Raw genomic sequence first — 56,211 nt, forward strand, 5'->3', positions numbered from 1 at the left:
TGGATATGGTGTTGGCTCTCTTCCCAAGCTGGGAAACTCTCCTGTATCAATATCGGCAAGTGTTGACCTCAGGCATCCGCCAAATCATCCAAGACAAAGGGCCACATCATGAGTGCATTCGACGAAGACCTGTTCCTGAAAGGGCTGGAGCAACGCAAGGCAACGCTCGGCGCGGAATATGTGGAAAAGAACCTTGCCGCCTCTGACGAATTCACCCGGCCATTTCAGGAAGCCATGACCGCGTGGTGCTGGGGCTTTGGCTGGGGGGACGATGTCATCGATGCCAAGACACGCTCGATGATGAACCTGTCCATGATCGGCGCATTGGGCAAAATGCACGAATGGGAAATCCATTGCCGCGGGGCCATCACCAACGGTGTTTCAACCGAGGAAATCCGTGCCATCATCCACGTGATCGGCATCTACTGCGGTGTCCCGCAGGCACTGGAGTGTTTCCGGGTTGCCCGCAGGGTGATTGAAGAAAAGTAGGCGCCGCATCGGGCGTCTACCTATCTGTCTGCCTACTCAGCCGCCTCGGCGTAGTCTACCATCGGCGGGCAGGTGCATGTCAGGTTGCGGTCGCCCCAGACATTGTCCACGCGATTGACCGGCGGCCAATATTTGTCCACGCGGAATGCGCCAGCTGGGAAACACCCCGTTTCGCGGCTATAGGGCCGATCCCAGTCCTTTACGAGGTCTTCCATCGTGTGTGGCGCGTTCTTGAGCGGGTTGTTCTCAGGGTCCATCGCGCCATTTTCAATCGCGCGAATCTCTTCGCGGATCCCCAGCATCGCGTCACAGAAACGATCCAGCTCTGCTTTGGTCTCAGACTCTGTTGGTTCAACCATCAACGTGCCAGAGACAGGCCAGGACATTGTTGGCGCGTGAAACCCGCAGTCTGACAAACGCTTGGCGATATCATCAACCGTCACATGTGCACTGTCGGCAAAGGGCCGCGTGTCGATGATGCATTCATGCGCCACCTTGCCAGTTGGCCCTTTATAGAGCACGTCAAACGCCCCTTCGAGCCGCTTGGCGATGTAGTTGGCATTCAAGATCGCAACTCGCGTTGCCTGTGTCAGTCCCTCACCGCCCATCATCAGGCAATAGGCCCAAGAGATTGGCAGCAGTGAAGGCGAACCAAATGGCGCGCCGCTCACGGCACCGTCGCCTTCGTTGGGGTCGCCGGGCAGATGCGTGATCAGGTGATCTTTGACACCAATTGGCCCCATGCCGGGTCCTCCACCACCATGCGGAATGCAGAAGGTTTTGTGCAGGTTAAGGTGGCTGACGTCACCGCCAAGATCGCCGGGGCGGCTAAGCCCGACCATCGCGTTCATGTTGGCGCCGTCAATATAGACCTGCCCGCCTGCGTCATGGGTAATCTTGCAGACGTCAATCACGGTTTCCTCGAACACGCCGTGGGTTGATGGATAGGTGATCATGCAGGCGGCAAGGTTGTCGCCATGCTCGGCCACTTTGGCCTTAAAATCCGCCACGTCGATATCGCCGTTATCGGCTGATTTCACAGGGACAACTTTCCAGCCCACCATCTGGGCAGAGGCAGGGTTTGTGCCATGCGCGCTCATCGGGATAAGGCAGATGTTGCGATGCCCGCCGCCACTGGCGCGGTGGTAGCTTGCGATGGTCAAAAGCCCCGCATATTCACCCTGCGCACCGGAATTTGGCTGCATCGAGATCGCGTCATACCCGGTGATATCGCAAAGCTTAGCTGAGAGATCATCAATCATCTCGGTATAGCCTGCCGCCTGATCACGTGGGCAATATGGATGCAGAAGCGAGAACTCGCGCCAACTGACTGGCATCATCTCGGCCGCAGCGTTCAGCTTCATCGTGCAGGATCCAAGCGGGATCATGGCGCGGTCAAGGGCCAGATCACGGTCTGCAAGGCGGCGCATATAGCGCATCATTTCAGTCTCGGCCCGGTTCATGTGGAACACCGGGTGGGTCAGGTATTCGCTGGTGCGGATCAGCTTGTCTGGAATGTTGTAGTGTGGGGTATAATCCTTGTCCTCGCGCACGATCCCAAAGGCCCGCCAGACCCGTTCAATTGTCGCCGGACGGGTGCGTTCATCCAGCGTGATGCCGACCTTGGTCTTGCCGACAATCCGCAGGTTGATACCTTCTTCCAGCGCCGACTTGACCACCGCCGCTTGCAGTGGTCCGACATCCACGGTGACCGTGTCAAAGAAGGTCGCAGGGCGCACATCAAAGCCGCCTTGCTTGAGCCCTTCAACCAAACGCGCCGTCTTGCGATGAATGCGTTGCGCGATGGCCTTGAGGCCGTCAGGCCCGTGGAACACACCATAAAAGCCCGCCATCACAGCCAGCAGTGCTTGCGCGGTGCAGACGTTCGAAGTGGCTTTTTCGCGACGAATATGCTGCTCGCGGGTTTGCAGGGACAGGCGGTAGGCACGGTTGCCGTGGCTATCGATGGAAACACCCACAATGCGACCCGGCATGTTGCGGGCGTAATTGGCCTTGGTCGCCATATAGGCGGCGTGTGGTCCGCCATAGCCGATGGGCACGCCAAAACGCTGGGTGGTGCCAACGGCAATATCAGCCCCCATCGCACCGGGTTCTTTCAGCAATGTCAGCGAAAGCGGATCAGCCGAGATGACGCCAATCGCTTTGGTGTCGTGCAGTTTCGCAATCTCAGGCGTGAAATCCCGCAAATGACCATAGGTGCCGGGGTATTGGAAGATGGCGCCAAAGACGGCTTCGGCGTCCAGATCGTCGGGATTGCCAATGGTGATCTCAATGCCCAGCGGTTCAGCGCGGGTTTTCATGACGGCAATGTTCTGCGGGTGGCAGTTCTCGTCGATGAAAAAGCCCTTGGCTTTTGATTTGCTCACACGTTGGGCCATGGTCATGGCTTCAGCGCAGGCGGTCGCCTCGTCCAGCAGCGACGCATTGGCAATTTCCAGGCCTGTCAGATCAGAAACCATCGTCTGGAAGTTCAAAAGCGCCTCAAGCCGCCCTTGGCTGATCTCTGGTTGGTAAGGCGTATAGGCGGTGTACCATGCAGGGTTTTCAAGGATGTTGCGCTGGATCACAGGCGGCGTCACCGTCCCGTGGTACCCCTGCCCGATCAGTGAGGTCAGCACCTTGTTCTTGGAGGCTGTGACACGCATGTGGTGCAAAAGCTCGCGTTCTGACTTGGCCTTGCCAAAGTCGAGCGGCTCTTTCTGGCGAATATTCGCGGGCAGCGTGTCGTCAATCAGCGCGTCGAGATCTTTCTCGCCCACCACTTTGAGCATTTCTGTCATTTCTGCCGGGGACGGGCCAATGTGGCGACGGTTGGCAAAGTCATAAGGCAGGTAGTCGGTGGGCGTGAAAGTCATCTGATCAATCCTTAGCCAATCATCTTATTGTAAGCCGCTTCGTCCATCATATCGTCAAGCTGTGACGGATCAGACGCCCGGATCTTGAAGAACCAGCCTTCGCCAATGGCATCGCTGTTGGCAAGGCTTGGGTCGTCGGCAAGGGCGGTGTTCACTTCGGTAATCTCGCCATCAATCGGGGCCAGAATATCCGATGCGGCCTTGACGCTTTCGATCACGACAATTTCGTCATCCTTGGCCACGGTGTCGCCAACATCTGGCAATTCCACGAAGACAAGATCGCCCAGTTGCGATGTCGCATGCTCGGTGATGCCCACAACATAGACGTCACCATCGGCGCGCAGCCATTCGTGTTCTTCGGTATATTTCATGTGATTTCTCCCTGTTATCTTTTAAAGTTGGCCGGTGTGAACGGCATTTTAGTGAGCGTCAATGGCTGGCGCTTGCCGCGCAGTTCACCAAAGACGGTTGTGCCAATGGCGGCATTTTCTTTCGTGACATAGCCCATGGCGACAGGCCCACCGACGGTCGGCCCAAATCCGCCCGAGGTGATGGCCCCTATTGGATCGGTTGCATCCTCAGAGGCAAAGAGCGGCACGCCTTCGCGCATCGGCGCACGGCCTTGGGGCAAAAGCCCCACGCGTTTGCGCGTGGCCCCATCTGCAATCTGTCCCATGATCTGTGCTGCACCGGGGAACCCGCCTTCGCGTGCGCCACCCGCACGGCGCACCTTTGAGATGGCCCAGATCAGCGCCCCTTCGATAGGCGAGGTTGTCGTGTCGATATCGTGCCCATAAAGGCAAAGCCCCGCTTCAAGACGCAGCGAGTCGCGGGCACCAAGGCCAATCGCCTCAACATCCGGGTGGGCGAGCAGTGCCTTGGCCAAAGCCTCAGCCGCGTCCGCAGGTACGGAAATCTCATAGCCGTCTTCACCGGTATAGCCAGAGCGGGACACCCAGGCCTCGGTCCCGTTCAAATTCAGCGTCGCCACATCCATGAAATTCATCCCAGCAGCGCGTTCATCCAACGACGCCAGTACGGCCTCGGCAGATGGCCCCTGCAAGGCCAGCAATGCGCGGTCTGTGATTTCGGTGACAGTAAGGTCAGGCTCAAGCGCTGCTTTCATCCGGGCGATGTCGGCGCCCTTGCAGGCCGCATTCACAACGACAAAAACGTGATCACCGCGATTGGCGAGCATCAGATCGTCTTCAATGCCGCCGTCATCATTGGTGAAAAAACCATAGCGCTGCCGGTCTTCGTCCAGATCCAGTATATCAATGGGGATCAGCGTTTCTAATCCTGCTGCCGCATCGGCATAGGTCGCGCCTTTGACCACAACCTGCCCCATGTGGCTGACATCGAACAACCCGGCCTTGGCCCGCGTGTGTTGATGTTCTTTCAGCACACCAAGCGGATACTGAACCGGCATATCGTAGCCAGCAAATGGCACCATCTTGGCGCCAAGATCCACATGCAACGCATGAAGTGGCGTTTCATTGAGCTGCGTCATATCGCGTTTCGCCTTCTTACAAGCCAGCGAGATTTTCAAGAAATCAAGCGGCACCACAGTGGCGCAAGCCTTGCCCGCGCATTGGTGCCCCCTCTGTCCGTTTGCCTGAGATCATTATCCCTTCGGCGGGTGCATGTGGCACCACTCTCCAGAGTATTCGGTTCTTGCCGTTGGTCCGTTGGCCTGAGAGATTCCGAGGCGGTTGCTCCTTCGGCACCAGAAAACTGGTTCTCCCAACGTCAAGTGTTGGGACATTTGGTAACGGAAAGCGCCATCGCCTTGCAAGGGTGAATCATGACTTTCTGCATTCCGTTGCATACAGAGTGGTTAGCACCGGAAATGGATCGCCGTTCGGCCCATGGCACCAAAAAGTGGGTGAATGACTTCCTATTTGTCAGTTCACCTGCATTATCAAAACCTTGCGATAAGTGCTGTCACAGTTTCGCGGGTGGTTTCATGCTTCGCGGCACCACATATTCAACTGATCTCAATCGACAGGAGCGGCAATGCCAGCGCAGTATTATGCACCCAAGGGCGGACATCCCGGCCAAGAGCAACTTCTGACAGACCGCGCCGTCTTTACTGACGCATATGCCGTGATCCCCAAAGGCACGATGCGCGATATCGTCACCAGCTTTCTACCATTCTGGACGGACACCCGCCTATGGGTCATTGCCCGGCCCATGACCGGCTTTGCCGAAACATTTTCGCAATACATCATGGAAGTCGCCCCCGGCGGCGGATCAGATCAACCCGAATCCGATCCAAACGCCCAGGCTGTGCTTTTCGTTGTCGAAGGTCAGGCCAGTTTGTCCGTCAACGGCCAAACCCATGTGATGGAACCGGGCGGCTACGCTTATCTGCCGCCCTCATCCGGTTGGACGCTTCACAATACGTCTGATGACATGTTGCGGTTCCATTGGATCCGCAAAGCCTATCAGGCCGTGCCCGGTCTTGATCAACCTCAGGTGATTGTCACCAACGAAAATGACATTGCCCCGACTGTCATGCCGGGCACCGATGGCAAATGGGCCACGACCCGTTTTGTTGATCCGACCGATTTGCGCCACGATATGCATGTCACCGTGGTCACGTTTGAACCCGGTGCTGTCATTCCCTTCCTTGAAACCCATGTGATGGAGCACGGCCTGTATGTGCTGGAAGGCAAAGCCGCCTATCGCCTCAATCAGGACTGGGTCGAGGTCGAGGCAGGCGATTACATGTGGCTGCGCGCCTTTTGCCCACAGGCCTGCTATGCAGGGGGACCGGGCAAGTTCCGCTATTTGCTCTATAAGGACGTGAACCGGCATATGCCGCTGCGTCTGGGCGGCGGGTAGCCGTTAGCGCAAAAAGAAAACCAAGGCTGTTATCGCCCCCACTGCGGTCACAAAGTGGCGCAGCAAATCGGTGCGCGTAATGCGGCGGCTGACGCGCGCGCCGATGTAGCCGCCAATCATCGCGCTGACCGCCAAAGGCAAGGCTTGTTCCCATGCGATCAACCCGGCCACGATGAAGGCGGCGGATGACACCAGCGAAAGCAGTGAAGACAACACCGTCTTGAGCCCATTCATGCTATGAATGTTGCTGTATCCAATCAGGCTAAACGTGGCGAGCAACATGATGCCAAGGCCACCATTGAAATAGCCCCCATACACCGACACCACCAAAATCGCTGCTGCGGAAACGGCTACCCCCGCTGATGCCCCGCCCCGCGCCTGCATCCGGCCAAGCAGCGCCGGACCAAGCGCAAACAGCAGTGTCGCCCCAAGCAAAAGCCAGGGCACGATCCACAGAAATGTCGCACCGGGTGTGACGATCAGCAAGAATGCCCCAGCCAAGCCGCCGACGGTCGCAATCAGGGCAATGGCCCGCAATGGCAGGCTTCCCTCTGCCTGCATGTCATGGCGAAAGCCCCATGCGCTGCTCATATAGCCGGGCAAGGCCGCCAATGTCGCCGTCGCATTCGCGGCCACGGGGGGCACGCCAACGGCAATGAGTGCGGGGAAACTGAGAAAGGTACCTCCGCCTGCCACGGCGTTCAGCACTCCTGCAGCAAACCCCGCACAGCAAAGAATGAAAAGGTCCATCATAGGGATGCTTGTGTTTCATTATTGCCCCCACCACAAGACAAAGGCCCGGTCAAATGACCGGGCCTTCCTTGCGCATCGGTACCGTTTGCTTATGCGTCGTCTTTTGGCAACGACCCGGCCCCATGACCAGCCATGCCGCCTGATACTTCCTCGGTTGCTTCCCCTGCCAGTTCCTCTGGCAGAACAAGGTTGAGGATGATCGCGATAAAGGCCGCAGGCAGCAGGCCCGAAGTCATCAGGATCCGCGCGGTGTCAGGCAGGCCAGCGACGGCACCTGGCTCCAGTTGCAGACCCAGACCGATGGACAGCGCAATCGCAAAGATCACCATGTTGCGCCGGTTCCAGACCACGTCGGACAGCATCGAGATGCCCGCAGCAACAACCATGCCAAACATCACAATCACACCACCGCCCAGCACCTCGATCGGCACCGTGCGGATGATCCCGCCAACCTTGGGCACCAAGCCGCAGACGATCAGGAAGATCGCACCGCATGTCACCACATGGCGGCTCATCACGCCGGTCATCGCAATTAGACCCACGTTCTGGCTGAAGGATGTGTTTGGAAAGCCGCCAAAGATACCGGCAACCGCAGAGCCAACACCGTCAGCATAGGTCGCACCGGTGATCTCTTCCTCGGTCGCTTCGCGGCCTGCACCACCTTTGGTGATACCGGTGACGTCGCCCACAGTCTCAATCGCTGAGATAAAGGCCATGAGGCAGAAACCAATCACAGCAGCAGCTGAGAGTTCAAATCCATATTTGAACGGCTGTGGCAAGGCAAACGCCGCGGAGCGTTCCCATGAACCAGTCACAGCGGACCATTCCAGAATGCCGACGCCCAGCGCGTAGAAATAGCCAACAATCAGGCCGATCAGCACCGCAGAGACTGACAACATGCCAGAGGTAAAGAACTTCAGCCCCAGTGTGACGAAGATCACGATCAGTGCAGCAGACCAGTTAAGCAGCGATCCATACTCGGGTGTGCCGATAGCAGGCACGCCCCCTGCAGCGTATTGAATGCCAACCTTAACAAGGGCCAGACCAATCATTGTCACCACAAGGCCCGTGACCAGTGGCGGCAAAGCAAAGCGGATCTTGCCGATAAAGAGGCCCAGAAACGCGTGGAATAATCCACCGATGATCACACCGCCAAAGAGTGCTGCCAAACCATCAACGCCTTTCCCCGCCACAAGCGGGATCATGATCGGAATGAAGGCAAAGGACGTACCCTGCACGATGGGCAGTTTGGCCCCCACCGGACCCAAAGCAACCGTCTGCAACAGTGTCGCCACGCCTGCAAACAGCATCGACATCTGGATCAGATACAGCAGTTCAGGAAAATCCGGGCTGTTCGATCCGAAACCAAATCCGGCTGCCCCTGCGACGATGATCGCCGGTGTCACATTGGACACGAACATCGCCAGCACGTGCTGGATTCCAAGCGGAATGGCGCGTTGCAGCGCCGGTGTGTAATTGGGGTCGCGGAGTTGCTCCGGGGTCCCGATTGCGTTGTCTACCATAGTGTGTCCCTCCCTTTGGACGTATTGGCCAGTCTTCCCGCTGGCGAATGCTTATGCATCTGAGATGATGAATGGTGTATCAAACCAATGCTCTTGCAGGTTCGGCCCCTCTCCGATCCGATCCACAACAGCGAATAATCCTGGCGCATGGATGGGTGTCAGCACCCCATGCCATGTGCCACGTGCAAAATTAATCCCTTGCCCCGGCGCCGTGATAAACGCGCGCGGTTGGCCGGGCTGGTCGGCGGCACCAGGGGCCACAACAACAATAAATGGGTCAAAGCTCATCGGCAGGAAGGCCTGACTGCCTTCGGGGTGTCGTTCGACCATATCAAGCGTGATCGGGAACTGCCGGGGTTCTGCCTTGAAAAGGCTGATGCCCGCTGTGCCATCGACAATGTCGATTTGCGCGCGATCATGGTAGCGCCCGCAAAGCCCTTGATTGATGATCTTGTCAGGATCGCCCGCCACTTCAAGCACATCACCAAAAGGCGCAAAGACCTCTTGGGTCAGCGGTTCAAGATGCAATACCTGCGTCATCCGGCCAACTTGTCGATCAGGCGCAACTGGGCGATGCGCTCGACCTGCCTGCAAGCCTCGGAAAATTCGGTATCACGGTCATTGTCGATCCGCCGCTGAAAGGCCGCCAGAATAGAGGCTTTGTCATTGTCCTTCACTGCGATGATGAAAGGAAAGCCGTGCCGCGCGACATATTGCGCGTTGAGCGCTTGGAACGTCTCGCGTTCTTGATCGGTCAGCAGGTCAAGACCGGCGCCTGCCTGCTCTTCTGTACTTTCGGCTGTCAGTTGCCCGGCGGCGGCCAGTTTGCCTGCCAGATCAGGGTGGGCATTCAAGACAGCCAAGCGCTGCGCGTCGGATGCGGACCGAAACACACGCGCCAGCGCGTTATGAACGCCTTGGGCTGTGTCATGTGTCGGTCCCAGCTCCAACGCATGTGCCCCTTCGGCGATCCAGGGGCTATGCTCGAAGATGCCACCAAAAGCAGCCACAAAGGCTTCGCGGCCCATCTCTGACGGGCGCGTCTGCGCGACTGGCGGATGCTCTTGCGTCCAGTGTTCGGCAATCTGCAGGCGGGTCGCAAACCAGACATCTTCATGCGACTTGATATAGTCGATCACCCGCGCCAATGCCGCCGCACGCCCCGGACGCCCCATCAGGCGGCAATGCAGACCGATCGACAGCATTTTGGGCGCACCGGAACCCCCTTCGGCATAAAGCACATCAAAGCTGTCCTTCAGATAGCTTTCGAACTGATCACCAGTGGTAAAGCCCGCCTGAATGGCAAAGCGCATATCATTGCAATCCATCGTATAAGGCACGATCAGCTGATCCTTGCGCCCAAACCGCATCCAATAGGGCAGATCATCGGCATAGCTATCCGCGACATAGGCAAACTGCCCCGTTTCAGCGGCCAGTCGGACGGTGTTGTTGGAACAACGGCCTGTGTACCAGCCGCGCGGGGCCTCGCCCGTGACTTCCCTGTGCAAACGAATGGCTTCGGCCATTTGGGCCCGTTCGACGTCCTCGGGCATGTCTTTGTGTTCGACCCATTTCAGGCCATGACTGGCAATCTCCCAGGCTGCGGATTTCATCGCCGCCACCTGCTCGGGCGCGCGGGCCAATGCGGTCGCCACGCCATAAACGGTGACCGGCAAATCGCCCATCAACCGATGCAAGCGCCAGAACCCCGCACGCGATCCGTATTCGTAAAGCGTTTCCATGTTCCAGTGCCGCTGGTCCGGCCAAGGTGCGGCCCCTGTAATCTCGGATAGGAAGGCTTCGGATGCAGGATCACCGTGTAAGACGTTGTTCTCGCCACCTTCTTCGTAGTTCAACACAATCTGCATGGCGATCTTTGCCCCAGCCGGCCAATTGGCGGCAGGCGGTGTTGCACCGTATCCGGTCATGTCACGTGGGTAGCGGGTCACGGGATGGGTTCCTTTGTCGTTAATTTCCTATAAAGCAACGCAATCGATTCCGTTTTCAAAAAATATGCGAAAGAGCCTCTTGTTTGCATGGCTTTGCGGTTGTGTGCCCTTTCTGGCACTAAGCTGGGAGTGAAAAAAGGAGCAACCCCATGAGCGGCTATCTGACGACACATGTTCTGGACACAGCACGCGGTTGCCCGGCAGAAGGCCTCAAGATTGAGCTGTTTGCGATTGAGGGGGACACGCGCACCCATCTCAAAACGCTGGTGACGAATGATGACGGGCGCACCGATGAGCAGATCATGCCAGCCGACAGGTTCAGCACCGGCACCTATGAATTGGTGTTTCACGCAGGTGCTTATCTTGATGCAAGCGGCACGCCGCCAGAAGACCCGCGCTTTCTTGACGTCATCCCGATCCGTTTTGGCATGTCAGAGGCATCGCATTATCATGTGCCCCTGCTGCTTTCGCCCTTTGGGTATTCAACCTACCGGGGGTCCTGATCACCGCGCACGACGGCGCTGATCCGATCAACAACAAAATCCATGAATAGCCGCGTTTTGGGGTCCTGCCGCCTGCGGTGCGTAAACAGGCACGCCATCTGAATGGGCGTCGGCGGCGTTAGGGGTGCGACCGCAACAAGACGTCCGGCGTTCAGATGGTCGGCGACCTCAAACACCGGCTTCATCGCGATGCCATTCCCGCTGAGCGCCCAATCGGTCAGCACATCGCCATCATCGGATTCGTAGCGCCCCTGCACGCGGAACTTCTTGGGGCCGTCCTCGGTCATCAAAGGCCACTGGAACTCTGACGCGCCGGGAAACCGCAGGTTCAGGCATTCGTGATTGCCCGCAATCAGTTCATCACCGGATGCCGGATTGCCATGGGCGCGCACATAGTCAGGTGACGCGCAAAGGATACGTTCGACATCGGCAATTTTGCGGATACGCAGGTTACTGTCTTCGGGTTCGCCCAGAAAAAACGCCAGATCAAGCCCCTCGGTGGTGAGGTCAAACTTGCGGTCGGTCAGGCGCAAGCGCAGCGTGATCTCGGGGTAAAGCGCCAGAAAATCAGGCACATGCGGTGCTATCAAACGCCGCCCAACGCCCAAGGGCGCTGCCACATAAAGCGCACCCTTGGGGTTTTCTGTGATATTGACCACCTGCGTTTCGGCATTTGCAACGCTTTCCAAAATCTCGCACGCACCGCCATAAAACGCCCTGCCCTGCTCGGTTGGGGTCAGGCTGCGGGTTGTGCGTTGAAACAACCGTACGCTCAGATGCCCCTCAAGCTGAGAGATGCGCGCAGAGGTCACAGCAGGCGAAATCCGCAAATCACGCGCGGCAGCAGACATGCTGCCCAGCTCATAGACGCGGACGAAGGTACGGATATTGTCGAGATAGGACATTTGCTTGTTTTTTTTGATGCTGTTTGGCGTCTAGAAGCAATAGCAGAACAATCCGTCCTCGCATAGGATGGGTGGCAACAACGTCAACCGAGGACGCGCCATGTATGATCTTGCTATTTTATGGGACTGGATCGCCTTTTCCGTCCGCTGGCTGCACGTCATCACTGCCATGGCGTGGATCGGGGCCTCGTTCTACTTCATCGCACTTGATCTGATGCTGAAACCTGCGCCTGACATGCCCGACGGTGCATCCGGCGAAGAATGGGAAGTCCACGGCGGCGGGTTCTATAACACGATCAAATACATGGTTGCTCCGGCCCAGATGCCCGAGCATTTGACCTGGCACAAATGGCAAAGCTATTGGACGTGGCTGTCTGGTGCAGCGCTTTTGATGATCGTCTATTGGGTCGGAGGTGAGCTTTACCTTCTTGATCCTACCAAAGCGGACCTCGCACTTTGGCAGGGCATCGTGATCTCTGGTGGGTCGCTGACCATCGGGTGGCTGCTGTATGACGCCATGTGCAAATCGAAGTTAAGCGATCAGCCTACACTGCTGATGCTTCTGCTCTTTGTGATCCTTGTGGCGATGTCTTGGGGGTACAATCAGATTTTCACGGGCCGCGCTGCCCTGCTGCACCTTGGTGCCTTTACAGCGACGATCATGACCGCCAATGTGTTCTTTCAGATCATGCCCAACCAGCGGATTGTTGTCGAAGACCTGAAGGCGGGGCGCACACCGGATGCCAAATACGGCAAGATCGCCAAGGTGCGTTCCACCCATAACAACTATTTGACGCTGCCTGTCGTGTTCCTGATGTTGTCCAACCACTATCCACTGGCCTTTGGGACGCAATACGCGTGGATCATCGCGAGCCTGATTTTCCTCACCGGTGTGACCATCCGGCATTACTTCAACACTATGCACAAGACCGGCAAAGGACCGCATTGGACGTGGGGTGTGACGGTGCTGCTGATGATAATCATCGCATGGCTATCAACTGTGCGCGCGGGTGATACCTGGCAGGAAGCGGAAGCGCGCGCGCTAACCCCTTACGAGCAGAAATTCGCATCAGCCGAGGGGTTTGACGAGGCGTTCAATACCGTGATCGGGAATTGTTCGATGTGCCACGCGCGCGAACCGGTTTGGGGCAACATGCAATGGGCACCCAAAGGGGTTTATCTTGAGACGCCAAGCGATGTCGCACGACACGCCAGCGCGATTTACCTGCAAGCGGGCGTCAGCCATGCGATGCCACCGCCCAACGCAGTACAGATGGACCCCGAAGCGCGCGCCATTCTCGTGTCATGGGTGCGCGACGTCAGGAACGGCGGCTAACCACCAAAGGGTAAGCTGGCGCCCTACCCCGCCAAACGCTTGCGTCTTTCCTTCATGCGCTCATTCGCGGCGGCAGTGCCGTCATGGAAAGAACCAAAGAGCTTGTCCCACGGGATCTCGAGCGATCCATAGTTACACTCAAAATAGCGGTGATGCATCTGGTGGTGAAATGTCCCTAGGTGCAGCCTGTTCTTGTCCTTGATCACAAGCCCTTCAAACCCTGTGTGCGTCGTGGCTGCCGTCAAAGTATAATATTGCAGGTGATACAGGATGTGGACCGGATGCGCGGCGACGACCCAATGGATCAGGACCGATCCCAGAAAGATCACATGTTCAACCGGATGCATCGACAGCCCCGACCATGGGCCGACATTCACATTGCGATGGTGCAAGGCATGGACGTGTTTGTAGAGCACCGGCACATGCAGCAAGCGGTGGATCCAATAGAAATAGAAGCTTTCCCAAACCGGGATCAGAAAGAAAAGGGCGACAAACCAAACCGGATTGGCAGCCCAGATCAACATCGGAGCGTAACCATTGGCCATCGCCCAGAACATTAACACCTCATAGACAGTCCAGACGGTAACGCCACTGGCCAGGGTCCAGAACATGTTGTCACGAATTTGCCCGCCCAATGTAAACTGCTTGCCGTTCTTCATCAGGGCACGGGGATCAAACTTCAGACGCTGGCCTTGTTTGCTGAAGCCATAGAAATACAGGTGCAGCCCACCGGCAACCAACGTCATCAGGATCAGGTTGCGGACATACATCTGCGCAATCCAACCAATGGCCAAGGTCTTGGTCTCACCCAGCGGAGGCTGGAACCAATAGAACGAAATGAAAGCGATCCCGACAATGATCAGCCGCTCGGAAATCAAAAACCACGATTGCCAAAGCCAGCGCGCAATGGCCATCGGGCGCAGAGGCCACTGAAACAATGGAGATACCTGCAACGGAACATCTGGCGTGTGGTGCCAACCTTTGAGCGGTGCGTCCGACATATGCTTGCCCCCTTGGGGGCAACCTACGCCAACCTTGCCGCACATCAAACCCGTTGCTGTGGCGGGCCGGGCATTCCGCTGTCAGACAATGGGGGGCCGCACATGGGAAAACGGGCACGGATTGCCAACCGATGGCATAGCCAAGGACGCGCGCGCCGGAAAAGACAAACAAGGCAAAGCCATTCACAAAAAAAAGCGCGCCATGGGCTTCCATGGCGCGCCTTCCTGACCAGTAACTGTCTTACTTCATCATGATACGTCCGTCAGTGTAGGGCTCATAGGGCCCTTGGGCCGCGATGTATTCCGATGTGACATCAGCCAGATCAGGGCCAAAGTCATAGGCATTCATCGCTGTCTTAAACATGTCGTAGCCATCGCCGCCATTGCGCACAAAATTGTTGGACACAACGCCGTAAGTCGCAGCCGGATCAATTGGCGCGCCGCCGACCATCACATCGCTGATGCGCGAACCGACCTCGGCACTCAGATCAACGGTGAAGCTCATGCCAGCAACCTGTGGAAAGCGGCCAGAGCCGTCTTCATGCTGGCTGACACCGTTTTCAAGGGCGGCGACCATCGTTTCGCCGGTGACCTGGAAGGTGGACAGCGTATTCTGGAACGGCAGCACTGTCAGCACTTCGCCCTTGGTCACTTCGCCCGCATCGATAGAGGCACGAATACCGCCAGAGTTCTGGAAGGCAATCTGGATGCCTTGATCCATCACCCGCTCCAGCATGGCGTCAGCGATCAGATTGCCCATCGGGCATTCCATGGCACGGCAAACGGAACGATCCCCTTCAATGGCGTTCGCAGCTTCGGCAACAACCTGATTACGGATCTCATCCAAAGGCGCTGCCAGTTCAGCAACACGGGCGACAGTGGCTTCATCTTCGACAACAGAGCCATCAATCAGGATGGGTTCACCTGCTGCCTCGATCAGGTTGCCGTCGTCGTCGAATGTGACGTTCAGTTCGCCCAGGAACTTGCCGTAGGCATAGGCCTGCACGATGGCCGTATCGCCTACCATGGTTGGGTAAGGACCAGCAGCCCGGTCACTGCTGCCCAACAACGTGTTGGAATGACCACCAACGATCACGTCAACGCCTGTGGTATTGGCCGCAACTTCTTGGTCGACGCCGTAGCCAGAGTGCGACAGGACGATAATCTTGTTCACGCCCATCTCGGTCAGCTTGTCGACCTCAGCCTGCACCGCAGCGATAGGCTCTGAGAAAGTGACATTCGGGCCGGGGCTTGCCAGTTCATTGGTATTCTCTGGGGTCAGGCCGATCATGCCGATCCGCTCACCACCCCGTTCAATCACGACAGATTTGCGCAAAACACCAGCCAGAAGCGGCTCGTTCGAGATGTCGGCATTGGACATCAGGATCGGGAATTCCAGCGAATCCATAAAGCCCTTGAGAACCTCAGGGCCGTCATCAAACTCGTGGTTGCCAACGGTCATGCCGTCATAACCCAGCTGGTTCATGAACTCAGCCGCGGCCGCACCTTTGTAGTAGGTGTAGAACAGCGTACCCTGAAACTGGTCACCGCCATCGACAAGGATTGAATTGTTTGAGCGCGCACGCGCCTCTGCAATGGCCGTCACAAGCCGCGCCGTGCCGCCAAAGCATTCGCCTGCGGCATTATCTTCGGCAGAGCAGCCGCTGTCATATTTGCTGATTGGCTCAAAGCGGGCGTGAAAGTCATTGGTGTGCAAGATCGTCAGCGAATAGTCCGCCGCTGCCATGCTGGCCGTCATCGCCAGCGCACAGGTTGTTGTCATAATACGTGAAATCATTGGAACAGGTCCCCCAAGGTTGGAATGACAACAGCTTGGCGAGGGGCACTGACAGAGTCAAATTTATTAACCACGTCATCTTTGGACCAATACACCAACGAACCTGCCTTGGGTGCTTGACCATCTTTGACGCAAAGGCCATCACCCGCCTATGCTGATTTACAAGATTTTCCGGGCCGATGAATGGGCCATATTGCAGTCTGATGGTGAAACCGTCGGCGCGCCGATTGATGTGGCCGACGGCTATATCCATTTCTCTACGGCACAAACGGTGGCCGCGACCGCAGCCAAGTATTTTGCCGGTGTCGAAGGTCTTGTCTTGTTGGCAGTGGAAACGGATGGGCTCGACCCGCTCAAATGGGAACCTGCCCGCGAAGACGTTCTGTTCCCTCATCTTTATCGCAAGCTGACGATGCAGGATGTGCTTTGGTCGAAACCGCTGCCACTTGTTGAAGGCGCGCATCAGTTCCCGGACCTCGCATGAGGGTGCTTGAACGCATTGGCCTGAAGGCGCTGCGGCAGTTTGATCCAGAGGTCGGGCACGGTCTGGCGCTCAAGGCGTTGAACGCCGGGTTGGGACCGAAGACCGGGGCGGTGACCACCGATCGGCTCAAGACTACTTTGGCGGGGTTGGAATTGCCGAACCCCGTCGGCCTGGCCGCTGGCTTTGACAAAAACGCCACGGCGCTGCACGCGCTTGCCAAGACCGGCTTTGGTTTTTTAGAGGTCGGTGCGGCCACGCCGCGCCCGCAACCCGGCAATCCCAAACCACGCTTGTTTCGGCTGACGCAGGATCAGGCGGCGATCAATCGCTTTGGTTTCAACAATGACGGCATGGACGCTATTGCCGACAGACTCGCCCAGCGCCCAGCGGGGGCTGTGATCGGATTGAACCTTGGGGCCAACAAAGACAGCGGCGACAAGGCCGCCGATTTTGCCAAAGTGCTAACGCGCTGCGGCCCGCAGGTGGATTTCGCGACGGTCAATGTTTCATCGCCCAACACCGAAAAACTGCGCGACCTGCAAGGCAAAGCAGCACTTGCAGCACTGCTTGCAGGCGTGATGGAGGCCCGCGCGGGCCTAAAGACCTCTATCCCAATCTTCCTCAAAATCGCACCCGATCTGACCGCAGAGGAGATTTCTGAAGTGGCCGAGGTTGCCAATGCGGCCGGCATTGATGCGATCATTGCCACCAATACGACACTGGATCGGGACGGATTGCATGGGCCGCATAAGGGCGAAATGGGCGGTCTTTCCGGCCAGCCGCTGTTTGAAAAATCAACGCGCGTTCTTGCGCAACTGTCTGGGCTAACCTCATTGCCAATCGTTGGTGTCGGGGGTGTGGGCAGTGCGGCCCAAGCCTATGAAAAAATTCGCGCAGGCGCTTCAGCGGTGCAGCTTTATACGGCGCTTGTCTACGGCGGAATATCATTGGCCAATGATATTGCCACGGGCCTTGACGATCTGCTGGCCCGTGACGGCTTTGCGACCGTTGCCGATGCCGTGGGATCAGGTCGCAGCGACTGGACCTGAGGCTGGCCTGCCCGCCTGAGCCTCCAACGCCGGATATTTCCATCCCAACGTCACACCGCGCACAATGAAGTTGAGCAACAATGCCAGCCACAGCCCGTGGTTCTGGAACAGCGCCATCAGCGGAATGACCGTGATAAAATATAGAACGGCCGAGACGATCATCATGTTGCGCATGTCTTTGGTGCGTGTCGCGCCAATGAAAATGCCATCGAGCATCCATGCGGCCACGCCGGCGATTGGAGCCGCAACCATATAAGGCAGATAGATCCGCGCGGCCTCGCGCACCTCTGGGGCGGTTGTCATGATGTCGATGACCGTTGCCCCAAACAGTGCAAAGCTGACCGCAAGCAAGACGCAGACAATTGCCCCCCACAGGCTGCTTAGGACCGCGGAACGCCGCAAAGCCGCCCGCGCCCTTGCGCCCAGCGCTTGGCCCACCATCGCTTCGGCTGCGAAGGCAAAACCGTCAAGCGCATAGGCGGTGACTTGAAGGAATTGCATGAGAATTTGGTTGGCCGCCAGTTGCACATCGCCAAAGTCCGCCGCAAAAAACAAAAAGCTGACAAAGATTGCCTGCAACAGAACCGAACGGATCAGAATGTCTGTGTTCACGACGGCCATGTGTTTCAGACGTGCGAGGTCAAACACCCTCTGCGCCGTCAGCCATGCCGGACGCGCGAAAACACTGCGGCACATCCACAAGCCAACAAGCAAGCCACCCCATTCAGCAACGAACGTGGCCCATGCCACGCCGGTTACACCCCAACCCTGCACAAGGCCAAGGTAATAGCTGAGCAAAATATTGGCCCCGTTCATGCCCACCTGAATGATCAGGACCGCGCGGGTGCGCTCTTGCGCGATTAGCCAGCCGGTGATGCCATAAAGGGCAATCGTCGCGGGGGCGGACCAGATACGGATTTGCATGTAGTCGCGGGCGAGCGCTTCAACCTCGGCACTGGCAGGTGACACCCAGAACGCACCACGAAAGATCAGCGCTTGCGCTGCAATCATCACTAGCCCCGCAGCCAGGCCAACCAGCAAGGCGCGTGACAACAGCGCATCCACCTCTTCGACGTCACCCGCGCCGCTGGCTTGAGAGGTCAACCCGGTCGTACCCATCCGCAAAAAGCCGAAGATCCAGTAGACCGACGACAGGATAATCGCGCCAATGCCAACGGCACCAATGGGGGCAGCCTCGCCCAATTGACCGACAACACCAGTATCAACAATTCCAAGGATCGGCACCGTTGCATTGGACAGCACAATTGGCAGTGCAATCGCCAACACACGTTTGTGGGTCAACGGTAGGATGTCAGCCATCGCGCTGCGGCATCAGGAAATGGCCGGTGCCCTGCGCAAACAGACGGCTGCGATTGTCCTGCCAGGCCTCTACATGGACCGAAGCAAAGCGGCGGCCTGAGCGGTTTACCCGCGCGCGCGCATATGCATCGCGCGGCAGACCAGAGCGCAGGTAATCAACGGTGAAATCAATCGTCTTGGGGAATTTGATGCGCGGTGCGGTATCGTTGAACTTGCCCGCTTCCATATCTTCCCAGACCATCGCCCAGCTCAGCTCAATAATGGCCGTCACCTCAAGAAAGGCGGCCGTCACACCGCCATGAATGGCAGGCAACATCGGATTGCCGATCAGTTTGTCAGCAAAAGGCAACACAGCCGTCAGCTCATCCCCGCGGCGGTCAATCTGAATGCCTAGAAACTGGATGTAGGGCACACCAGAAACCAACTGTTGCAGCGTGTCATCGCGGCGTTGTTTGACAACCTGGACCGGCTCTGGACGGCGGCTCATGTCTTGGCCCTTTCGATTGTAAACGCGCCTGTCGCGGTGGCCACCGGACGGCTGGGATCGTCATCAACGGCTGTGGCACGAACAAACGCCACAGAGCGAGTGACGTGGTAACACTCGGCCGTAGCGGTGATGCGGTCGCTGGGTGTGGCGGGGCGCATGTAATCAATGCGCAGATCAAGCGTGGCCGTCGCAAGGGCGGCAGCAGGATGCGCCATGACAGCAGCACCGGCACAAGTATCCATCAATGCAGAAACGGCACCGCCATGGATTACGCCTGTCTCGGGATCGCCCACAAATCGCGCATCATAGTCCATTGCAATCACGGCTTTGCCATCATCGACCTCGGTCAGCTCCATGCCAAGCTCTTGGGCATGCGGAATCGCTTCGATGAACTTGCGCGCCAGCATATCGCGGCGCATCTTTTGATCGTCAGACATAACTACTCCTGATTGACCTGCATCTGCGATATAACTGTTTCCACCAATTGGCCAGACGCCCGGTTGCCCCCCGGATTTCTTGACGCTACGGTTAGCTATGGGAGAAAGAGATGTCGGACAAAGGCCTAACATTCAAAGAAATGTGTGCAAAATTCGACGTAACGCCACGCACGTTACGCTACTACGAATACCTTGAGTTGCTCAGCCCAGAAAAAGAAGGGCGATCGCGGTTTTATGGTCCAAAAGAACAGGCGCGCATGACGTTGATCCTGCGGGGGCGGCGATTTGGCTTTGCTCTTGAAGATATCCGTCAGTGGCTGTTGATCTATGAAAATGAAGGCACCGAGGCGCAGATGCGGGAATGGGTGGCACTGGCGGACCGCCAGCTTATCGAACTGGCCGACCAGCAAAAGCAGCTGGACGATACAATCACCGAGCTGCAGACCCTGCGGGATGAAACGGACAAGTCCCTAGGATAGTCGCCTGCGGGCCCGCGCAAACTTCACATTTCTGTTTGAACCCGTAACCAGATCGTGAGCTTTTGCGCGTGCCTTTTTTGGCGCGTGACAGCATTCTCTGAAGCAATAACCAAAGAATCCGCAGTTAAGGCGCTTTGCGCCGCGGGGAAATTGGTGAAATTTTTCCCAGTTTTTATATTACTCCTCACCCGGCGTCATTTTTGCTGACCTTTCGTCAACCTGCTCGTGACGCCACGTTCCGTTTACGTCAACGTCAGCTTTGCTTGTATGGTGGCTTCAACCTCCACAAGTGCGTGCCATTCGAAACACGCATAGGGAAGGAATGAAAAGATGACGACGGAAACACTTAATATTCGCGAAATGTGTGACGCATTCCATGTGACACCACGCACGCTTCGCTTTTATGAATCCAAGGAACTGCTGTTCCCTGTTCGAGAAGGCCAAAGACGCCTTTTCACAAAGCGGGACCGTGCGCGGCTAAAGCTGATCCTGCGCGGTAAGCGTTTTGGTTTTTCGTTGGAAGAAATTCGTCAGCTTCTGGACCTCTACCACATGAACGATGGCCAAGAGGCACAGCTGTCAAAAACATACAAACTTGCAGAACGTCACCTGTCCGACATGGAAGCCCAAAAGGCCGAATTGGAAGAGGCGATTTCGGAGTTGAAAGAACAGATTAACTGGTGCGCAGACAAACTGTCCCAGATGTCAAAAGAGAAAACGGTCGCGGCCTGAAATCAGGCCCGACCAAGATACAACCGACGAAACGGAGAACCACCAGATGCCGATCTACAATGCACCGACCAAAGACATCCAGTTTGTACTGCACGACCTTCTAAAGGTCAGCGAGCAGGACATTCCAGGGTTTGATGACCTTGATCGTGATTTCACCAGTGCTGTTGTAGAAGAGGCAGGCAAGGTCGCCTCCGAGGTGCTGCACCCACTGAATGTTGTGGGTGACACCGAAGGCTGCGTGATGGAAAATGGTGTGGTGCGCACGCCCACTGGTTTCAAAGAAGCCTTCGAGCAAATGAAAGATGGCGGCTGGACCGCAATGGATTGCGACCCTGAATATGGTGGCCAAGGCCTGCCTTACGTCATGCACACGGCGGCGCAGGAACCTTTCGTTTCCGCCAACATGGCATTCAACATGTATCAGGGCCTGACCCACGGGGCCTACTCTGCCATTCACGCACATGGATCAGACGAGCAGAAGCAAAAGTTCCTGCCCAAGATGGTGTCCTGCGAATGGACCGGCACAATGAACCTGACAGAGCCGCATTGCGGCACTGATCTGGGCTTGATGCGCACGAAAGCTGTGCCGCAGGACAATGGATCCTACAAAATCTCTGGCCAGAAGATCTTTATCTCTGCCGGTGAGCACGACATGGCCGACAACATCATCCACCTTGTTCTGGCCAAAATCCAAGGTGGCCCAGAAGGCATCAAAGGTGTGTCGCTGTTTATCGTACCAAAGTTCCTTGTGAACGACGACGGCTCGCTGGGTGCCCGCAATGGCGCGACCTGCGGCAAGATCGAAGAGAAAATGGGCATCCACGGGAATTCCACCTGTGTGATGAACTATGACGAGGCCGAAGGTTACCTGATCGGAGAAGAACACAAAGGCATGCGCGCAATGTTCACCATGATGAACGAAGCGCGTCTGGGAGTGGGCCTGCAAGGCTATGCCCAAGCCGAAAGTGCTTATCAGAACGCCGTGGCCTATGCCAACGATCGCCTGCAAGGGCGTGACGTGACTGGTGCGAAAAACCCTGATGGCCCTGCCGATCCGCTGATCGTGCACCCTGATATTCGCCGCAACCTGATGGATCAGAAATCCTTTGTCGAAGGCGCGCGTGCATTAACATACTGGGGCGCTAACCTGATCGACCGAGCGCATAAAAACAGCGACGCGGATGCCGATGGCCTGATCTCGCTGATGACACCCGTCATCAAAGGTTTCCTGACCGACAAAGGCTTTGAATATGCCACGGCGGCGCAGCAGGTTTACGGCGGTCATGGCTACATCGAAGAATGGGGCATGTCCCAATACGCACGCGACGCGCGGATTGCGATGATTTACGAAGGCGCCAACGGCGTGCAGGCGCTTGATCTCGTGGGCCGCAAGCTGGCTCAAGACGGCGGCAAACATGTCATGGCGTTCTTTGAGATGATAAAGACCTTCATCAAGGAAAACGAAAGCAATGAGGCGCTGAGCAAGGATTTCCTGACACCGCTGAAAGCCGCATCCAAGGACCTGCAGGCCGCAGGCATGTACTTCATGCAGAACGCGACAAAGCCAAACAACGCGCTGTCGGGGTCTTACGACTTCATGCACATGATGGGCCATGTCTGCCTTGGCCTGATGTGGGCACGGATGGCAAAGGCGGCGATGGAAGCGCTCGAAGGTGGTGCATCTGACACCGAATTCTATGAGACGAAGATCGCAACCGGTCGCTTCTACATGGCACGCCAATTGCCGGCTACAGCGATGCACCTCGCGCGCATCAACACAGGTGGCGATACTGTGATGGCGCTTGAGGCAGCAAACTTCTAAGCTCCGTGAGGGCGCGTCAATTTCGACGCGCCCTTCTTCGGATTTCCAGATTGAGGAAGTCCCACGGATGGGTTGGGAGGCCTGCAAGACATGACCATGAAACTCCATTGTTTCGGCGAAAGCGGGAACGCATACAAAGCTGCCCTGACCCTCATTCTGGCCGATGCCGCGTGGGAGCCTGTTTTTGTCGATTTTTTCAAAGGGGCCACCCGCGCACCTGAATTCCGCGCCCTAAATGTGATGGGCGAGGTTCCCGTTCTGGAAGACGGCGATCTGGTGCTGACCCAATCGGGCGTCATTCAGGATTACGTCAGTTCCAAAACCGGCAAGCTGGGCGGCAAATCTGCCGCTGAACGGCGCGACGTGCTGCGCTGGATGTTCTTTGACAACCACAAGGTTTCTGGCGTTGCCGGGCCTTTGCGGTTCAACTTGAATTTCCTGCCCGAAGACAAGCGTAGCGCAGAAGTGAACAACTTTATGGCGATGCGTCTGGCATCGGCGCTTAAAGTGATGGAGACTCAACTAGGCGAAACAGCCTGGCTTGCTGCCGATGACATCACCATCGCCGATATCGCCTGCGCCGGTTACCTTTTTTACCCCGAAGGTTTTACCTTCGACCGTTCCGATTACCCAAATATCGACCGCTGGCTGACTGCAATCGCAGATCAACCAGGTTGGAAACACCCTTATGACCTGATGCCGCGCGCCCTTGGGTGACGCGATTTAATTGGAGAACCTAATGACCGAAGCCTATATCTACGACACGATCCGCACCCCCCGCGGCAAGGGCCGCAAAGACGGCAGCCTGCACGAGGTGACATCTGCTCGCCTGTCCGCTGGCGTGCTGAATGCGCTGAAAGAGCGTAACAACCTTGAAGGCCACGCCGTTGAAGACGTGATCTGGGGTAACGTCACCCAAGTCGGTGAACAGGGCGGTTGCCTTGCGCGCACCGCGGTCCTCGCATCCGATCTGGATCAGTCGATCCCCGGCCTTGCGATCAACCGTTTCTGTGCCTCGGGCATGGAAGCTGTGAACCTTGCTGCCAACCAAGTCAAAGGCGGAGCTGGCCAAGCGTACATTGCCGGCGGTGTAGAGATGATGGGCCGCGTGGCTATGGGTTCTGATGGTGCTGCGATTGCCGTTGATCCGTCCATCGCTATGGACACGTATTTTGTCCCGCAGGGTATCTCTGCCGACATTATCGCGACCGAGTACGGCTTTAGCCGTGACGACGCCGATCAGCTTGCCATGGAAAGCCAGAAGCGTGCGAAGGCTGCTTGGGACGACAAGCGGTTTGAGAAATCCATCGTGCCTGTGCGTGATGTTAACGGTCTCGCCATTCTGGATCACGACGAATACATGCGCCCTGGCACTGACATGCAGTCGCTGGGCGGTTTGAACCCTGCGTTCCAAGCCATGGGCGAGGTGATGCCCGGCTTCGACAAGGTCGCCTTGATGAAGTACCCGCATCTGGAGAAAATCAACCACATCCACCACGCCGGTAACTCTTCGGGTATCGTGGACGGGGCCGCTGGTGTTCTGATCGCCTCCAAGGAATGGGGTGAGGCAATGGGCATCAAGCCGCGCGCCCGGATCAAGGCCACGGCTAAGATCGGCACCGACCCAACAATCATGCTGACCGGCCCGGTTCCCGTGACCGAGCACATCATGAAATCTTCGGGCATGTCCATCAGCGACATTGACCTTTTCGAGGTCAACGAAGCCTTCGCCTCAGTCGTCTTGCGCTTTATGCAGGCCTTTGATGTCGACAACAGTGTGGTCAACGTCAACGGTGGGTCAATTGCTATGGGCCATCCGCTGGGTGCGACCGGTGCGATCATCATCGGCACATTGTTGGATGAGCTGGAGCGGACAGGCAAAGGCACCGGCCTTGCCACGCTTTGCATCGCATCCGGCATGGGAGCAGCAACAATCATCGAGCGGGTGTGATCCATGGCTGATCAGGCGACAATTGCGGCTTCCGATATCGCGGAAGCCATTTTGGAAGTCACGGGCGATGCCTTGATGTCCGGGAATTTTGACGCCTTTTCCGCTGTGTTTCACGCGCCACAAACCATGGTGACGATGGCCGGCCCTGTCTACATGGAGAACCTTGAGGACATGCGCCGTGCCTTTGACGAGATGCACCAGTACCTCAAGGGGATGGGCGTCACCGAGATGATACGCGCCTGCGTTGCGTCTGAATACACATCGCCGACGCGCATCGAATCAACGCATGTCACAGAGCTGCTTCAGAATGGCAAACGCCTCAATGAACCTTATCCCGTGTTTTCGATACTCGAAAAGGTCAATGGCGGCTGGAAAGTCACCCGTGGCGAATACGCCCTGGAAGAATCAAATGGACAGGCGCTTGCGATTAGCCGCGCCGACGCATCACACCGAATAAAATCAACATAAAGATCCCTGGGCCGAGGCGCTGTTCTGTCTGTGCCGCCGCCCGTCGAAAAGGAATGAAAAAATGACTGACTTTACCATGAGCACGGACGCCGACGGCGTCGCAACCATTGTCTGGGATACCATTGGCAAGTCCATGAACGTCATGAACCAGCAAGGTTTCCTTGACTTGGACGCGCTGATTGATCAGGCGCTGGCCGATGATGCCATCAAGGGTGTGATCATCACATCTGGCAAGCAAGGCACTTTTGCCGGTGGCATGGACCTCAACATCATCGCCAAGATGAAAGAAAGCGCGGGCGACGATCCAGCACGCGGGTTGTTCGAAGGCGTGATGAACATGCACGCCGTTCTGCGCAAGATCGAGCGCGCAGGCATGGACCCCAAAACCAACAAAGGTGGTAAGCCAATTGCCTGCGCCCTGCCCGGCACAGCACTTGGCATCGGTCTGGAAATTCCGCTGGCCTGTCACCGCATCTTTGCGGCTGATAATCCGAAGGCTAAGATTGGCCTGCCCGAGATCCTCGTGGGTATTTTCCCTGGTGCTGGCGGCACAACGCGCCTGTCCCGCAAGCTGGGCGCCATGGGTGCGTCGCCGCTATTGCTCGAAGGCAAGCTGAACGATCCCAAGAAAGCCAAAGCGGCTGGGGTGGTTGATGAAGTCGTTCCCGCGGACGAACTGCTCTCTGCTGCGAAAGCATGGGTTCTGTCCGAACCTGCAATCGTCAAACCATGGGACGAAAAGGGCTATAAAATGCCCGGTGGTGCCCCTTACCACCCTGCGGGCTTCATGACTTTCGTTGGTGCTTCCGCGATGGTCAACGGCAAGACCCAAGGCGTCTACCCTGCCGCCAAGGCCCTGCTTTCGGCCGTTTATGAAGGCGCATTGGTCCCTTTCGATACCGCTATTAAGATCGAGGCACGTTGGTTCACAAACGTCCTGATGAACCCATCATCGTCAGCCATGATCCGCAGCCTATTCATAAACAAGGAAGCGTTGGAAAAAGGGGCCAACCGCCCCGAAGCTCCCGATCAGAAGGTCAAAAAGGTCGGCGTCATCGGCGCGGGCATGATGGGCGCTGGTATCTCGCTCGTCTCTGCATTGGCCGGGATCGAAGTTGTCCTGATCGACAGCACGCAAGAAGCGGCTGACAAGGGCAAATCCTACACCACAGCGCATCTCGACAAGGGCATCGCCCGCAAGAAGGTGACAGAAGAAAAGAAAACCGCCGTGTTGGGTCTGATCAACGCGACCACCGACTATGACGCGCTGAAAGGCTGCGATCTGATCGTCGAAGCCGTGTTCGAGGATGTTGGCGTCAAAGCCGACGTCACCGCCAAGGTGCAGGCCGTCACCGGCCCCGATTGCGTCTTTGCGACCAATACCTCCACCTTGCCAATCACGGAACTGGCGAAGGCTGCGGCGGACGCCGAGAAGTTCATTGGCATCCACTTCTTCAGCCCCGTCGACAAAATGCTGCTGGTGGAAATCATCAAGGGCAAAGAGACCGGCGATGTGGCCGTGGCGAAAGCGCTCGACTATGTGCGCCAGATCAAGAAGACACCGATTGTCGTGAACGACGAACGCTTCTTCTACGCCAACCGCTGCATTATTCCTTACATCAACGAAGGCATTCGGATGGTGAAGGAAGGGGTCGAACCCTCGCTGATCGAGAACGCAGCGAAACTGGTCGGCATGCCGCTTGGCCCGCTACAACTGGTTGATGAGACTTCCGTTGATCTTGGCGTCAAAATCGCCAAAGCGACGCGCGCAGCGATGGGCGATGCCTATCCTGATGGCGAAGTGGACGAGGTTCTGTTCTGGATGTTTGATCAGGAACGCCTTGGCCGCAAATCCAACGCAGGCTTTTACAGCTACGATGAAAAGGGCAAGCGTGGCGGCCTTTGGGATGGGCTTGCTGCCCAATACCCAGTCGCTGACGAACAACCTGACCTGATCACCGTGCAGCACCGTTTGCTATTCGCACAGACGCTCGAAGCTGTTCGCGCGCTGGAAGAAGGCGTGCTGGAAGACATCCGCGAAGGTGACGTCGGTGCGATCTTGGGCTGGGGCTTTGCACCTTGGTCTGGCGGTCCATTCAGCTGGCTTGATATCATCGGCGCGCCCTACGCGGCAGAGCGTTGCGATCAACTGACCGCGCAATTTGGCGAGCGGTTCAAGACACCTGATCTGCTGCGTGAAATGGCAGACAAAGGTCAGGAATTTTACAAGCGCTTTGGCGCTACTGCGAAAGCAGCCTAAACCTTTGGCGCATCCCCACACGGGGGTGCGCCACATCAAAGCACCGTCTGATATCCAAAGCGATCGATATCGACTGCCGCAATTTTCCGCACAATTTCAAAACCTTCCGCGTCGTAGTAGCTGCGCCAATCGGATCTGCGTTCTGACCTATTTACATGCGGAATACTTAGCTTAAACCCTAAGTGTTTCCAAAACGGTGCAAGGTCTTCGGGATGCTCCAACCGGGCATAAAGCGCGCATCGGTCCACTCCGTTGGTGTCGGTGACATAGCTGGCATATGGCGACCGCCTGAGCGTCGATTGGATCAAGTCCTGACGCAAAAACGCGGCAAAGTCATGCTGCCTGGCCAGCCTGACCGCCGGATGATCAAAGCTCTGCACCCGCAACCAATGATAATAACTGACCATCCGATCCCATGGATTGCGCACCAGCGTGACCACGAAAACGCCCGGATCAAAAAGCCCCTCCACATCGCGCAAAGTGCTGTGCTTCCACAATCTACCGGGCGCCTTCAGCGTCTTGAGCCGACCTCTGCGGCGTCTGGCCTTGGGTGTGTCCCCGATCAGGATGTCATCTGCTGCCGCACGATCCTCTAGCGCAAGCGCAAGGCTGGTGCCGCCCGTCTTGGGGATATGCACAAAGACAAACTGGCGCTTTGGCGAGATGATCATGCTGGCTTGCGCAGGGCGATGACCGCCCCCGAAACCATAATCAACGCCATGCCAAACAGACCCAGAGGTGGCACCGCCTGCCCCCAGAGATACCAAGCCCAAGCACTGGCAAAGATCAACAACGAGAACTCAAAGACCGCCACGGAACTCGCCTCGCCAATCTGATAACCGCGAAACAACAACATAATGCCGATCAACGTCCCAACGGCCTGCATCGATATCCAAAACATCAAATCCACACTCAATGGCATCCATCCCCGCGCGGCAAAGCCGTCCGCACCAGCGCCAACACCGGGAAACACCAGACAGCCAACTGCACCCATGATCGCCAACATCACAAAGAACCCGGCGGTCAATGCAACGGTGCCTTCACCCTCGCACCAAGCGCGGGTGGCGACTGCGCCGATGGCATAGAAAAGACCCGCCAAAATGGGCAGAAAAGCGACCCATTCAAGGTTCGCCGGGTCCGGCCGGATCACAAGCATCGCGCCTGCAAAGCCCAGAACAATCGCGCAGGCATGCAGCAACGTGATCCGCTTGCCTTGAAAAACAACAGCAATCAGCGCGACAAACAGCGGTGACGTAAAGAACCCTGCAACAACCAAGCCCACAGGCAGGATCGCCAGACACCCAAAATAGATCAGCATGGCAATCGCCTGAATGATGCTACGGGCAAGTACGGCCCAGGGGCGCTTTGGCCGGATGGCCCCAATCCCAAAAATCGCAAGACCCTGCATGATCGCCAATGCCACGGCACTACGCAACAAATGAAACTGCCAGAGCGAGCCGTCTTCGGTGACATAAAGCGTGAAGTTATCACTTAGCCCAAGCGCCGCCATACCAGCCAGAATGCAAAGGGCCGCACGGGTCGGGGCGATGTGTTGTGTCATTGGATTGGCCTGTCCGCATTTCCTGTCTTCCAAAGTCACCAACATGACGCAATACTCAACCCTCAAAGCGACGCAGACGGCGGGAGGGCGACATGGGTTGGATGCGAGATGAAGCTGGTCTTGGGAAATGTGCGGCAAACTATGTGCCGCTCACGCCCTTGTCGCATTTGCAACGGGCCGCATTGATTTTTGCTGATCGCGAGGCTGTTGTGTATGGCAAAACCCGGCTGAGCTATGCGGAATACTACAGACGCGTGTCGCGGCTTGCTTCGGCTCTAACGAAGGTCGGTGTGAAACCGGGTGACGTCGTCGCAACAATCCTGCCCAATATTCCTGCCCAATCCGAGGCCGCCTTTGGCGTGCCAGCATGCGGGGCGGTGTTGAACACGATCAACACACGGCTGGATGTGGATACGGTGGCCTACATCTTTGATCACGGCGAGGCAAAGGTCGCCCTTGTTGACAGCCAGTTCCTGCCAATGGTCATGGCCGCCATCGACCTGATGGAAGGCCCAGCCCCGTTGATCATCGAAGTGCCTGACGATCAGGCAGGCGTGCATGCAATGGGAGAGCAACAGGATTATGAAGAATTCCTTGCCACAGGCGACCCAGAGTTTGCGTGGCACCTGCCCGAAGACGAATGGGAAAGCCTCGCGCTGAACTACACCTCTGGCACAACGGGGCGACCCAAAGGCGTGGTCTACCACCACCGCGGCGCTTATCTGATGACAATGGGTACGCCGATCAGCTGGGAACTGCCGCTGTTCATGCGGTATTTGCAAATCGTGCCGCTGTTCCACTGCAATGGTTGGAACCACACGTGGATGATGCCATCGCTTGGTGGCACGGTGGTGTGCTGCCGCGATATTTCGGCCAAGGCGATCTATGACGCGATTGGCGACGAAGGTGTCACGCATTTTGGCGGGGCGCCCATTGTTCTGAACCTCATCGTGAATGCAAAGCAAGAGGATCGGCGCAGCTTTGACCATGTGGTCGAGGTGTTCACCGCAGGCGCGCCACCCGCCCCGGCAACTTTGTCCGCAATTGGCAAGCTGGGCTTCAACGTCAAACAGGTTTACGGGCTGACCGAAACCTACGGGCATGTGACCGAATGCATTTGGGATGGTGCTTGGGATACGCTGTCGGAAGACGAACAATCCGCCATCAAAGCACGCCAGGGCGTGGCCTTTCCAATGATGGAAGATGTGACAGTCGTAGATGAACACATGGGTCAGGTGGCGCGGGATGGCGCGACGCAGGGCGAGATCGTGATGCGCGGCAATGCGGTGATGAAAGGCTATCTGAAAAATCCTGAGGCCACGCAAAAGGCCTTCTCTGGTGGCTATTTCCATTCCGAAGACCTCGCCATTCAACACCTCGGCGGGGCGATCCAGATATCGGATCGCGCCAAGGACATCATCATCTCGGGCGGTGAAAACATCAGCTCGGTTGAAGTTGAAGGCGCGCTGATGCACCACCCGGCTGTCAATCTTTGCGCCGTCGTGGCCAAGCCCGATGACAAATGGGGCGAAGTGCCTTGTGCATTTGTTGAGCTCAAGGATGGTGCAAGCGCTGATGAAGCCGAAATGATCGCTTTCACGCGCGAACGTCTGGCCGGTTTCAAATGCCCCAAGACGGTCGTGTTTCAGGAACTGCCCAAAACATCGACGGGTAAGATACAGAAGTTTGAGCTTAGAAAGTTGGCGAAAGCTCTGTGAGCCATCGCCCGGATGCCTCGGGCGCTGCTGCATATCCTTTGGGGTGTGACACAGTTTCCAACATGACAATCTGCGCCCGCCGCGTTACCTTTGGCGAAAAAGGCGGTTGGGCAGATGACAGCACTGGACAAATACGTGCGGCTGGAAAGCGACGCGTTGTGGCGGGCGAGCCCTGACGCGCAGCGCCGCGATGTCACGATTTCCTTTGGCGATGCCACATTGGTGATCGCCGATGGCGCCGGGCGCCCCCTGACCCATTGGTCGCTGCCCGCTTTGATCCGCCAGAACACCGGTGAAACCCCAGCTATCTATGCGCCGGATGATGCCGCCAGCGAGGTGCTGGAAATCGCAGACCCGACCATGATCGACGCGATTGAGGAGGTGCGCAAAGCGCTTGCCAAAACCCGCCCGCACCCCGGAAAGTTGCGGCATTGGCTGACCGGCGCGACCACGCTACTTGTCGCGGCGCTGGCCATATTCTGGCTGCCCGGTGCGCTGACGCGGCAGACCCTTGCCGTTGTACCCGCACCCAAGCGGGTCGAGATCGGAGCCACAATCCTCGGTCATATGCAAAGCACAACAGGCGTGCCGTGCCGCGCGGCCATGGCAGAACAAGCCGCGGGCAATCTGGCCACAAGGCTTTTTGGTGCGGATACAATGGCGCAGATCATCGTGCTTCCTCAACTCGCCGCTGGCAGCATTGCCCTGCCCGGCGGACTGATCGTGCTAGACGGTCAGATGCTTGCTCAGGCAAGTGACCCGGCCGCTGCTGCGGGTTTTGTTCTGGCAGCTCGTGCCGCAGTGGATGGTGATGATCCGATGCAAAGCCTGCTGGAAGGCGCAGGCCTTGGCGTCACGTTCCGGCTTTTGACAACCGGAGAGGTGCCGCAGGACATCCTACAAAATGTCGCATCCGATTTCGTGGCAACAGACCCTCAGTCGGTTGATCCGGACACCCTGCGCGCGCTGATGGCCGCAGCGCAGGTGCCGCATGCACCCTATTTGAATGCTGTTGACCAGCGCACCGGCTCTATGCCTGATCTTGGTGCGGATCCCATCAATGGCACAACCGTGCCATTGATCCTAAACGACAGCGAATGGGTGGCCTTGCAAAATATTTGCAACAACTGACCGGTTTATTTGGTGCCAAACATTCGGTCGCCCGCATCACCCAGCCCCGGCACGATGTAGCCGTTCTCGTTCAGATGGCTATCGATGGCCGCTGTCACAATCGGCACGTCAGGGTGCGCTTCTTTCATCCGCGCAATCCCTTCTGGGGCGGCAAGCAGGCACAGGAAACGAATGTTCTTGGCCCCTGCCTTTTTCAGCAAATCAATCGCTGCGACCGAAGAATTGCCGGTGGCCAGCATCGGATCAACCGCAATGACAAGGCGGTCCTCCAACTCGGTCGGGACCTTGAAGTAGTATTGGACGGGTTTGAGCGTTTCCTCGTCCCGGTAAAGCCCGACAAAGCCCACACGCGCCGAGGGGATCAGTTCAAGCACACCATCCAGAAGCCCGTTGCCCGCTCGCAGGATCGACACAAGCGCGAGCTTCTTGCCATCGATTACCGGTGCGTCCATCGGCTCTAGCGGTGTATCAATCCGGCGGGTTGTCATGGGCAGGCCGCGCGTGACCTCATAAGCCAGCAACTGGCTGATTTCACGCAGCAATTGCCGAAAGCTGGCGGTAGATGTGTCGGTCTGGCGCATCAGCGTCAGCTTGTGCTGCACCAGCGGATGGGTGACGTGGGTGACGTGTTCAGTCATTGGCAGGCTCCAGTCGTTTGGCCACGCGGGCGCGGGTATCTTCATCACAGAATGCGGCGGCAAGGGCCGTCTGGTTGAGGGTGGCAAAGTCTTCTTCATTCCAGCCAAAGGTGCGGTGTAGCATCTCGTATTCTGCCGTCATGGTGGTGTGAAAGAACGGCGGGTCATCGGTTGAAACGGTTACTTTCACGCCCCGCTCGCGGAGTTTTTCAATCGGGTGATCGGTCCAGCCCTTTACCGCCTTGAGCACGACGTTTGAGCCAGGGCAAACCTCGAGCACGACGCCCTGCTCGGCAATTTCATCCACCAGTGCGAGGTCTTCAATCGCGCCAATCCCATGCCCGACGCGGGCGACTTTCAAGTCGCGAAGGGTTTCGGCCACCATCGATGGTCCACCCCATTCACCAGCATGACAGGTCAACGGCAGGCCCGCCTCGCGGGCCATGTCAAAGCTGTAGGCATAGTCACCCGGACGCCCCACCATTTCGCCACCCGCCATGCCATAGCCGGTGATGAAATCACCAAAGGTCTCCGCCGCGCATCGGGCGGCGGGTTTGCTGGCCTCTGGTCCGAAATGGCGGATGCCGGTGACAATCCCTTTGAGCGTGATGCCCAGTTTGGCCTCTGCCTCATCAGCGGCGTCTTTCATTGCGGCAAGGTAGTCTTTCCAAGCGGCCAGATCGCCACCACCGCAAAAGTCGGGTGAAACGAAGGTTTCCATATAAACGACGCCATGGGCGGCGGTTTCTTCCAGCACCGCCATGGTCAGGCGGCGAAAATCTTGCGGCGTTTGCAAAGTTGTGCAGGCAGCCTCGTAGACCTGCAGGAAGTGATCAAAATCGCGAAAGGCATAGCCGCCATCATCAGCGAAAATGCCGCTGATATCGATGTTCTTTTCAGCGGCGAGCCCACGGATGAAGGCAGGCGGCGCGCAGCCTTCGAGATGCGTGTGCAGTTCAACTTTGGGGATTGATTGAAAACTCATAGAAAGCTGGCTCCTTCACCGGCATAGGGCACGTTAAGATGTGCCGCGACACTGGCCGCGACGTCGGTAAAGGCCACCTGACCCAGCGATTTGGCACCGATCCCATGCACGAGTACAGGCACCCGTTCGCGGGTGTGGTCGGTGCCGACCCATGTGGGATCATTTCCGTGGTCAGCTGTGACAATCATCAGATCACCTGGGCGCGCCTGCTGCAGCAACTTGCCAAGTTCAGCGTCAAACCATTCAAGATGTGCGGCATAGCCTTTGGGGTTTCGTCTGTGACCATATTCGCTGTCAAATTCCACAAGGTTGGCAAAAACAAAAGCCCCCTCTGCGGCCTCATCCATCAGATCGTGCAAATGCGCCATCAGGGCCTTGTCAGGCCCTTTGCGCAGATCATCGATCCCGTGCATCGAAAAGATGTCGCCAATCTTACCCACCGCATGCACGGTGCGCCCCGTGTTATGCACATAGTCGCACAGCGTAGGCGCGGGTGGCGCAATGGCAAAATCCCTGCGATTAGCGGTCCGTTTGAAATGCCCCACCTCACCGACAAACGGGCGGGCGATGACACGGCCCACTTTCATCTCATGCAGCATCGGGGCGAGATCGGCGCAAAGCTGGTGTAAACGCGCTAAGCCAAAGGTCTCTTCGTGGGCGGCGATCTGCAACACGCTGTCGACTGAAGTGTAACAAATCGGCCAACCGCTCTGAAGGTGGGCGGGGCCATCTTCATCAATCACGGCCGTGCCAGAGGCGTGCCGATTAGCCAGAATGCCATCGGTGCCAGCCAGCGCGCATATCCGATCAGTGACCGCTTCCGGGAACGCAGGTTCCGCCTTAGGAAAGACGTGCCATTCCCAAGGGACAGGCACGCCTGTCAACTCCCAATGGCCCGAAGGCGTGTCCTTGCCAATCGACACTTCGGTCGCAGCACCCCATGCACCAGTTGGCGTGGCGTCCAGCCCCGGTGCCACTTCGCCAGACGCCAGCCGCACCGCAGCCCCAAGACCCAGCGCATCCATCACCGGTACATGCAGGCCTGCGTCGCGCGCGATATGGGCGACAGTGTTCGCACCGGTATCTGGGTGCTCGTCATTGAAGAACTGTGCGGCATCTGGCGCGCCGCCGATCCCCACGCTGTCGATCACGATCAGAAATGCGCGTGGCATCAGGTCACCTCCTGCAAAATGAGCGGTCCAGTTGATGTTGCGCCATCACCAATTGTGACGGCGGCCTGCACAGCCATGGCCGCCGCAACCGCTGCGTCCTCATCGGCGGCATGCACGACACAAAGCGGATCGCCACGCGTAACGCTGTCGCCCAAACCAATCATCTCGGTCAGGCCAACCGCTGGGTTGATCTGATCCGTCTCGACATTGCGCCCGCCGCCAAGGCCCACAACGGCCAGTCCCAGCGCCTCACCATCGATGGCTGTGATCCGCCCCGTGGCCGGTGCCGTGACATCGCCCACGATGGGCGCTTTGGGCAAATGCGTGTGCCAGTCATGTGCCATATCAGGTGGGCCGCCAAGGGCTGTGATCATCCGGGCGAAATGCTCCATCGCTTTGCCAGAGCTGATGGCAACGGTAACCCTGTCTGCGGCATCCACCGGATCTTCGCCCTGCATGACCAGCAGCTTCGCGCATAACGCCACCGTCAGATCATATAGACGGGGTGCGGCAATCGTATTGCCCGCCAGCACCTCCATGCAGACGGCGACCTCAACAGCGTTACCCAAGGCAGGTGCCAGTGGTTCATTCATATCCGTGATCAGGGCGGCTGTCTTGCATCCGGCCCCTTTGGCCGTGTGGACCAAGGCCTGTGCAAGCTCCAACGCATCTTGGGGCGTTTTCATAAAGGCGCCCGATCCGCATTTGACATCCAGAACGAGGCTTTCCAACCCTGCCGCCAGTTTCTTGGACAGGATCGAAGCGGTGATCAGATCAACGCTTTCCACCGTGGCCGTAACATCGCGGATGGCATAAAGGCGGCGGTCGGCAGGGGCGATCTTGCCAGTAGCGCTGACAATCGCACAGCCCACATCGCTGGTGATCTGGCGCAACTGCGCCTCTGAGACATTGATGCTGAGACCGGGAATGGCTTCCAGTTTGTCCAGTGTCCCGCCAGTATGCCCAAGGCCACGCCCCGACACCATTGGCACATAGGTTCCACACGCAGCCAGTACAGGTGCGAGGATCAGTGACACGCAATCCCCCACGCCGCCCGTGGAATGCTTGTCCAACACCGGCCCCGGCAAATCCCACTGCAACACATCACCACTGTCGCGCATGCCTTGGGTCAGGGCCACCCGGCCTTCATCCGACAAACCATTCAGAACCACCGCCATGGCAAACGCCCCGGCCTGTGCGTCACTGACCGCACCATTGGCCAGACCATCCGCGAACCAGCTTAGCTGCTCCACGCTGGGGGTCTGGTGGCGGCGTACCGCCGCTATGATGGCGCGGGCATCCACGTCAGACCCGGCTCATGTAGTCAGCATCAAAACTGCCCGGCAAAAGTGCTGCAACAGTAGTTTCATGCACAATGCCGTCGGTCGTGGCCAAGGTGACCTTAACGTCGCCGGTTGCAAATTCTGCGATCTTCTGACGGCAGCCACCGCAGGGGCTCACCGGTTTGGGGCTGTCAGCAATCACGGCAATCTCGGATATCGTCGTATCGCCACCGGCCACCATCGCGGCAATGGCACCCGCCTCTGCGCAGGTACCTTCGGGATAGGCCACATTCTCGACATTGCAGCCTGTGTAGACAGTGCCGGAGGCGGCAGTCAGTGCCGCGCCAACCTTGAATTTCGAATAGGGTGCGTGGGCGTTTTCACGCACAGCACGGGCAGCAGCGATCAAGGACATGGGGCCTCCGGTCATAAGGGTCTTGGCAGAGTGTGACGGGACGCGGCAGGATGCAAGTACCTAGAGGGTTGTCACGAAGGCACCGGGCAGTGCCACCTCTAACAGTTCAAGATCATCCGATGGATCGCTGTACCGGGTCTGCATACCGGGTGGCGTGACAAAGGCATCGCCGGGCGATAGCGCGTAAGGGTCTTTGCCCTCGCCCTCCAATGTCATGGTCCCTTCCATCACAAAAGTAAAATGAATGTCGGCGTCATGACTGGCCCAAACCGGCGCCCCCTCGCCTTTGCGGATCACCTGCACGCCCGCGACATCCTTTGTATTTGCCGCAATCGTTGTATCGCGCATGATGAACCCTGGCAGGCGTGAGGGATGCCAGTCAGCCTTGGCCGCTTCATTAAAGACAAAACGCTGCCCCTGCCATTCACGGTCCGGGCGAAGGTGCGGGGTTGGCAGCTCCATCTTATGATCAATCTCAGTGACATGTTCGGCAGGCACGCCAATCTCGATCACTTCAATGCCGTCAGAGGCCTCAAGCACCCGATGTCGGATTTCAGGCGGCTGGATAAAGCAATCGCCCGCCGTCAGACGGATCGGCGGGCCTTGATCTTCATAAACCACATCAACCCATCCGCGATAACAAAAGATCAGCTGAAACCCGACCTTGTGAAAATGCACCATATCGGGAACCGGACCACCATCGGGGATGCGGATATGGCTGGCAATGATCGAGCCGCCCAAGCGGCTGGGGATCAGATCGCGGTACTGCATGCCTGCGCGGCCAATCACCCAAGGGGCCTGATCGGCAAGACGGCGCACGACAAAGGCGTGATCGGTTTCTGGCAATGTCAGCGGCGGATTAAGCGGATGTACTTCAACCGCCGTTCCACCCGGTGCCGTCAGCCTAGTCTGACCATCTGCAAAGTTAGGATCATCCGTCAGAATGCGCAGGATGCCCGGTGCACCGCTGACGCCCTGATCCAACCGCACGCGCAACCCATGGCCAGAGTAGACGGCGACCGAAGGATCATCAGCCGGATAGATCATATCCAACCGCATCCCCAGCGTGCCCCCGAAAAAACCAAGGTCAGCACGCAGATTTACCGTGGGCAGGCACACCTCGGCGCGGGTATCTGTATTCTCTGTCATGGTTTTGCACCCTGTCTTTGCGATCAGAAATTTGCAAGGGTGGGCCATCCAACAGCCCTGACGGAATGGGGCTTTCGTTGGATCAGGAAAATGGTTTAATGTTAAACCATTCTGGAGGACGAAGATGACTGACACTGCAAAAGAACGCCAGCGCCAAGCCGCATTGGACTATCACAAGTTCCCCAAACCTGGAAAACTCGAAATCCGCGCGACCAAGCCGATGGCCAACGGGCGCGACCTTGCCCGCGCCTATTCGCCCGGCGTCGCCGAAGCCTGCATTGAAATCAAAGAGGACGCAGACACGGCCCGCGATTATACTGCGCGCGGCAATCTTGTGGCTGTTGTTACCAACGGCTCTGCTGTGTTGGGGCTTGGCAATATCGGGGCGCTCGCGTCCAAACCGGTGATGGAAGGCAAGGCGGTCCTCTTTAAGAAATTCGCCAATATCGACTGCTTTGATATTGAGCTGAACGAACCTGATCCCGAAAAGCTCGCAGATATTGTCTGCGCGTTGGAACCCACATTCGGGGCGATCAACCTTGAAGACATCAAGGCACCCGACTGTTTCATCGTCGAAAAGCTCTGCAATGAGCGAATGAATATCCCTGTTTTCCACGACGACCAGCACGGCACTGCCATTGTTGTTGGTGCGGCAGCGACCAATGCGCTGCGTGTCGCTGATAAGAAATTCGAAGATATCAAAATTGTCAGCACCGGTGGTGGTGCCGCCGGCATTGCCTGCCTGAACATGCTGCTCAAACTCGGGGTGAAGCGCGAGAACGTCTATCTGTGCGATATCGAAGGCCTAGTCTATGAAGGCCGCGAGGAAGACATGACGCCACAAAAGGCGGCCTATGCCCAAGGCAACAAGCCCGCCACCCTTGGCGATGTGATTGCGGATGCGGATCTGTTTCTTGGCCTCTCTGGACCCGGTGTTCTCAAACCTGAAATGGTCAAGAAGATGGCCAATCGCCCCATCATCTTTGCCCTTGCCAATCCCAACCCTGAAATCAGTCCCGAAGATGCCCGCGCCGCCAACCCTGACGCCATCATCGCCACCGGGCGCAGCGATTTTCCCAATCAGGTGAATAACGTGCTGTGCTTCCCTTTCATCTTCCGGGGCGCATTGGATGTGGGCGCGACCGAGATTAACGACGCAATGAAGATCGCTTGCGTGGAAGGCATCGCCGCCCTCGCCCGCGCCACCACAAGTGCCGAGGCTGCGGCAGCCTATAAAGGCGAACAGCTAACGTTTGGACCAGAATACCTGATCCCCAAACCCTTTGACCCGCGCCTGATGGGTGTTGTGGCCAGTGCCGTGGCAGGTGCTGCGACTGAAACCGGCGTTGCCAAACGCCCGGTCGCTGACATGGAGGCCTATAAGGCCAACCTTGACGGCTCGGTCTTCAAATCCGCCATGATTATGCGCCCTGTTTTTGATGCAGCCCGGACGGCCGAACGCCGCATCGTCTTTGCCGAAGGCGAGGACGAGCGCGTCCTGCGCGCCAGCCAAGCGATCATGGAAGAGACCACCGACCTGCCAATCCTTATCGGTCGCCCGGAGGTGATCGAGCGGCGTTGTGAGCGGGCTGGTCTGAAAATCCGGCCCGGCGTGGATTTCAGCATCGTGAACCCCGAAAACGATCCGCGTTATCGCGACTATTGGGGCACCTATCATGATCTGATGGCACGCAAAGGCGTCACACCCGATCTGGCCAAGGCGATCATGCGCACCAACACCACCGCCATTGCCGCAGTCATGGTGCAACGCGGCGAGGCTGACAGCATGATCTGTGGCACCTTTGGACAGTACCTTTGGCACCTCAATTATGTGTGTGAGATCCTCGGTAGTGAAGCCTTTCATCCGGTTGCCGCCCTGTCGTTGATGATCCTCGAAGATGGGCCGCTTTTTGTGGCCGACACCCAAGTCCACCCAGAGCCAACGCCAGAACAAATTTCCGAAGCCGTCATCGGGGCGGCACGCCATGTGCGCCGCTTTGGGGTTGATCCGAAAATTGCGCTGTGTTCACACAGCCAGTTCGGCAATCTCGACAGCGACAGTGGGCGGCGGATGCGGGCGGCAATGGCGATCCTTGATAGTGCGCCGCGCGATTTTGATTATGAAGGCGAAATGCATGTGGATGCGGCATTGGACGTCGAACTGCGCAATCGTGTTTTCCCTGCTGCGCATTTGCCCGGCCCCGCCAACACGCTGATTTTTGCCAACACTGATGCGGCCTCGGGCGTGCGCAATGCGCTCAAACTCAAGGCAGGCGGTCTTGAGGTTGGCCCGATCCTCATGGGTATGGGCAACCGTTGCCATATCGTGACCCCGTCCATCACCGCACGTGGCCTGCTGAACATGTCCGCTGTCGCAGGAACGCCGGTGGCGCACTACGAATAGGCGCTGGCGGGATTGGGACAGAACCCCGCCAGCAATTTGGACTTATGGGTTCAGGTCTGCGGGGTCAGCATCCTTCACGTCGGTCCAAAGGTTTTCAGCGGTCTCGATGTAGCCGGGGATATCCTTCTGCCAAATCTCGGACACTGCGGGTGACAGGTTCAGGTACAGCCGATCGTCGACGATACGCCAGACATCCGGGTCGCCATCAAACTTGAACCCATTGGCCAGACCAAAGGCGCAGTATCCACCGTATTGCGGGGCGTATTTTTCGGGCTCAGCCTCGAACTGTGCTTTGGTTTCCTCCGAGGTGAAACGATAGACAGCGCCGTTATGCACTGCCGAGATGTTCACATCACCTTGCTGCGGTTCACCTTGGGTAAAATACGACACCGGATCGACCCCGCGTAGCGCAAGATCCGTACTGGTCACGTTCACATCGAAATCGGCCGCAAAGGCAGTGGTGGCAAGGCTGGCCGCAAGAGCAATGGCAGCGATGCCCGTTTTGAGTGCGTTTTTCATTTTGTATTTCTTTCATGTTTTCAGGCCGTGAAATGACGGCGGAGAGATCAAATCGATACGTCATCAAATGCAGTCTGAGCGTATGAAGCAGAGGGCGCTGTCGCAAATCACTTGCTGCTCACTACATTTTGCACATGGAGATAGGGTGAGATTTTCCTAATATAAAACAGCAACTTAACCCTGTATTTCTTGAGATGCGGCATATGCTGTGCACCGCCGCACAGATGGCCGCCTTGCATCTGTAAAAAGTTTTACACCGAACAGATCAATGGCGTAATCCTGTGTTGCCGAACAGTCGGCAACTGCTTAACAAATTGTTAAGGCAGGGAGGGACGCATGAGATATCACGACGTTTATGACAGCTGGAAAGGTGATCCAGAAGGCTTCTGGATGGAACAGGCCAAGGCCATCGACTGGGTCACGCCTCCGCAGAAGGCGCTGGATGACAGCAACGCCCCTCTTTATCGCTGGTTTACGGATGCAGAGGTGAACACCTGCTACAATGCTGTTGACCGTCATGTTGAAAATGGACGCGGTGATCAGGCGGCGATCATCTATGACAGCCCTGTCACTGATACCAAACGCTCAGTCTCCTACGCTGAATTGCAAACCCGCGTGGCCTCGCTTGCCGGTGCGCTGCGCGCGAAGGGCGTCGAAAAAGGCGACCGGGTGATCATCTATATGCCAATGATCCCCGAAGCGCTTGAGGCAATGCTCGCCTGCGCGCGTCTTGGTGCAATCCATTCCGTCGTGTTTGGTGGTTTTGCTGCGAACGAACTGGCCGTGCGGATCGACGATGCGACCCCCAAGGCCATCATCGCAGGCTCCTGTGGGATCGAGCCGGGGCGCGTTGTCCAATACAAGCCCCTGCTGGACGGGGCGATTGAGCTGGCAACGCACAAGCCCGACTTCACCGTGATCTTCCAACGTGAGCAGGAAGTCGCCGCGCTGATCCCCGGCCGCGACTATGACTGGCATGGCTTTCAGGCAGGCGTCGCACCTGCCGAATGTGTTCCGGTCAAAGGCGACCACCCCGCCTACATCCTTTACACCTCAGGCACGACCGGCGCACCCAAAGGCGTCGTGCGCCCGACCGCAGGGCATCTTGTCGCGCTGAACTGGACCATGAAGGCCATCTACAACGTCAACCCCGGCGAGGTCTTCTGGGCCGCCTCCGACGTCGGCTGGGTCGTGGGCCATTCTTATATCTGCTACGCACCGCTTATCCACGGCAACACCACTGTTGTGTTCGAAGGCAAGCCGATCGGCACCCCCGATGCGGGCACCTTCTGGCGGGTGATCGAAGAACATGACGTCAAATCCTTTTTCACAGCCCCCACGGCCTTTCGCGCCATCAAGCGCGAAGACCCGCAGGGCGAGATGATCAAGAATTACGACATCTCGGGCCTGCGCGCGCTTTATCTGGCGGGCGAACGGGCGGACCCCGACACCATCGAATGGGCGCAGCGCGTCATGGGCGTGCCTGTCTATGATCACTGGTGGCAGACCGAGACAGGCTATACCATTGCAGGCAACCCTGCCGGGATTGAGGCTTTGCCTGTCAAGATCGGTTCGCCGACCGTGGCAATGCCCGGCTATGATGTGCAGATTTTGGATGAAGCGGGCCATGAGATGAAACCGGGCGAACTTGGCGCCATTGCGGTCAAACTCCCCCTGCCCCCTGGTACTTTGCCGACGCTGTGGAATGCCGAAGACCGGTTCATCACATCCTACCTCAACACCTTTCCCGGCTATTATGAGACGGGCGACGCAGGCATGATCGACGAGGATGGCTATCTCTATATCATGGCGCGGACCGATGACGTGATTAACGTCGCTGGCCACAGGCTGTCGACCGGGGCGATGGAAGAAGTTCTCGCCGGACACCCGGACGTCGGTGAATGCGCAGTGATTGGCGTAACGGATGAATTGAAGGGGCAACTGCCCATGGGGTTCGTCTGCCTGAACAAAGGCTGTGACCGCAGCCATGAGGAGATCGCCAAAGAGGTCGTCAAATCCGTCCGCGACACCATCGGCCCGGTGGCAGCGTTCAAACTGGTTGCCGTTGTGGACCGACTGCCCAAGACCCGGTCAGGCAAGATTTTGCGGGCCACAATGGTCAAGATCGCGGACGGGGAAGAATTCAAGATGCCCGCGACAATTGATGATCCTGCGATTTTGGATGAGATCAGAGATGCGTTGAAGCCGATGGGGTATGCGGGGTGATAGGCTTATCAAAGAGTGAGGCAGGTGATTGTGAATTATGGCAAATGAAAGACTCTCGAATCCTCAGGATGCACTCTATTTTCAATCACTGGGCTTAGCAGTGGTCGCGTTCGCCAGGCTTGAGTGGATGGTCGTCTGGTGCAGCGAGAAACTGTCGCCTGGTTACATCAAGACAATCAAGTCGAAGAAGAAGACAGCTGGTAGGGTAGCTAAAGATGCTAGATGCATCTTTGAGCAGGCAGAGCCTAGCGTGCTTAGACATGCCTTGTTGAAAGGCGGCGACGAATTTTCCGCGTTAGTAATACGACGAAACCACCTGTTGCACGCCAACCCCGCCACCACCGAAGATGGTGATCAAAGACTCATCGATAGCGGAAAGCCGTGGCAGCCAAGCGACGTAGATGCTTTTGCAGACGAATGCACCATATTAGGGCATCAGTTCAATCGAATCTTCTACGAGCACTTAAATCAGTGTTAGCCGAAAGGTAGGGCAGCAGCCAATTGCCACCTTCAAGCAAACTGCTCTCTGATCAGCCGCTCCTCCAACCCATGTCCGGGATCAAACAGGATCCGGTGCCGCACCGCAGGCTCTGAGTGTATTTCCACACTTACCACATCGCGCACCGATTTCCCGTCAGCATCTGCCATCACCGGCCGTTTGCCCGGATCAATCACATCGAAGCGCACGACAGCTTTTTTCGGCAGCAACGCCCCACGCCAGCGTCGGGGGCGGAAGGCGGACATGGCCGTCAGCGCCAAAACGTCAGAACCAATCGGCAGGATCGGCCCGTGGGCCGAATAGTTATAGGCCGTCGAACCGGCAGGCGTGGCCACCAGCGCGCCATCGCACACCAGCTCATTCATCCGTAGCCGTCCGTCCACCGTGATCCGCAGCTTGGCGGCCTGTGGACCGGCGCGTAGCAAGCTGACTTCATTGATGGCCAAGGCCTCGTGCATTGCGCCATCCACACAAAGGGCGGTCATGGCAAGTGGATTGATCACCTCTTCTTCGGCCTCATCCAGCCGGACCTGCAAATCATCGGCATGGTATTCGTTCATCAGAAAGCCGACGGTGCCCCGGTTCATTCCGTAAACCGGCACATCCAGCCCTTGGGTCGCGTGCAGCGTCTGCAACATGAAGCCATCGCCGCCCAAGGCCACAATCACATCCGCCTCCGGCTGGGGCACATCGCCATGCTTTGCGGCCAAGGCCTGCAAGGCCGACTGCGCAAGGGGCACAGGGCTGGCGACAAAGGCGATCTTGGGGCGCGGCATGGCAAAAAACCTTTCAGTTCCGATAAGTTGTGCGGGCATCACACACGAAACGCAAGGTGCCGATACGAAACGCATATGACGCACTCATAAAGATCATGGTCGTTTTGCAGCTTTAGGACAGGGGTTTCCTCGGCTATGAGGGCGCAACGACACAACATAATTGCTTGCCTGAAGGGGATGCACCCATGAACGCCACAGTCCGCGACGACGGCTTTTTCACCGAAACACTTGAGACCCGCGATCCCGCGATCCACGCCGCAATGCAGGCAGAGCTTAAGCGCCAGCGCAAAGAGATCGAGCTGATTGCCTCTGAAAACATCGTTTCTGCCGCCGTCATGGAAGCGCAGGGCGGCGTCATGACGAACAAATACGCCGAAGGGTATCCCGGTCGCCGCTACTATGGCGGATGTGAGCATGTGGACGTGGCCGAGAACCTCGCCATTGAGCGCGCCAAGCAGCTATTCAATTGTGAGTTTGCGAATGTGCAGGCCAATTCCGGCTCGCAAGCCAACCAAGGTGTGTTTCAGGCGCTTCTCCAACCCGGTGACACTATCCTTGGTATGTCGCTGGACGCGGGCGGCCACCTGACCCACGGGGCCAAGCCGAACCAGTCCGGCAAATGGTTCAACGCCGTCCAATACGGTGTACGCCAGCAGGACAGCATGTTGGACTATGACGAGGTCCAGCGCCTTGCGACCGAACATCAGCCCAAGATGATCATCGCCGGTGGCTCTGCCATCCCGCGCATCATCGACTTCGCCAAAATGCGCGAAATCGCAGATAGTGTCGGCGCGTATCTGATGGTCGATATGGCCCACTTTGCGGGCCTCGTGGCCTGCGGCCTCTACCCGTCCCCCTTTCCACATGCGCATGTTGCCACAACAACAACACATAAAACTCTGCGCGGGCCGCGTGGCGGCATGATCGTTACCAATGACGAAACCATCGCCAAGAAATGCAATTCCGCCATCTTCCCCGGCATTCAAGGCGGTCCCCTGATGCACGTTATTGCAGGTAAAGCTGTGGCCTTTGGCGAAGCGCTGCGCCCTGAATTCAAAACCTATCAGGAACAGGTTGTGAAGAACGCGCAAGCGCTGGCCGATCAGCTTATGAAGGGTGGCCTTGATATCGTCACAGGCGGCACGGACACGCACGTCATGCTGGTGGACCTGCGCCCCAAGGGAGTGAAAGGCAATGCCACCGAAAAGGCCTTGGGCCGCGCCCATATCACTTGCAACAAGAACGGCATCCCGTTTGATCCTGAAAAGCCTATGGTCACATCCGGCATCCGCCTAGGTTCGCCTGCGGGCACGACGCGTGGCTTTGGCGAGGTCGAGTTCCGCCAGATCGCCGATTGGATTGTGGAAGTGACCGAAGGGCTGGCCGCAAACGGTGAAGACAACAACGGTGCCGTTGAGGCAAAGGTGAAAGCCGAGGTCGAAGCGCTCTGCGACCGTTTCCCAATCTACCCAACGCTCTGAAAAAACCCGCAGCGCGGGGGCTGATCACACAAACCCGCGCTGCACCAGCACAAACAACACGACTGCCCCGGTCACAAGCAAGGCAAAGGCAATCGATGCGATCATATTGAGCGCCGCCGTCCGCCGCTGTGCGCCCAGATCAATCCCGCTCAAAAAACCAAGCACCCGACGATGCGCCTGTTTGGCCCGCGCCATATCGACCGTGCGGGCCAGTTTAGGGTTCTGAGCCAAGGCCGCGGCCTGCGCCAGATAACTGGCATCACTGCGCACCCGGCGGGGCAGCAGGCGGCCCGCCTTAGCGATCTGCGCCATTAGCGACGGGCCACGCACCCGCAGCTTGCCCTCCATCGCCGCGCGCACCTCGTCCACCATCTGTTGCAATGTCATCGCCATGTTGACCCGGTAATTGCTCGCGGCGATTTGCTCAATCCCTCTGGTCCCTGCTCGCGCGGAAGGCTACCAGTAGATGCATGTTGAACACGGTACGATATGACGGGCCGGGCGATGTGCCCTTGGTGATTGCGCATGGGCTGTTTGGGTCGGCGCGGAACTGGGGGGTGATCGCCAAGCGGCTCTCGGCCACGCGGCCTGTGATCGCGGTGGATATGCGTAACCATGGCGAAAGCCCTTGGTCCGAGAGCCACAGCTACCCCGACCTTGCCCAGGACCTTGCGGATGTGATCGACGGTCAAGCCGACGTGCTGGGGCATTCCATGGGGGGGAAGGCCGCGATGGTGCTGGCCTTGCAAAACCCCGCGTTGGTGCGCCGCCTGATCGTCGCCGACATCGCCCCTGTCGCCTATGGCCACACACAGATCGGCCCGATTGAAGCGATGCGACAGGTGGACCTGCAATCGATCAACAACCGTGCCGAGGCCAAGGTGCAACTGACAGGTCTTGAACCGGGTGTGGATGACTTTCTACTGCAAAGCCTTGATCTGAAAGAGAAACGCTGGAAATTGAACCTTGACGTGCTGAGTGCGGAGATGGACAAGATCATCGGCTTTCCCGATGTGACGGGCCGTTTCGACGGACCGACGCTGTTTTTATCGGGGGCGAACTCTGACTATGTGCAGCGGGACGCGCGGCCCGCAATCAAAGACCTGCTCCCGAGCGCCAAATTCGCGAAAATCCCCGGAGCCGGGCACTGGCTGCATGCAGAGAAACCGCGAGAGTTCGAGGCGGCGGTGGCGACTTTCCTGAGTTAAAGCGCAACTATCTTGCCCGGATCAACGCGGGCGGCTAGGCTAAGCAAAACAGTCTGAACAAAGAGGTTCTCCATGCTCCGTATCGCCCTAGTCCTCACCGTCCTTGGCCTGTCCGCCTGCGAAACCGTGCAAGGGGTTGGCCGGGATATCACAAATGCTGGGCAAGCGGTAGAGAATGCGCTGTAGGGTGGGTGCAGCCACGCAGAGGTGCCTAACTGTCTGGAAGCTGCTCGACTAAGCACTTAATTGCTGGGATCGTTTCATCAATGTATCCCAGTGCCTCATTTGGGCTTGGAAACACATCGGTTCGATGAGCGCAAAGATTTCTTCGATGCAGCAAGCCGTGAAGAGTCTTCATATCGGACTTGCTGATAACCTTTGCGGCTTTAAGCGCCTCGATTATTGCGTAGTCACCGCGTTCATCCGATAGACTTGTTTTGTCGGTAAAAATCCACTTGTCCCGCACTAGCTTGATTGAGACAATATGCTGGACGGAGATATCTAACAACAAATCCGCCAACGCCGTCCATGCCAAAACAAACGCCGCTTGGTTCAACCCAGCCTCGACACACCTGACGGCCTGCTTCAATGCATCAGCTTGAGAAAACGATAGCTCTGATACTTTTCTGAGCGACTCGTGAGCATTGTACACGCGTGATGCAATCGCTTCCTCTGAGCCACCAAGTATTTTAGAAACCTCTGCCTCAAATGCTTCGAGCTTTGAAAGCCACTCAGCAACCTCAGTCATATTAGTCCGTGTTTTTTCATGGCTGCAAAGAACTTGTCATAAACCTCACCGGAAGCGTCTGACGGTAGTTGCAGCTGAATGTTTAGATTGACCGCGCTGCGCCCAGGCAAAGCCGGGATGGGTGGCTTAGATTTCGTTTCAAGATCACCCTTGGTTTTGTCACTTGCTTTATCTGCCTGTGCTTCATCGGTGAAGTTTTGTTCGTCCGATTGATCTTCAAATTTCGAAAGGTCCCTTACTGCAATGAACGCATTCACCATCCGGCTGATACTCTCCGCATCTGCATCAGAGTTACCGCGGAAAAAGTTCGCGAGTGCTTCTTCGTCTCTCAAATGAGCATCTGGATAGAAATCGAATACGTCTGCGTAGCCTTGCGTAAGGCCGTCGGCCAGCGCTTTACCCATATCAGTTCGGAGTTTGCCCCATAGCTCGGTTGGACCTCCTCCACGCTTTGCTTCGACCAAGCCAATAAACTTAATCGCCGCCAAAAAATTCAATTCGTATGAACTCTTGTAACCCAGCTTCTTAATATAGGCTAAATCAACGGAAGACGGCCTACCGACACCACCAAGTGTTTTTAGGAATTCTTGATATTTCTCGACTACATATATTTGAGGATAACTTGACATGACCCATCTCCCAAATTCGGCAACATACACTACCGCAGGTTGCGTCAGGTTACAACATGTAGTTACCCATCCATCTTCAACGCCGAAATAAACGCCTCTTGCGGGATATCCACCTTACCGAATTGTCTCATCTTTTTCTTACCCGCCTTCTGCTTATCCAGCAGCTTGCGTTTCCGCGTGGCGTCGCCGCCATAGCATTTGGCCGTCACGTCTTTGCGCAGTGCTGATAGCGTCTCGCGGGCGATGACTTTGCCGCCAATCGCCGCTTGGATCGGGATTTTGAACATGTGGCGGGGAATCAGGTCTTTGAGCTTTTCGACCATCGCACGCCCGCGCATTTCTGCCCGGTCGCGGTGCACCATCATCGACAGCGCATCAACTGGTTCGTCGTTTACCAGCACAGACATTTTCACCAGATTGTCCTGTTGATAGCCCGTCATCTGATAGTCGAAACTCGCATAGCCCTTGGTCACCGATTTCAGGCGGTCGTAGAAATCGAACACCACCTCGTTCAGAGGCAGGTCATAGACAACCATGGCCCGCGAGCCCGCATAGGTCAGGTCCTGTTGCACGCCGCGCCGATCCTGACACAGCTTCAGCACATCGCCGAGGTATTCATCTGGCACAAGGATCGTCGCCTTGATCCGCGGTTCCTCTAGGTGGTCCACATGGGTCATATCGGGCATGTCGGCGGGGTTGTGCAGCTCGATCATTTCGCCATCGCGCATATAGACGTGGTAAACGACCGAGGGCGCGGTCGTGATCAGTTCGATGTTATATTCGCGTTCAATCCGGTCGCGGATCACCTCAAGGTGCAGCAACCCGAGGAAGCCGCAGCGGAACCCAAAGCCCAGCGCCGCTGACGTTTCCATTTCGTTACTGAAGGACGCGTCGTTCAGCGCGAGTTTCTCAATCGCGTCGCGCAAGTCTTCGAATTCGGAACTGTCTACGGGGAACAGCCCGCAGAAGACCACCGGTTGCGCGGGCTTAAAGCCGGGCAATGCGACCTCGGTCCCCTTACGCTCTGACGTGATCGTGTCGCCAACCCGCGTGTCGCGCACCTGCTTGATCGATGCGGTGATGAACCCGATCTCGCCCGGTCCCAGTTCGGTGACGTCCTGCATTTGCGGCCGGAACACGCCGATCTTGTCGATCCCATGGATCGTACCGTTGGACATGAATTTGACGCGGTCGTTTTTCTTCATGGTGCCATCAATGATCCGCACCAGAACGATGACACCGAGGTAGCTGTCGTACCAGCTATCGACCAGCATCGCCTTCAGCGGTGCGGCGCGGTCGCCCTTGGGTGCTGGCAGCAGGTTGACGATAGCCTCAAGTGTTTCTTTGATGCCGATGCCTGTTTTGGCTGACACTTGGATCGCCCCTGATGCGTCGATCCCGATGACGTCTTCGATCTGTTCGGCGACCCTGTCACATTCTGCGGCGGGCAGGTCAATCTTGTTCAGCACAGGCACGATTTCATGATCGGCATCAATGGCTTGGTAGACATTGGCGAGCGTTTGCGCTTCGACCCCTTGGGTGCTGTCAACGACCAACAAGGACCCTTCGACGGCGCGCATCGACCGACTAACTTCATAGGCGAAATCGACGTGGCCGGGAGTGTCGATCAGGTTGAGGACATAATCCTCACCATTATCGGCTTTGTAGTCGATCCGCACCGTGTTGGCCTTGATCGTGATCCCGCGCTCACGCTCAATATCCATACTGTCAAGAAGCTGCGCCTTCATATCGCGATCAGCCACCGTGTTGGTGGACTGGATCAAGCGGTCAGCAAGCGTCGATTTGCCGTGGTCGATATGGGCCACGATGGAGAAATTACGGATGTGCGATAGGTCTGTCATGGCAGGGATATCGTGGGTTTTTGCGGGGCGGTCAAGCGGGGATGAAAATACGCTCCAAACCGCAGCTTGCCGTCCGGTTTTGCAAACCTCACTTAGATAGAAAACCGACCTCATCTGCAGCCATCAACATGTTGATGGTTAGTGCCTCAACATCCTCAATGAATTTCTTGCGGCTCTTAAAGCGCCGCACGTCGTGTTTGCTTTGCACAATTCGAATGCTCTTTGGTGCATCTTTTTGCCCCTCAGATGCTAGCTCAGGTTCAACACGAAGATCAGCCAAATCGAAGGTCCTATTCTGGTTGCGTCCTTTCCAATCGAACGACACAGTCGAACCTTGCCAACTGTCGCCGTCCAAAGCGTTCAGTATCCAACTAACCACTGCGCGAGCCTTTTTGTTGCTTGGCGGCAAGATCTGAAGCGATACGCTGGTTCGGCATGACTGCAAATCTGCCAAGGCCTTGAGCTGCGTCTTGCTCCCCTTGAATGCATAAGTGGCGGTCAGCAGGTAATCATCGGCAAGCGCACGCCGGTCATAGTTTAGCCGTTCGTCGCGGTCTGACCTTACGCCAGCCTCATGTATAAGCTGCACATCCAAACCTGTCTGATAGGTTAGCTTTGAACAAAGGTCGCGTCGCTCTTGCTGCCAGCCATGCACAATCTCCGTTATGCCTTGTGTTTTGGTTCCAAAGCCCAAGGCAATACCGGCAGCTTGAACAAATTCGGGCCACTTGACGGGCATGGCGTCATACGTAGCTATTCCGCTGCTCGCGTCCCAAAAGAAACGAAGACACTCCGAGAGGACTTCTCTTTCTAACGGTTGTAGTGACTCGTGGTTTCGAAAGCCTTCGAGAAAGGTCCGCAGGTCCGCCCACGCAAAATGATAGATTTCACGCTTTCGTCGCTTACTTGCTGCCATGTGATATGGCAGTTCGCTCGGCGATAGAGCAAATTCGTTTGACAGCGTGATGATAGCATCAATATCTAGAGCAGCCGCCAACTCAGCATAGTCTTGAATTTGATCCGGACGAATGGATTTCCCATCAGCCTTTGCTTCTACAAATGCTCCCCACTCAGTGCTCCCTCGTTTGCATGAAATTAATCCGTCTGGCCTTACGTCCGACAGCCTGGCAGATGCGTAACTTACTTCCATGAAGCTCTGAACACTGCTCGTTTTTCCGCCTCCATAACCGCAACTCAACAAAAACTCGGATCGGATAGCAGGGATCAATTCTATCAACGCCATAAAGACCGACAGAAGCCTGCGTTCGGCTTGTTTGGACACCGGGATAAGTCGCGGCTTGTTCTCTTTGTTTGAAAGTTCGGTTACAGCCTTCATCAAATCATCCTTAGGTTGAATGTCTCATTAGGCGCAAGCGAAAGCCTGTTAGTCAACGAAAAGTATGACATCCCCAATTGCATCACACCCCACCCCTCGCCATACTCTACCCCAAGCGGCATAACTTTATTGGACCATTCGGGAATAACCCGGAGGCCGGGCAGAGGACGATGTGATGCGGTATTTCTTGATGATCGGGGCTGTGGCCTCAGTTGCGGCCTGTGGTGGTGGTTCCCGTGGCGCGACCGGTGATATTTCGCAGGCCTGTCTTGAGGCGGACCGCCGTGCGGCTTCACCCGCCCTATGTTCCTGCGTGCAACAGGTCGCCAATCAGTCACTCTCTAACGGCGATCAGGCCCGCGCTGCGGCCTTCTTTTCTGAGCCTCAGTTGGCTCAGGACACCCGCCAGTCAGACCGCCGCAGTGATGAGCGGTTCTGGGACCGCTATAAGGCATTCACCGAACTGGCGTCGCAGATATGTCAGCCAGCAGGCGCTTAGCGGCATCCTCGATCATGTCTAGCGCCCCGTCAAAGTCGCTGGTGTAGTAAGGGTCTGGCACATCCATTTCCGCCATCAGCCTGACGGCTGTGTCATTACCCGCAGGCCGCAACCTTTCGATATCGGCAAAGTTTTGGCGATCCATCGCGACAATCAGATCAAAGGCTGCAAAATCAGCCGCCGTGAACTGACGCGCGCGCAGATCGCTCAGATCGATCCCTCGCGCCCGCGCCGCCGCCTGCATAGGCCCATAGGGCGGATCACCCACGTGCCATCCCCCTGTGCCTGCGCTGTCCAGCATCAGATCAGGGGCCAGCCCGCGCATCACTCCTTCAGCGGCAGGCGACCGGCAGATGTTCCCCAAGCAGACAAAGACGATGCGTTTCAGCGCAGCACCCCTTTGCGTGTCATGGCGCGTGCATACAGCCAGAGCGCGATCAGGATGACCGGAATTGCGATGCTAAAGATCACTGCCCCCATGCCAGCTGCCGCCGTCATATTGCCCCCATCGGCAATCCCGTAGGTGTAAATCGACGATCCGATCAGCCCAAGCAGCGAAAGCCCAAAGGCCGTGCTGGCAAACCGTGACCGCAGCAGCAACAGCAGCGACCCAACGACCGAGAGCCAAACGCCTACCGCCCATGTCACCCCGAACCACAGTGGAGCCTGTTCCAGCATCATCAGCCGCGCCTCGGGCTGGGCTGCAAGGTAGTCCGCGCTGTTCATCCGCGTCATGACGTAATCCATCGCCCCGCCTGCGTTCCAGAACAGCGACACGATACCCACGATCCACAGGTGAATTGGTGTCTTGGTCATGGCCTTTCCTCCTTGATATTGCGCTGATCATAGCAAGCTGTTGGCTATGAGGCCATTCTGTCTTGCCCCGCGCGCCCAAACTCCGCCAGACTTGGCCCCATGAAAATCACGGTTTTGACAGGGGCGGGTGTTTCCGCAGAAAGCGGTCTGGGGACATTCCGCGACAAGGATGGCCTTTGGACCAAATATGATCTGGAAGAGGTTGCTACCCCGCAAGGCTTTGCCCGCAATCCGGGGCTGGTCCATGATTTCTATAACGCCCGCCGCGCCAATTGTATGCAGGCCATGCCCAATGCCGCCCATGACGCGTTGGCCCGGCTTGAGGAGGTCAGCGCGCATAATGTCACCTTGATCACCCAGAATGTGGACGATCTGCACGAACGGGCGGGATCGCAAACCGTTATCCATATGCATGGCGCTTTGATGCAGGCCACCTGCGCTGTGTGCCGCGCAACATGGGCCGCCCCTTTGACGATGGCGCCGGATGACCTTTGCCCCGACTGCGCGGCCCCCGCAACCCGCCCCGATATCGTCTGGTTTGGCGAAGTGCCCTATCACATGGATCAGATTGCAGAGGCGGTCAGCAATGCCGACCTTTTTGTCGCCATCGGGACCTCGGCTGAGGTCTACCCCGCGGCGGGACTGGTTGAACTGGCACAAGGCCGCACATTGGAAATCAATCTGGCACCCTCCGCACAGGCCAACGCCTTTGAGGATCACTTGATCGGCCCCGCCACCAAAGTGGTGCCCAATTGGGTTGCAGGACTTCTCTGAAGCGCCGGGGCTGGACCTTTCCCGTCGGCGCGATAAGAAAGGGACATGAGCAAGATCACAGACATCCCAGCCCTTGCGGCCAATGTTCAAGCAGGCGACCGCCGCGCGTTGGCCCGCGCGATCACATTGGTCGAAAGTGGGCGGGCAGACCACCGGGAAGAAGCGCTGGCCTTGCTCGGCGCGCTTGGCACCCGCAAAGAGGCCTTGCGGATCGGCCTGTCAGGCACTCCCGGCGTCGGCAAATCGACCTTCATCGAGAGTTTCGGTCTGATGCTGACGGACATGGGTAAACGGGTGGCAGTGCTGGCGGTTGATCCTTCCTCTGCACGCTCCGGCGGCTCTATTCTGGGGGATAAGACCCGGATGGATCACTTGGCGCGCGATCCTCGCGCCTTCATCCGGCCTTCGCCCAGCCAGACCCAGTTGGGCGGCGTGGCCCGGCGCACGCGTGAGGCGGTAGCGCTTTGCGAAGCAGCGGGGTTCGACGTGGTTCTGATTGAAACTGTGGGCGTAGGTCAGTCCGAAACTGTCGTGGCGCAGATGGCCGACCTTTTTGTGCTACTGCTGGCCCCTGCGGGCGGGGACGAGCTGCAAGGGGTCAAGCGCGGCATCATGGAAATGGCCGATCTGATCCTTGTGAACAAAGCTGATGGTGACCTCAAGGCACAGGCCACGCGAACCTGTGCTGACTACGCAGGAGCGTTGCGGTTGCTGCGCAAACGGGCGCGGGATCCAGAGGGTTTCCCAAAGGCACTCACGATTTCAGCGTTGGAAGCGGACGGCCTGCAAGCGGCCTGGGATGAGATGGTAGCACTTGCGGCATGGCGGCAGGACGCGGGGGTTTGGGCGCGGACGCGTGAGGATCAAGCGAGCTATTGGTTCAGCGAAGATGTGCGGCATGGGTTGCTGCAGATGCTGCAGGACGACCCCAATTATATGGAACGCCTACGGCTGGCAGAAGCAGACGTCAAATCGGGCGCGAAAACGCCAACACGTGCTGCGGCAGAGGTCTTGGACCCGATCAGGCGCAAGTTACGCTAAGATGGACAAGACATCGGCATTTGATGGCATGATGTGGCTGCGCGGGGCTCTGAGCGAACAGCATCTTGCCGCGCTGGACACTCTTGGTACGATGCAGGCCAAGCCCGGATTACGCATTGGGCTAAGCACTTTAGTTCTGGATGCGCTGCGCCCGGTTGATCAGCGGATCCAGAAAGTTCTACCAAAGATGGAGCCGGTGCGGCTTGTCGCATTTGACAAGACCAGCCAATCAAACTGGGCGCTGCCCTGGCATCAGGACAGGGTGATCGAGGTCAAGGAAAACCATGATGTCGACGGATATGACAACTGGGATCAGAAGGATGGCATCTGGCATTGCGAACCGCCGGTTTCGCTTTTGAAGCAGATGCTGTTTGTGCGCGTCCACCTCGATGACACCGACGGTGATGGAGGTGCGATGGAGGTGGCCATTGGCAGCCACCAGGAAGGCAAAATCGATGCTGGGCAGGCCAAACCCTATGCAGAGCGTTATCAGACCCACGTGTGCCAAGCGCGACGCGGCGATGTTCTGGTCATGGATATGTTGACGCTGCACCGCTCGCTGCCTGCGCGCAAACCATCGTCTCGCAGGGTGTTGCGGGTCGATTACGCTGCGATAGATTTACCGTACCCTCTGGCATGGGCAAAATGATCGATGCGGACTGCCATATCGGGTTGACGGGATCAAGGAATCCGCCTATCTCGCGCTGATCTTATTACCGACCCTGCGGATGCGGGGTTCCAACCCCGTATCACAAGATGTCCCGCCGTCCGGGTGTGTGATGTCGAAAAACAAGGATGATGCTCATGTCGCGCCGTTGCGAACTGACTGGAAAAGGCCCAATGTCTGGCAACAATGTCAGCCACGCCAAGAACCGTACCCGCCGTCGTTTCCTGCCGAACCTGCAGGATGTAACGCTACAGTCCGACGTGCTGGGCCGGTCTTTCAAACTGAAAATTTCCAACGCTGCACTGCGCACCGTTGATCACCGTGGTGGTCTGGATGCGTTCATGGCGAAAGCCAAAGATGCAGAACTGTCAGCCGATGCGCTGAAGATCAAGAAAGAGATTGCGAAAGCGACAGCGGCCTAAGCGCCTCGCTTTTTGCTGATTGAAGGCCCGGTGATCGCAAGATCAGCGGGCCTTTCTCCTTTCTAGGGCGTAGGTGGGCTAAAGCCCACCTTACACAATCCACCTGTGCGGTCTGTAAGGTGGTGTCTTGACCCACCTTATGGCAAAGATCAGCCATGACCGCCTTGCCCATCGATCCTGTCCTGCCTGACCTGATGGCGGCCCTCGCATCGCAGGGCCTTGCTGTCCTGCAGGCCCCACCCGGTGCGGGCAAAACCACCCGCGTACCGCTGGCCATGCTGGAGGCCAATGTCACCTCCGGCAAGATCATCATGCTGGAACCGCGCCGCCTGGCAGCGCGCGCCGCGGCAGAACGTCTGGCCGAAGGCTTGGGCGAAAAACCGGGCCAAACTGTGGGCTACAGGATGCGGGGGGACAGTACCGCAGGCAAACGGATCGAGGTGGTTACCGAAGGTATCCTGACCCGGATGATCCAGACCGACCCCGCGCTCACCGGCATCGGCGCGGTGATTTTCGACGAATTCCATGAACGCTCACTCAACGCCGATCTGGGCCTCGCGCTGGCCTGGGAGGCCCGCAGCGTGCTGCGCCCCGACCTGATCGTGCTGGTCATGTCCGCCACGCTGGATGCCACACCTGTTGCAGCCATGCTCGACAACGCCCCGGTGATCACGTCTGAAGGCCGCGCTTTTCCGGTCACCACGCATTTTCTGGACCGCAACTTGCCCAAAGGCACCCGATTGGAAGCCGCCACCGCCGATCTGATCGCCAAGGCCGTGGCCC

The 56,211-nt window shown here is 57.4% G+C and carries 57 protein-coding genes and 1 riboswitch (1 of these 58 running past the window's edge); of the genes, 27 read left to right on the top strand and 30 right to left on the bottom strand.

All coding sequences use genetic code 11. The features are described from left to right. Window positions 1–108 precede the first annotated feature (108 nt). On the top strand, window positions 109–489 hold the full coding sequence (locus tag DHN10_RS15205; RefSeq protein ID WP_108816196.1) for a carboxymuconolactone decarboxylase family protein: 381 nt from the start codon (window positions 109–111) through the stop codon (window positions 487–489). A gap of 32 nt (window positions 490–521) precedes the next feature. Here the strand turns inward: DHN10_RS15205 and gcvP are convergent, their stop codons facing one another. Genes gcvP through gcvT form a run of 3 tightly spaced genes read right to left on the bottom strand, consistent with a single transcriptional unit; the run spans window position 522 to window position 4,875 of the window. After that, window positions 522–3,365 carry an aminomethyl-transferring glycine dehydrogenase gene (gene gcvP / locus DHN10_RS15210; RefSeq protein ID WP_108816197.1) on the bottom strand — a complete coding sequence of 948 codons (2,844 nt, stop codon included), beginning with the start codon at window positions 3,363–3,365 and terminating at the stop codon, window positions 522–524. A gap of 11 nt (window positions 3,366–3,376) precedes the next feature. Then, window positions 3,377–3,736, bottom strand: a complete 360-nt coding sequence (gene gcvH, locus DHN10_RS15215; protein ID WP_108816198.1) for a glycine cleavage system protein GcvH — start codon at window positions 3,734–3,736, stop codon at window positions 3,377–3,379. 14 nt (window positions 3,737–3,750) lie between these two features. Then, entirely contained in the window at window positions 3,751–4,875 is a 1,125-nt protein-coding gene (gcvT, locus tag DHN10_RS15220; protein ID WP_108816347.1) for a glycine cleavage system aminomethyltransferase GcvT, read from the bottom strand. A 161-nt stretch (window positions 4,876–5,036) separates the two neighbouring features. Further along, window positions 5,037–5,121, bottom strand: a riboswitch (glycine riboswitch). A gap of 260 nt (window positions 5,122–5,381) precedes the next feature. Here gcvT and DHN10_RS15225 point away from each other — a divergent pair. Continuing rightward, on the top strand, window positions 5,382–6,212 hold the full coding sequence (locus DHN10_RS15225; RefSeq protein WP_108816199.1) for a bifunctional allantoicase/(S)-ureidoglycine aminohydrolase: 831 nt from the start codon (window positions 5,382–5,384) through the stop codon (window positions 6,210–6,212). A 3-nt stretch (window positions 6,213–6,215) separates the two neighbouring features. On the opposite strand, the gene DHN10_RS15230 is transcribed toward DHN10_RS15225, so the two are convergent. The 4 genes from DHN10_RS15230 to puuE all read right to left on the bottom strand — a co-directional run bounded on the left by DHN10_RS15230 (window position 6,216) and on the right by puuE (window position 10,437). Then, complete coding sequence (locus DHN10_RS15230) at window positions 6,216–6,962, bottom strand: sulfite exporter TauE/SafE family protein (protein ID WP_373456716.1); 747 nt, start codon at window positions 6,960–6,962, stop codon at window positions 6,216–6,218. A gap of 92 nt (window positions 6,963–7,054) precedes the next feature. Beyond that, window positions 7,055–8,488: a uracil-xanthine permease family protein gene (locus DHN10_RS15235; RefSeq protein WP_108816201.1), complete on the bottom strand. Its 1,434-nt coding sequence runs from the start codon at window positions 8,486–8,488 to the stop codon at window positions 7,055–7,057. A 51-nt stretch (window positions 8,489–8,539) separates the two neighbouring features. Beyond that, window positions 8,540–9,028: an ureidoglycolate lyase gene (locus tag DHN10_RS15240; protein WP_108816202.1), complete on the bottom strand. Its 489-nt coding sequence runs from the start codon at window positions 9,026–9,028 to the stop codon at window positions 8,540–8,542. Further along, window positions 9,025–10,437, bottom strand: a complete 1,413-nt coding sequence (gene puuE / locus DHN10_RS15245) for an allantoinase PuuE (protein WP_108816203.1) — start codon at window positions 10,435–10,437, stop codon at window positions 9,025–9,027. Before puuE ends, DHN10_RS15240 begins: the two co-directional genes overlap by 4 nt. Before the next feature lie 149 nt (window positions 10,438–10,586). Here puuE and uraH point away from each other — a divergent pair, with 149 nt between their 5' ends. Continuing rightward, on the top strand, window positions 10,587–10,940 hold the full coding sequence (gene uraH / locus DHN10_RS15250) for a hydroxyisourate hydrolase (RefSeq protein WP_108816204.1): 354 nt from the start codon (window positions 10,587–10,589) through the stop codon (window positions 10,938–10,940). On the opposite strand, the gene DHN10_RS15255 is transcribed toward uraH, so the two are convergent. Continuing rightward, a complete protein-coding gene (locus tag DHN10_RS15255; protein WP_108816205.1) occupies window positions 10,925–11,845 on the bottom strand; it encodes a LysR family transcriptional regulator in 921 nt (306 codons plus the stop codon). The two genes, uraH and DHN10_RS15255, sit on opposite strands and share 16 nt — an antisense overlap. 100 nt (window positions 11,846–11,945) lie before the next feature. Between DHN10_RS15255 and DHN10_RS15260 the strand changes: the two genes are divergently transcribed. Continuing rightward, the gene (locus DHN10_RS15260) at window positions 11,946–13,181 is read left to right on the top strand and encodes a urate hydroxylase PuuD (protein WP_108816348.1); all 1,236 of its coding nucleotides are present in this window, start codon (window positions 11,946–11,948) and stop codon (window positions 13,179–13,181) included. A 23-nt stretch (window positions 13,182–13,204) separates the two neighbouring features. Here the strand turns inward: DHN10_RS15260 and DHN10_RS15265 are convergent, their stop codons facing one another. Then, window positions 13,205–14,182 carry a sterol desaturase family protein gene (locus DHN10_RS15265; RefSeq protein ID WP_108816206.1) on the bottom strand — a complete coding sequence of 326 codons (978 nt, stop codon included), beginning with the start codon at window positions 14,180–14,182 and terminating at the stop codon, window positions 13,205–13,207. A gap of 241 nt (window positions 14,183–14,423) precedes the next feature. Further along, window positions 14,424–15,980: a bifunctional metallophosphatase/5'-nucleotidase gene (locus DHN10_RS15275; RefSeq protein WP_199910691.1), complete on the bottom strand. Its 1,557-nt coding sequence runs from the start codon at window positions 15,978–15,980 to the stop codon at window positions 14,424–14,426. A 151-nt stretch (window positions 15,981–16,131) separates the two neighbouring features. Here DHN10_RS15275 and DHN10_RS15280 point away from each other — a divergent pair, with 151 nt between their 5' ends. Then, window positions 16,132–16,464 (top strand): DUF952 domain-containing protein, encoded by a 333-nt coding sequence (locus tag DHN10_RS15280; RefSeq protein ID WP_108816208.1) that lies wholly within the window; start codon window positions 16,132–16,134, stop codon window positions 16,462–16,464. Then, window positions 16,461–17,513, top strand: coding sequence for a quinone-dependent dihydroorotate dehydrogenase (locus DHN10_RS15285; protein ID WP_108816209.1), 1,053 nt, complete (start codon window positions 16,461–16,463; stop codon window positions 17,511–17,513). The genes DHN10_RS15280 and DHN10_RS15285 overlap by 4 nt, the downstream gene beginning before the upstream one ends. On the opposite strand, the gene DHN10_RS15290 is transcribed toward DHN10_RS15285, so the two are convergent. Genes DHN10_RS15290 through DHN10_RS15300 form a run of 3 tightly spaced genes read right to left on the bottom strand, consistent with a single transcriptional unit; the run spans window position 17,490 to window position 19,757 of the window. Beyond that, complete coding sequence (locus DHN10_RS15290) at window positions 17,490–18,833, bottom strand: MATE family efflux transporter (RefSeq protein WP_108816210.1); 1,344 nt, start codon at window positions 18,831–18,833, stop codon at window positions 17,490–17,492. The genes DHN10_RS15285 and DHN10_RS15290 overlap by 24 nt on opposite strands. After that, window positions 18,826–19,320, bottom strand: coding sequence for a PaaI family thioesterase (locus DHN10_RS15295; protein WP_108816211.1), 495 nt, complete (start codon window positions 19,318–19,320; stop codon window positions 18,826–18,828). Before DHN10_RS15295 ends, DHN10_RS15290 begins: the two co-directional genes overlap by 8 nt. After that, complete coding sequence (locus DHN10_RS15300; protein WP_108816212.1) at window positions 19,317–19,757, bottom strand: PaaI family thioesterase; 441 nt, start codon at window positions 19,755–19,757, stop codon at window positions 19,317–19,319. Before DHN10_RS15300 ends, DHN10_RS15295 begins: the two co-directional genes overlap by 4 nt. A 110-nt stretch (window positions 19,758–19,867) precedes the next feature. Between DHN10_RS15300 and DHN10_RS15305 the strand changes: the two genes are divergently transcribed. The 7 genes from DHN10_RS15305 (at window position 19,868) to DHN10_RS15335 (ending at window position 27,469) form a co-directional block, all read left to right on the top strand. Continuing rightward, window positions 19,868–20,236: a MerR family transcriptional regulator gene (locus tag DHN10_RS15305; RefSeq protein WP_108816213.1), complete on the top strand. Its 369-nt coding sequence runs from the start codon at window positions 19,868–19,870 to the stop codon at window positions 20,234–20,236. Window positions 20,237–20,566: 330 nt separating this feature from the next. Next, window positions 20,567–20,968 carry a MerR family transcriptional regulator gene (locus DHN10_RS15310; RefSeq protein WP_108816214.1) on the top strand — a complete coding sequence of 134 codons (402 nt, stop codon included), beginning with the start codon at window positions 20,567–20,569 and terminating at the stop codon, window positions 20,966–20,968. Window positions 20,969–21,014: 46 nt separating this feature from the next. Next, complete coding sequence (locus tag DHN10_RS15315; protein WP_108816215.1) at window positions 21,015–22,790, top strand: acyl-CoA dehydrogenase C-terminal domain-containing protein; 1,776 nt, start codon at window positions 21,015–21,017, stop codon at window positions 22,788–22,790. 90 nt (window positions 22,791–22,880) lie between these two features. Then, window positions 22,881–23,507, top strand: coding sequence for a glutathione S-transferase family protein (locus tag DHN10_RS15320; RefSeq protein WP_199910692.1), 627 nt, complete (start codon window positions 22,881–22,883; stop codon window positions 23,505–23,507). Between the two features lie 22 nt (window positions 23,508–23,529). Then, window positions 23,530–24,741 carry an acetyl-CoA C-acetyltransferase gene (locus tag DHN10_RS15325; protein ID WP_108816216.1) on the top strand — a complete coding sequence of 404 codons (1,212 nt, stop codon included), beginning with the start codon at window positions 23,530–23,532 and terminating at the stop codon, window positions 24,739–24,741. A gap of 3 nt (window positions 24,742–24,744) precedes the next feature. Further along, entirely contained in the window at window positions 24,745–25,209 is a 465-nt protein-coding gene (locus DHN10_RS15330; RefSeq protein ID WP_108816217.1) for a hypothetical protein, read from the top strand. A 61-nt stretch (window positions 25,210–25,270) separates the two neighbouring features. Next, a complete protein-coding gene (locus tag DHN10_RS15335; RefSeq protein WP_108816218.1) occupies window positions 25,271–27,469 on the top strand; it encodes a 3-hydroxyacyl-CoA dehydrogenase NAD-binding domain-containing protein in 2,199 nt (732 codons plus the stop codon). A gap of 35 nt (window positions 27,470–27,504) precedes the next feature. On the opposite strand, the gene DHN10_RS15340 is transcribed toward DHN10_RS15335, so the two are convergent. Together DHN10_RS15340 and DHN10_RS15345 are read right to left on the bottom strand one after the other, a co-directional pair. Then, window positions 27,505–28,140, bottom strand: coding sequence for a sulfotransferase family 2 domain-containing protein (locus DHN10_RS15340; RefSeq protein WP_108816219.1), 636 nt, complete (start codon window positions 28,138–28,140; stop codon window positions 27,505–27,507). Then, a complete protein-coding gene (locus DHN10_RS15345; RefSeq protein ID WP_108816220.1) occupies window positions 28,137–29,030 on the bottom strand; it encodes a DMT family transporter in 894 nt (297 codons plus the stop codon). Before DHN10_RS15345 ends, DHN10_RS15340 begins: the two co-directional genes overlap by 4 nt. Window positions 29,031–29,122: 92 nt before the next feature. Here DHN10_RS15345 and DHN10_RS15350 point away from each other — a divergent pair, with 92 nt between their 5' ends. Both DHN10_RS15350 and DHN10_RS15355 read left to right on the top strand, forming a co-directional pair. Then, window positions 29,123–30,748 (top strand): AMP-binding protein, encoded by a 1,626-nt coding sequence (locus tag DHN10_RS15350; protein WP_108816221.1) that lies wholly within the window; start codon window positions 29,123–29,125, stop codon window positions 30,746–30,748. Between the two features lie 114 nt (window positions 30,749–30,862). Beyond that, a complete protein-coding gene (locus DHN10_RS15355) occupies window positions 30,863–31,879 on the top strand; it encodes a hypothetical protein (protein WP_108816222.1) in 1,017 nt (338 codons plus the stop codon). 5 nt (window positions 31,880–31,884) lie between these two features. Here the strand turns inward: DHN10_RS15355 and upp are convergent, their stop codons facing one another. The 6 genes from upp to DHN10_RS15385 are packed head-to-tail and all read right to left on the bottom strand — an operon-like array spanning window position 31,885 to window position 37,521. Further along, entirely contained in the window at window positions 31,885–32,517 is a 633-nt protein-coding gene (upp, locus tag DHN10_RS15360) for a uracil phosphoribosyltransferase (protein WP_108816223.1), read from the bottom strand. Continuing rightward, a complete protein-coding gene (locus DHN10_RS15365) occupies window positions 32,510–33,502 on the bottom strand; it encodes an adenosine deaminase (protein WP_108816224.1) in 993 nt (330 codons plus the stop codon). Before DHN10_RS15365 ends, upp begins: the two co-directional genes overlap by 8 nt. Further along, complete coding sequence (locus DHN10_RS15370; RefSeq protein ID WP_108816225.1) at window positions 33,499–34,674, bottom strand: phosphopentomutase; 1,176 nt, start codon at window positions 34,672–34,674, stop codon at window positions 33,499–33,501. The genes DHN10_RS15365 and DHN10_RS15370 overlap by 4 nt, the downstream gene beginning before the upstream one ends. Next, window positions 34,674–35,978, bottom strand: coding sequence for a thymidine phosphorylase (locus tag DHN10_RS15375; protein ID WP_108816226.1), 1,305 nt, complete (start codon window positions 35,976–35,978; stop codon window positions 34,674–34,676). The genes DHN10_RS15370 and DHN10_RS15375 overlap by 1 nt, the downstream gene beginning before the upstream one ends. Before the next feature lies 1 nt (window position 35,979). Further along, window positions 35,980–36,372, bottom strand: coding sequence for a cytidine deaminase (locus DHN10_RS15380; protein ID WP_108816227.1), 393 nt, complete (start codon window positions 36,370–36,372; stop codon window positions 35,980–35,982). Between the two features lie 60 nt (window positions 36,373–36,432). Continuing rightward, on the bottom strand, window positions 36,433–37,521 hold the full coding sequence (locus DHN10_RS15385; RefSeq protein WP_108816351.1) for a cupin domain-containing protein: 1,089 nt from the start codon (window positions 37,519–37,521) through the stop codon (window positions 36,433–36,435). 124 nt (window positions 37,522–37,645) lie between these two features. Here DHN10_RS15385 and DHN10_RS15390 point away from each other — a divergent pair, with 124 nt between their 5' ends. Continuing rightward, the gene (locus DHN10_RS15390) at window positions 37,646–39,925 is read left to right on the top strand and encodes an NADP-dependent malic enzyme (protein WP_108816228.1); all 2,280 of its coding nucleotides are present in this window, start codon (window positions 37,646–37,648) and stop codon (window positions 39,923–39,925) included. A 42-nt stretch (window positions 39,926–39,967) separates the two neighbouring features. On the opposite strand, the gene DHN10_RS15395 is transcribed toward DHN10_RS15390, so the two are convergent. Next, window positions 39,968–40,444 carry a YHS domain-containing (seleno)protein gene (locus tag DHN10_RS15395; RefSeq protein ID WP_108816229.1) on the bottom strand — a complete coding sequence of 159 codons (477 nt, stop codon included), beginning with the start codon at window positions 40,442–40,444 and terminating at the stop codon, window positions 39,968–39,970. 336 nt (window positions 40,445–40,780) lie between these two features. Between DHN10_RS15395 and prpE the strand changes: the two genes are divergently transcribed. Beyond that, window positions 40,781–42,670: a propionate-CoA ligase PrpE gene (gene prpE / locus DHN10_RS15400; RefSeq protein WP_108816230.1), complete on the top strand. Its 1,890-nt coding sequence runs from the start codon at window positions 40,781–40,783 to the stop codon at window positions 42,668–42,670. A 37-nt stretch (window positions 42,671–42,707) separates the two neighbouring features. Then, the gene (locus DHN10_RS15405; RefSeq protein ID WP_199910693.1) at window positions 42,708–43,148 is read left to right on the top strand and encodes a hypothetical protein; all 441 of its coding nucleotides are present in this window, start codon (window positions 42,708–42,710) and stop codon (window positions 43,146–43,148) included. Window positions 43,149–43,180: 32 nt separating this feature from the next. Here the strand turns inward: DHN10_RS15405 and DHN10_RS15410 are convergent, their stop codons facing one another. Beyond that, a complete protein-coding gene (locus DHN10_RS15410) occupies window positions 43,181–43,945 on the bottom strand; it encodes an NAD kinase (protein ID WP_108816231.1) in 765 nt (254 codons plus the stop codon). 185 nt (window positions 43,946–44,130) lie between these two features. Between DHN10_RS15410 and glyA the strand changes: the two genes are divergently transcribed. After that, window positions 44,131–45,426 (top strand): serine hydroxymethyltransferase, encoded by a 1,296-nt coding sequence (gene glyA, locus DHN10_RS15415; protein WP_108816232.1) that lies wholly within the window; start codon window positions 44,131–44,133, stop codon window positions 45,424–45,426. A gap of 24 nt (window positions 45,427–45,450) precedes the next feature. Here the strand turns inward: glyA and DHN10_RS15420 are convergent, their stop codons facing one another. Then, entirely contained in the window at window positions 45,451–45,819 is a 369-nt protein-coding gene (locus DHN10_RS15420; protein WP_108816233.1) for a hypothetical protein, read from the bottom strand. A 77-nt stretch (window positions 45,820–45,896) separates the two neighbouring features. Here DHN10_RS15420 and DHN10_RS15425 point away from each other — a divergent pair, with 77 nt between their 5' ends. Together DHN10_RS15425 and DHN10_RS15430 are read left to right on the top strand one after the other, a co-directional pair. Beyond that, on the top strand, window positions 45,897–46,634 hold the full coding sequence (locus DHN10_RS15425; RefSeq protein ID WP_108816234.1) for an alpha/beta fold hydrolase: 738 nt from the start codon (window positions 45,897–45,899) through the stop codon (window positions 46,632–46,634). 72 nt (window positions 46,635–46,706) lie between these two features. Beyond that, complete coding sequence (locus DHN10_RS15430; protein WP_108816235.1) at window positions 46,707–46,820, top strand: entericidin A/B family lipoprotein; 114 nt, start codon at window positions 46,707–46,709, stop codon at window positions 46,818–46,820. Window positions 46,821–46,845: 25 nt separating this feature from the next. On the opposite strand, the gene DHN10_RS15435 is transcribed toward DHN10_RS15430, so the two are convergent. From DHN10_RS15435 to DHN10_RS15450, 4 genes are all read right to left on the bottom strand, one after another. Further along, a complete protein-coding gene (locus tag DHN10_RS15435) occupies window positions 46,846–47,382 on the bottom strand; it encodes a hypothetical protein (RefSeq protein WP_108816236.1) in 537 nt (178 codons plus the stop codon). Further along, window positions 47,379–48,011 carry a DUF5343 domain-containing protein gene (locus tag DHN10_RS19765; RefSeq protein ID WP_159087017.1) on the bottom strand — a complete coding sequence of 211 codons (633 nt, stop codon included), beginning with the start codon at window positions 48,009–48,011 and terminating at the stop codon, window positions 47,379–47,381. Before DHN10_RS19765 ends, DHN10_RS15435 begins: the two co-directional genes overlap by 4 nt. Before the next feature lie 62 nt (window positions 48,012–48,073). Next, window positions 48,074–49,873, bottom strand: a complete 1,800-nt coding sequence (gene lepA, locus DHN10_RS15445; RefSeq protein ID WP_108816238.1) for a translation elongation factor 4 — start codon at window positions 49,871–49,873, stop codon at window positions 48,074–48,076. Window positions 49,874–49,961: 88 nt separating this feature from the next. Continuing rightward, window positions 49,962–51,209 carry a hypothetical protein gene (locus DHN10_RS15450; protein WP_108816239.1) on the bottom strand — a complete coding sequence of 416 codons (1,248 nt, stop codon included), beginning with the start codon at window positions 51,207–51,209 and terminating at the stop codon, window positions 49,962–49,964. A gap of 175 nt (window positions 51,210–51,384) precedes the next feature. Between DHN10_RS15450 and DHN10_RS15455 the strand changes: the two genes are divergently transcribed. After that, a complete protein-coding gene (locus DHN10_RS15455; protein WP_199910694.1) occupies window positions 51,385–51,708 on the top strand; it encodes an arginine transporter in 324 nt (107 codons plus the stop codon). Here the strand turns inward: DHN10_RS15455 and DHN10_RS15460 are convergent. Further along, complete coding sequence (locus tag DHN10_RS15460) at window positions 51,665–52,033, bottom strand: low molecular weight protein-tyrosine-phosphatase (protein ID WP_234417150.1); 369 nt, start codon at window positions 52,031–52,033, stop codon at window positions 51,665–51,667. The genes DHN10_RS15455 and DHN10_RS15460 overlap by 44 nt on opposite strands. 59 nt (window positions 52,034–52,092) lie before the next feature. Further along, window positions 52,093–52,524: a hypothetical protein gene (locus tag DHN10_RS15465; RefSeq protein WP_108816241.1), complete on the bottom strand. Its 432-nt coding sequence runs from the start codon at window positions 52,522–52,524 to the stop codon at window positions 52,093–52,095. 99 nt (window positions 52,525–52,623) lie between these two features. Here DHN10_RS15465 and DHN10_RS15470 point away from each other — a divergent pair, with 99 nt between their 5' ends. The 5 genes from DHN10_RS15470 to hrpB all read left to right on the top strand — a co-directional run. After that, window positions 52,624–53,298 carry an NAD-dependent deacylase gene (locus DHN10_RS15470; protein ID WP_108816242.1) on the top strand — a complete coding sequence of 225 codons (675 nt, stop codon included), beginning with the start codon at window positions 52,624–52,626 and terminating at the stop codon, window positions 53,296–53,298. A gap of 45 nt (window positions 53,299–53,343) precedes the next feature. After that, complete coding sequence (meaB, locus tag DHN10_RS15475; protein ID WP_108816243.1) at window positions 53,344–54,339, top strand: methylmalonyl Co-A mutase-associated GTPase MeaB; 996 nt, start codon at window positions 53,344–53,346, stop codon at window positions 54,337–54,339. Window position 54,340: 1 nt separating this feature from the next. Then, complete coding sequence (locus DHN10_RS15480) at window positions 54,341–54,988, top strand: phytanoyl-CoA dioxygenase family protein (protein ID WP_108816244.1); 648 nt, start codon at window positions 54,341–54,343, stop codon at window positions 54,986–54,988. A gap of 155 nt (window positions 54,989–55,143) precedes the next feature. Further along, entirely contained in the window at window positions 55,144–55,428 is a 285-nt protein-coding gene (rpmB, locus tag DHN10_RS15485) for a 50S ribosomal protein L28 (RefSeq protein WP_108816353.1), read from the top strand. 155 nt (window positions 55,429–55,583) lie between these two features. After that, a protein-coding gene (gene hrpB / locus DHN10_RS15490) for an ATP-dependent helicase HrpB (protein WP_108816245.1) crosses the window boundary here: on the top strand, window positions 55,584–56,211 show its 5' end (the start). 1,778 nt of this gene lie beyond the right edge of the window; only the first 628 of its 2,406 coding nucleotides appear in the window; its start codon is at window positions 55,584–55,586; its stop codon lies off the right edge, out of view.

Source organism: Loktanella sp. Alg231-35 (assembly GCF_900143545.1).
In the GTDB taxonomy this organism is placed as follows: Bacteria; Pseudomonadota; Alphaproteobacteria; order Rhodobacterales; family Rhodobacteraceae; genus Yoonia.

Coding starts and splice junctions, on each gene's coding strand:
- DHN10_RS15205 (WP_108816196.1), top strand. CDS start 109: ATGAGTGCATTCGACGAAGACCTGTTCCTGAAAGGGCTGGAGCAACGC.
- gcvP (WP_108816197.1), bottom strand. CDS start 3,365: ATGACTTTCACGCCCACCGACTACCTGCCTTATGACTTTGCCAACCGT.
- gcvH (WP_108816198.1), bottom strand. CDS start 3,736: ATGAAATATACCGAAGAACACGAATGGCTGCGCGCCGATGGTGACGTC.
- gcvT (WP_108816347.1), bottom strand. CDS start 4,875: ATGACGCAGCTCAATGAAACGCCACTTCATGCGTTGCATGTGGATCTT.
- DHN10_RS15225 (WP_108816199.1), top strand. CDS start 5,382: ATGCCAGCGCAGTATTATGCACCCAAGGGCGGACATCCCGGCCAAGAG.
- DHN10_RS15230 (WP_373456716.1), bottom strand. CDS start 6,962: ATGGACCTTTTCATTCTTTGCTGTGCGGGGTTTGCTGCAGGAGTGCTG.
- DHN10_RS15235 (WP_108816201.1), bottom strand. CDS start 8,488: ATGGTAGACAACGCAATCGGGACCCCGGAGCAACTCCGCGACCCCAAT.
- DHN10_RS15240 (WP_108816202.1), bottom strand. CDS start 9,028: ATGACGCAGGTATTGCATCTTGAACCGCTGACCCAAGAGGTCTTTGCG.
- uraH (WP_108816204.1), top strand. CDS start 10,587: ATGAGCGGCTATCTGACGACACATGTTCTGGACACAGCACGCGGTTGC.
- DHN10_RS15255 (WP_108816205.1), bottom strand. CDS start 11,845: ATGTCCTATCTCGACAATATCCGTACCTTCGTCCGCGTCTATGAGCTG.
- DHN10_RS15260 (WP_108816348.1), top strand. CDS start 11,946: ATGTATGATCTTGCTATTTTATGGGACTGGATCGCCTTTTCCGTCCGC.
- DHN10_RS15265 (WP_108816206.1), bottom strand. CDS start 14,182: ATGTCGGACGCACCGCTCAAAGGTTGGCACCACACGCCAGATGTTCCG.
- DHN10_RS15275 (WP_199910691.1), bottom strand. CDS start 15,980: ATGATTTCACGTATTATGACAACAACCTGTGCGCTGGCGATGACGGCC.
- DHN10_RS15280 (WP_108816208.1), top strand. CDS start 16,132: ATGCTGATTTACAAGATTTTCCGGGCCGATGAATGGGCCATATTGCAG.
- DHN10_RS15285 (WP_108816209.1), top strand. CDS start 16,461: ATGAGGGTGCTTGAACGCATTGGCCTGAAGGCGCTGCGGCAGTTTGAT.
- DHN10_RS15290 (WP_108816210.1), bottom strand. CDS start 18,833: ATGGCTGACATCCTACCGTTGACCCACAAACGTGTGTTGGCGATTGCA.
- DHN10_RS15295 (WP_108816211.1), bottom strand. CDS start 19,320: ATGAGCCGCCGTCCAGAGCCGGTCCAGGTTGTCAAACAACGCCGCGAT.
- DHN10_RS15300 (WP_108816212.1), bottom strand. CDS start 19,757: ATGTCTGACGATCAAAAGATGCGCCGCGATATGCTGGCGCGCAAGTTC.
- DHN10_RS15305 (WP_108816213.1), top strand. CDS start 19,868: ATGTCGGACAAAGGCCTAACATTCAAAGAAATGTGTGCAAAATTCGAC.
- DHN10_RS15310 (WP_108816214.1), top strand. CDS start 20,567: ATGACGACGGAAACACTTAATATTCGCGAAATGTGTGACGCATTCCAT.
- DHN10_RS15315 (WP_108816215.1), top strand. CDS start 21,015: ATGCCGATCTACAATGCACCGACCAAAGACATCCAGTTTGTACTGCAC.
- DHN10_RS15320 (WP_199910692.1), top strand. CDS start 22,881: ATGACCATGAAACTCCATTGTTTCGGCGAAAGCGGGAACGCATACAAA.
- DHN10_RS15325 (WP_108816216.1), top strand. CDS start 23,530: ATGACCGAAGCCTATATCTACGACACGATCCGCACCCCCCGCGGCAAG.
- DHN10_RS15330 (WP_108816217.1), top strand. CDS start 24,745: ATGGCTGATCAGGCGACAATTGCGGCTTCCGATATCGCGGAAGCCATT.
- DHN10_RS15335 (WP_108816218.1), top strand. CDS start 25,271: ATGACTGACTTTACCATGAGCACGGACGCCGACGGCGTCGCAACCATT.
- DHN10_RS15340 (WP_108816219.1), bottom strand. CDS start 28,140: ATGATCATCTCGCCAAAGCGCCAGTTTGTCTTTGTGCATATCCCCAAG.
- DHN10_RS15345 (WP_108816220.1), bottom strand. CDS start 29,030: ATGACACAACACATCGCCCCGACCCGTGCGGCCCTTTGCATTCTGGCT.
- DHN10_RS15350 (WP_108816221.1), top strand. CDS start 29,123: ATGGGTTGGATGCGAGATGAAGCTGGTCTTGGGAAATGTGCGGCAAAC.
- DHN10_RS15355 (WP_108816222.1), top strand. CDS start 30,863: ATGACAGCACTGGACAAATACGTGCGGCTGGAAAGCGACGCGTTGTGG.
- upp (WP_108816223.1), bottom strand. CDS start 32,517: ATGACTGAACACGTCACCCACGTCACCCATCCGCTGGTGCAGCACAAG.
- DHN10_RS15365 (WP_108816224.1), bottom strand. CDS start 33,502: ATGAGTTTTCAATCAATCCCCAAAGTTGAACTGCACACGCATCTCGAA.
- DHN10_RS15370 (WP_108816225.1), bottom strand. CDS start 34,674: ATGCCACGCGCATTTCTGATCGTGATCGACAGCGTGGGGATCGGCGGC.
- DHN10_RS15380 (WP_108816227.1), bottom strand. CDS start 36,372: ATGTCCTTGATCGCTGCTGCCCGTGCTGTGCGTGAAAACGCCCACGCA.
- DHN10_RS15385 (WP_108816351.1), bottom strand. CDS start 37,521: ATGACAGAGAATACAGATACCCGCGCCGAGGTGTGCCTGCCCACGGTA.
- DHN10_RS15390 (WP_108816228.1), top strand. CDS start 37,646: ATGACTGACACTGCAAAAGAACGCCAGCGCCAAGCCGCATTGGACTAT.
- DHN10_RS15395 (WP_108816229.1), bottom strand. CDS start 40,444: ATGAAAAACGCACTCAAAACGGGCATCGCTGCCATTGCTCTTGCGGCC.
- prpE (WP_108816230.1), top strand. CDS start 40,781: ATGAGATATCACGACGTTTATGACAGCTGGAAAGGTGATCCAGAAGGC.
- DHN10_RS15405 (WP_199910693.1), top strand. CDS start 42,708: ATGGCAAATGAAAGACTCTCGAATCCTCAGGATGCACTCTATTTTCAA.
- DHN10_RS15410 (WP_108816231.1), bottom strand. CDS start 43,945: ATGCCGCGCCCCAAGATCGCCTTTGTCGCCAGCCCTGTGCCCCTTGCG.
- glyA (WP_108816232.1), top strand. CDS start 44,131: ATGAACGCCACAGTCCGCGACGACGGCTTTTTCACCGAAACACTTGAG.
- DHN10_RS15420 (WP_108816233.1), bottom strand. CDS start 45,819: ATGGCGATGACATTGCAACAGATGGTGGACGAGGTGCGCGCGGCGATG.
- DHN10_RS15425 (WP_108816234.1), top strand. CDS start 45,897: ATGTTGAACACGGTACGATATGACGGGCCGGGCGATGTGCCCTTGGTG.
- DHN10_RS15430 (WP_108816235.1), top strand. CDS start 46,707: ATGCTCCGTATCGCCCTAGTCCTCACCGTCCTTGGCCTGTCCGCCTGC.
- DHN10_RS15435 (WP_108816236.1), bottom strand. CDS start 47,382: ATGACTGAGGTTGCTGAGTGGCTTTCAAAGCTCGAAGCATTTGAGGCA.
- DHN10_RS19765 (WP_159087017.1), bottom strand. CDS start 48,011: ATGTCAAGTTATCCTCAAATATATGTAGTCGAGAAATATCAAGAATTC.
- lepA (WP_108816238.1), bottom strand. CDS start 49,873: ATGACAGACCTATCGCACATCCGTAATTTCTCCATCGTGGCCCATATC.
- DHN10_RS15450 (WP_108816239.1), bottom strand. CDS start 51,209: ATGAAGGCTGTAACCGAACTTTCAAACAAAGAGAACAAGCCGCGACTT.
- DHN10_RS15455 (WP_199910694.1), top strand. CDS start 51,385: ATGCGGTATTTCTTGATGATCGGGGCTGTGGCCTCAGTTGCGGCCTGT.
- DHN10_RS15460 (WP_234417150.1), bottom strand. CDS start 52,033: ATGCGCGGGCTGGCCCCTGATCTGATGCTGGACAGCGCAGGCACAGGG.
- DHN10_RS15465 (WP_108816241.1), bottom strand. CDS start 52,524: ATGACCAAGACACCAATTCACCTGTGGATCGTGGGTATCGTGTCGCTG.
- DHN10_RS15470 (WP_108816242.1), top strand. CDS start 52,624: ATGAAAATCACGGTTTTGACAGGGGCGGGTGTTTCCGCAGAAAGCGGT.
- meaB (WP_108816243.1), top strand. CDS start 53,344: ATGAGCAAGATCACAGACATCCCAGCCCTTGCGGCCAATGTTCAAGCA.
- DHN10_RS15480 (WP_108816244.1), top strand. CDS start 54,341: ATGGACAAGACATCGGCATTTGATGGCATGATGTGGCTGCGCGGGGCT.
- rpmB (WP_108816353.1), top strand. CDS start 55,144: ATGTCGCGCCGTTGCGAACTGACTGGAAAAGGCCCAATGTCTGGCAAC.